The following is a 57,314-nucleotide window of genomic DNA, read 5'->3' as shown; positions in this document are numbered from 1 at the left end:
TGAATTCATGATTTTACACATGGGATATTGGCGTATTATCCCTTGTCAGCGGTTGCCGGCCCCCATCCGAGCCCAGCACCCGTACACCAACCCTTGTAGGAGCCGGCTTGCCGGCGATAGCGGTATGAGTGAACTAGATCGTTACCTGAACGCCGCCACCCGCGATAACACCCGCCGCAGCTATCGCGCTGCCATCGAACACTTTGAAGTGAGTTGGGGCGGCTTCCTGCCGGCCACCAGCGACAGTGTGGCGCGATACCTGGTGGCCCATGCCGGGGTGCTCGCGGTCAACACGTTGAAGCTGAGGCTTTCGGCGCTGGCGCAATGGCACACCAGCCAGGGCTTTGCAGACCCCACCAAGGCGCCGGTGGTGCGCAAAGTGCTCAAGGGCATCCGCGCTTTGCATCCCGCCCAGGAAAAACAGGCCGAACCCTTGCAGCTCCAGCATCTGGAGCAGGTGGTCAGTTACCTGGCGGGTGAAGCTGAGCTGGCACGGGCAGAAGACGATCGACCGCGCTGGCTGCGCGCCAAGCGCGATGGGGCATTGATCCTGCTGGGCTTTTGGCGCGGCTTTCGCAGTGATGAGTTGTGTCGGCTGCAGATCGAACACGTGCAGGCGGTGCCGGGCGCGGGCATCACCTTGTACTTGCCACGCAGCAAGAGTGATCGCGAAAACCTCGGTAAGACTTATCAAGCCCCGGCGCTGCTGCGTCTGTGCCCGGTGCAGGCCTATAGCGAATGGCTGAGCGCCTCGGCCTTGGTGCGCGGCCCTGTATTTCGCGGGATCGATCGCTGGGGCAACCTGGGCGAGGAGGGGTTGCATGCCAATAGCGTGATCCCATTGCTGCGCCAGGCCCTTGAGCGAGCAGGCATTGCCGCCGAGCAGTACACCAGCCACTCCCTGCGCCGTGGCTTTGCCACCTGGGCCCATCGCAGCGGCTGGGATTTGAAGTCGTTGATGACGTATGTCGGCTGGAAGGACATGAAGTCAGCCATGCGCTATGTTGAAGCGACGCCCTTTCTTGGCATGACGTTGGCCCGCGATCCGCTGCTTTAAGATTTCTTCTATTAATACAGTTGGTTGATAGCCAAAACCAATCGGCAGCATCAGGTTTGCCAATGAGCCATCGGCAATGAGACTGGGTAGGATTCACCCATCAACTTACTAACCCCTGACGGAGAGTCAACGATGCCTATCATCAACAGCCAAGTAAAACCGTTCAAAGCGACCGCTTACAAAAACGGCAACTTCGTAGACGTGTCGGACGCTGACCTGAAAGGCAAGTGGTCTGTCGTATTCTTCTACCCAGCCGACTTCACTTTCGTCTGCCCAACCGAACTGGAAGACCTGGCTGACAACTACGCCGAATTCCAGAAACTGGGCGTCGAGATCTACAGCGTTTCCACCGACACCCACTTTGCCCACGCTGCCTGGCACAACACCTCGCCAGCCATCGGCAAGATCCAGTACACCATGATCGGCGACCCGACACTGACCATCTCCCGCAACTTCGACGTGCTGATCGAAGAAGCTGGCCTGGCAGACCGCGGCACTTTCGTGATCAACCCGGAAGGCCAGATCAAGATCGTTGAACTGAACGACGGCGGTGTTGGCCGTGACGCTTCCGAGCTGCTGCGCAAAATCAAGGCTGCCCAGTACGTCGCTGCCCACCCAGGCGAAGTGTGCCCAGCCAAGTGGAAAGAAGGCGAGGCCACTCTGGCTCCGTCCCTGGACCTGGTCGGCAAGATCTAAGTCTGTGATGTATCAAGGGCGGATTACCGCACCTAAGTAAGCTGCATCCGCCCTCAAAACGCCCGGGCGAGATTCGCTCGGGCGTTTTTTTGTCCGCAATAAACCGAATTAATAGGAAATCGCCCGTATGTTGGACGCCAATCTTAAAGCTCAGTTGAAGTCATACCTGGAACGGGTCACCCAGCCGATCGAGATCGTCGCCTCCCTAGACGACGGTGCGAAATCCCAGGAAATGCTTGCCCTTTTGCAGGACGTAACCAGCCTCACTACGCTGATTACCCTGAACACCGATGGTAATGACGGGCGCAAGCCATCGTTCTCCATCAACCGCCCGGGTGCCGATATCAGCCTGCGTTTTGCCGGCATCCCCATGGGCCATGAATTTACTTCGTTGGTGCTGGCCCTGTTGCAAGTCGGTGGCCACCCTTCGAAGGCCAGTGTCGAAGTGATTGAACAGATTCGTAGCCTTAAAGGTGAGTTCAACTTCGAGACTTACTTCTCGCTGTCCTGCCAGAACTGCCCGGACGTGGTCCAGGCGTTGAACCTGATGGCCGTACTCAACCCGAACATCCGCCACGTTGCTATCGACGGCGCGCTGTTCCAGGCTGAAGTCGACGAGCGTCAGGTCATGGCGGTCCCTAGCGTCTACCTCAATGGCGTGAACTTCGGCCAGGGTCGCATGGGCCTGGAAGAAATCCTCGCCAAGCTCGACACCAGCGGTATCGAAAAAGCAGCCGAGAAAATCAGCGCCAAAGACGCTTTTGATGTGTTGGTGGTCGGTGGTGGCCCAGCCGGCTCTGCGGCCGCCATCTACGCTGCGCGTAAAGGCATCCGTACCGGCGTGGCCGCCGAGCGTTTTGGCGGGCAAGTGCTGGACACCATGTCCATCGAGAACTTTATCTCGGTGCAGGAAACCGAAGGCCCGAAACTGGCCAGCGCCCTGGAAGCCCACGTGCGTCAGTACGACGTGGATATCATGAACCTGCAGCGCGCCAGCAGCCTGATCCCGGCGAAGAATCCCGGCGAGCTGCACGAAATTCGCTTTGAAAGTGGCGCGACTCTCAAGTCCAAGACCGTGATCCTGGCGACCGGTGCGCGCTGGCGCGAAATGGGTGTGCCGGGCGAGCAGGAATACAAGGCCAAGGGCGTGTGCTTCTGCCCGCACTGCGATGGTCCGCTGTTCAAGGGCAAGCGTGTGGCGGTGATTGGCGGCGGTAACTCCGGCGTTGAAGCGGCTATCGACTTGGCCGGTATTGTCAGCCACGTGACCTTGCTCGAGTTCGACAGCAAGTTGCGCGCCGACGCCGTATTGCAGCGCAAGCTCTACAGCCTGCCGAACGTTGACGTGATCACCAGCGCGTTGACCAGTGAGGTCAAGGGTGATGGCCAGAAAGTCACCGGCCTGGCCTACAAGGACCGCGATACCGGCGAGTTCAAGACCATCGACCTGGAAGGCATCTTTGTGCAGATCGGTTTGCTGCCCAACACCGATTGGCTCAAGGGCACCGTGGAGCTGTCGCCCCGTGGTGAGATCATTGTCGATGCCCGTGGCGAGACTTCACTGCCAGGCGTATTTGCCGCCGGTGACGTAACGACCGTGCCGTACAAGCAGATCGTGATTGCCGTGGGTGAGGGCGCCAAGGCTTCCCTGAGCGCTTTTGATCACCTGATCCGAGCGTAAGGCCTGAAACTAAAAAACCCATGAGCGATCATGGGTTTTTTTTGGGTGTTGCTTTTGTGGGAGCTGGTTGGCCTGGGATGCAATCGCCGGCAAGCCTGCTCCTACAGGGTATGTGCCCGTTTACAGCGGTGCTGGCTGGATGATCTCGACCCAGTAAGCATCCGGGTCCTTGATAAACGCCAGGCTTTTCATGCGGCCATCGGTCAGGCGTTTCTGGAAATCACAGCCCAACGCTTCAAACCGCTCACAGGCCGCAACGATATCCGGCACCGAAATGCAGATATGGCCAAAGCCGCGTGGGTCGGTATTGCCATTGTGGTAGGAGAAATCGGCATCGTTTTCGGTGCCGTGGTTGTGGGTCAGTTCCAGGATGCCTGGGATAGACTTCATCCACTGGGTGCGCGCGGCGGCATCGGCCGGGATTTGCGCCTTGTCGACCAGGGCGAGGAAGTACAGGCTGAATTCGGCTTCCGGGAAGTCGCGTTTCTCAACCAGGGAGAAACCCAGAACGCGGGTATAGAAGTCCAGCGACTTGGTGATGTCCTTGACCCGCAGCATGGTGTGGTTGAACACGAAGTTCGAAGTGGCGGTGTCGGGTTGGGCGGTGACGCCCGGGAAGGTGTTCAATTCGTGCAGGCTCATGGGCCCTCCAGAAAAAATGGGGCAGGCGCAGCTCGTGGATTGAGCGGCCCTTTGGCTTGCGGCAGATCTGTGCAGCGAAACCATGATACGCAAGCTGCGCCGGCCGCGCCAAATGAAAAACTCACGCGGGCCTTGCGAGCGGCCCACGGTCAGGCTCAAACTTTGCGGCTTGAACTTCGAGTGTTTTTTGCAATGAGCCGATTGAGCAAACCATTGTTGACCACCTTTTGCCTGATCTTCGGTTGTACCCCTGTATTGGCGGCCGAGCCCGAAATTCATTGGCCCAGCGGCTGGCAGGTGGAGGAGGTTGTCGCGGATGCCGATACGCCGGCCAAGCCGTCAACGGTTTCCCGTCAGCGCGCGATAAAGAACGATGAAAATGGCGAGACGCTGATGGTCATGGAGCTGACGGGCACGCCGATCGAGCCAGGGCATGTGGTCAATCTGCAAGGTGTATTGCTGGAGATGCGCAAGTCCATCCAGAAGGACTTTGCCCGCAGTGGTTATCAAAGTGTCTGCAACAAGATGCACGCGACCACCTTAAGTCATCTTGAAGCGCTGGAAACTACCTGCGTGATTACCGAGAACGGTCGGCATGTGCTCTCGCAAACACTGGTGGGCGCTATTGATACGAATAAGGCCTATGTTTTTTCATACGCCGGACAAGCGCAGGCTTATGAGTCGAGCAAAGACGAAGTCAGCGCGGTGCGTGCAAGCCTGAAACTTTGATCGGTGATGGCTAGATGGCTGACATGGTTGCGTGAGAAAAAACACATAACTATGGGGCCGTAGCGTAGAGCCACGGGTCGCTGAATGTGTACGAAGTGGAATGTATTTAGAAGTTCACTTGCGAAAGCGGCAGGTCGTGAAAATCGCAGCGCACAAAAAAAGCCCCGCTTCTGCGGGGCTTTTATTAGTGCGTCGGTATTAGCCGCGCAACCAGGAATCTACAGTGGCTGCGCCGTACTGTTCTTTCCAGGCCTTCAAGCCGCGGTGGTTGCCGCCCTTGGTTTCAATCAGTTCGCCAGTGTGTGGGTTGTGATACACCTTGACTACACGTGCGCGACGGGTTTTAGGGGCGGCGGCCACCTGAATCCCCGATTTGCCCGGGTTTGGATCAAGGATGGAAATGATGTCGCGCAGGCTCTTGCCGTAGGTTTTCATCAGCCCTTGAAGCTTTTCTTCAAATTCGATTTCTTTCTTCAAGCCAGCGTCGTTCTTCAGGGATTCCAGCTGGGCGAGCTGTTCTTGAAGGGCTTTTTCTGCTGCGCGAAATTCGGCGAGTCTGGACAAAATCTTTACTCCAATAGTGTATTTGGCTGATACCAACTGTAAACAAAGCTATAAGCCAAGAGCCTCAGCATGACTCGGTAAATGTGGCTCTCCTGCCAATTCGGCGCAGGCAGGAAAAATTGTAGTAGTTAATGAGTCACGAGTAAATCATGTCTTTTGTATAAATAACAATATTTCACAATGATGCTAGATCGATATTCAAGCGCCACGCAAAGATTGAATGAATGCGTCAAACGGCACTGGGCGGCCAAACAGGTAACCCTGCAAAAAGTCCACGCCTTGTGCCGCCAGATAATCGCACTGCTCTTGGGTTTCCACGCCTTCGGCGACGATGCCCAAGTCAAGCTTGCCCGATAACTCGATGATGCTGTCGAGTATATGCCGCGATAAAGCATCGGCTCCGATCATCGCCACGAAGCTTTGATCAATCTTCAAGTAGTCAACATTGAAGTTGCGCAAGTAACCGAGGCTGGAGTGCCCGGTGCCGAAATCATCAATGGCGATCATCACCCCCAGTTCGTGCAAGGCCTGGAACAACTGACGGGTGACGTCGGTGGGTTCGATCAGTTCGCGCTCGGTCAGCTCCAGGGTCAACAGGACCTGGCCCGGCTTGAAGGCCGCGAGGAACTCCCGGCAATCCTGCACCAACTCCAGGTCCTGGCAATGCCGGGCGGTGATATTGATGCCCACGTGGAAGTTCTCGCCCAGGCGGTCGGCATGGGGCGCCAGTTGTGTGGCAACCTGGCGCATCAGCGCGCGGGTCATGGGCACGATCAGCCCGGAGTGCTCGGCCAGGGGGATAAACAGGTCCGGGCGTACCAGGCCTTCCTTTGGATGCTGCCAGCGCATCAGCACTTCACAGCCGGCCCATTGCAGGCTGTCGCCGCGAACCACTGGTTGGTAGTACGGCACGAATTCATTGGCGCCCAGGGCCCGCTGCAGTTCATGGGTGGGGGCCGAAGAGCGTTTTTGCAGCCAGTGCGCGAGCGTGCCAGCCAGCACCCCGAAAAACACCACCAGGCTGAACAGGGCCGGGTAGCGCGCCTCCATGTAACGCCACACTTCACCTTCGGGCATCCCGGCTTCCACGCTGTAGGCATAACGCTGGGAACCGAGTTGGTGATGGGCCACGGCAAATACCGGCGGCGCGCTGGTGTGGACTTGGCCGTCGCTGCCCAACCAATTGGGCCCCACCTGCAACACGAGGTCGGCGTAACGGCTGATCAGGCGCAGGGCATTAGTCAGGTGATAGCCGTCAATCGAGGCAAACGCCGCCTTGTCACCTTCCACCAGCCGGTACACCAGCAGCGCGGTATTGGGCGTAACCGGGTTGCCATTCATCAGCCACAGGCGGCCATTGACGTAGTCGTCGGGGTTGACCGCCGAGACACGATCGCCGCCAAACAACGAGGTGCAATAAATGGTTTTTTGCCAGGACAACGTGGTTGCCCGCACGAACGGGCGCCGCGTGACTTGCTCGCGCAGCGCCAGTTGCGCTGCGTTGTCACAGTCCTTGCCGGCCAGTGGCAGCAGTTCCTGGGCGGCGAGTGCGGTGTTATCGAGCATCAGGTCGAATTGGCGCACGGCCTCAATGGCTGTCTGCTCGGTGCTTTGCTCCAGGGTGCGTTGTGCCTGCACATACAGGATGAGCACACCCAGCAGAATCGGCAGCAGGCCGCACAGTATGGAGATCGAGTAACGGGCAGCGCGTTTGCGCGGGCCTTTGAGGGTAAGTGGCATGTATGCAGCCTGTAGCGGAATGAGGGAGACGCCTGGTAACGGCTACAGGCAATACGTCGGATATCTGGAGGATAGTTGGCCTCTGGAAATTAGCATCTGCCGCACGTTGATCTAGCCACTTGACTCGCTGTGCGTGTGGGTAGCTTTGCCAAACCTTGCAACACATTTTGACGGGGAAAGACTGTCTGGTCTATTGCGTCACTGCTTGGATGAGTCACCGCCCTGACAAAAAATCAGCGGTCACGCTCTGCGCCATCTGGATAAATGCCAGGGTTGCCGGAGACGACTGGCGCCGGTCCAGCACCGCCAAACCGATTTGCCGCGCCACCCTGGGCGCTAATGGCCGCTGCACGTAGCGTGGCTGATCGTCCTGGGGCAGCGAGGCCTGGGCCACTACGCTCACGCCCGCGCCCCGGCTGACGGTGTCCAGGGTGCTGAGCAGTTGCGAACAGCGGTAGCGCACGTTGGGTTTGAGCCGGGCACTGTGGAATAAGCGCTCTACCAACTCTGAAGAGCCGGCCTCGGTCAGGACAAACGGGTCGTGACACAAGTCCTTGAGCTTTACGCTGGCCTGGAGGGCGAGGGCATGCCCTACGGGAAGCAGGGCGACCATCTGGTCTTCGAACAGCGCAAAGGTGTCCAGGCGCTCCTGTTCCAACACCACAAAACCCACGTCGATGCGTCGCTCTTCCAGCCATTGCAGCACTTGACGGTCGGGGCCCTCATCCACATGCACCTCGATTCCCGGGTGGGCCTGGCGAAAGTGTTCAAGGATCCTGGGCAGCAGGTGAATGGACGCGGTTGGCCCGAAGGAGCCGATGCGTAGCGTCCCGCTTTTCATGCCTCGGGCATCGGCTGCTTCCTGTTGCAAGGTACTGGCCAGCCCGAGCATCGCCCGCGCCCTCAACAGCAGTTGCTGGCCGATATCGCTGAGTTCGACCCGTGACTGCTGGCGACGGAACAGCTCCACCCCCAGTTCCTGCTCCAAAGACTTGATGGCATGGGACACCGCCGACTGGCTGATGCCCAACCGATGGGCGGCGCTGGTGAAACCCTGCAGTTGTGCCACCAGCGAGAAGATTTCCAATTGTGTGAGGGTCATGAGGTTTTGCTCATTTTACGATGACTTGGCATTAGGAAAAGAATACGCCAATCAGCCTGCCAGATACCCAGGATCCTTATGCTCAGTTCAACCTTTATGCTTGCTGGCGACCGCCTGACCTACGCCAAGCTCGCGGCCGTCACCATGATCTGGGGCGGCACTTTTGTTGCCGGTCGATTTCTCGCCGCGGATCTGGATCCACTGCTGACGGCCAGCCTGCGCTTTATCCTGGCCAGCTTGGCGTTACTGCTGTTCATGGCCTTTGCCCGGATCCCCCTGGCGTGCCCTGCGCCTGCGCAAATGGTGCGGTTGGTGCTACTGGGTTTTTTCGGAATCTTCTTCTACAACCTGTGTTTCTTCTATGGCCTGCATTTTATCAATGCCTCGCGCGCCTCCTTGATTGTGGCCCTCAACCCGGCGGTGATAGGCCTGGCGTCATGGTGGGGGTTCAAGGAGCGGTTGGGGCGCCGTCAAGTGCTGGGCATCGCGCTGTGCCTGGGCGGCGCCGCGTGTGTGATTGTCAGCCGCAACCCATTGCTGTTGCAGGGCAGGGCAGATGCGTGGATCGGCGACCTGTTGATTTTTGGCTGTGTGCTGAGTTGGGGCGTGTATTCCCTGGGTTCACGCACGCTGAACCATAGCCTTGGCCCCTTGCAGACGGTGACCTGGTCGGTGCTGCTGGGCACCTTGATGCTGTGCCTCGCCACCCTGGTGACTGGCCGGGTGACCGTGCATGCGCTGGATGCCATCCATTGGCCGCATCTGTTGGGCCTGCTTTACCTCGGCGTATTGGGTTCGGCCCTGGCCTATATCGGTTATTACGACGGTATCCGGCGTATCGGCGCGACCCGCGCCGGTGTGTTTATCGCCCTCAACCCGCTGACGGCCGTGGTGTGTGGCGCGTTGCTGCTCGACGAGCAACTGAGCACTGCGATGTGCTTCGGTGGGGCGTTGATCCTGCTGGGCATCTACCTGGGCAATAAACCCCTTGCGCCCGCCAGGGCATAGGGATTTGATAAGGAATACGGACAAAGCTGTTTACGCTGTGTAGAATCGGTTTACGCATACAAGAATAAGCGCCTGTTTCCATGCAGGCCTCGTCCGTCAGAGACGCCCGTAAGAGAATGATCCAACCATGAAGCTACTCGGGTTCCAACTCATCTACGGTGACTTCCTCGCCCGCAGCGTGCGGGGCATTTCCTGTGCGCCACCTACCTACCTCATCCTTGCTGGCAATTAATTTACTTAATTCTAAAAAGATGATGAGGCGCCAAATCATGGCAGATCTATACGAAAACCCAATGGGCCTGATGGGCTTTGAATTCATTGAATTCGCATCGCCGACCCCGGGCACCCTGGAACCGATCTTCGAGATCATGGGTTTCACCAAGGTCGCGACCCACCGCTCGAAAAACGTGCACCTGTACCGCCAGGGCGCGATCAACCTGATCCTCAACAACGAGCCCAACAGCATCGCTTCGTACTTTGCCGCCGAGCATGGTCCGTCGGTGTGTGGCATGGCGTTCCGCGTCAAGGACTCGCAACAGGCTTACACCCGCGCCCTGGAACTTGGCGCCCAGCCGATCCATATCGAAACCGGCCCGATGGAACTGAACCTGCCGGCCATCAAGGGCATCGGCGGCGCGCCGCTGTACCTGATCGACCGTTTCGGCGAAGGCAGTTCGATCTACGATATCGACTTCGTGTTTATCGACGGTGTGGACCGCAACCCGGTGGGCGCAGGCCTGAAGGTTATCGACCACCTGACCCACAACGTCTATCGCGGGCGCATGGTCTACTGGGCCAACTTCTACGAGAAGCTGTTCAACTTCCGTGAAGCGCGCTACTTCGACATCAAGGGTGAATACACCGGCCTGACCTCCAAGGCCATGAGCGCCCCGGATGGCATGATCCGCATCCCGTTGAACGAAGAATCGTCCAAGGGCGCAGGCCAGATCGAAGAGTTCCTGATGCAGTTCAATGGCGAAGGCATCCAGCACGTAGCTTTCCTCACCGAAGACCTGGTCAAGACCTGGGACGCGTTGAAGAAGATCGGCATGCGCTTCATGACCGCGCCGCCAGACACCTACTACGAAATGCTCGAAGGCCGCCTGCCAAACCACGGCGAACCGGTAGACCAATTGCAGGCCCGGGGTATTTTGCTGGACGGCTCGTCCGTGGCCGGCGACAAGCGCCTGCTGCTGCAGATCTTCTCGGAAACCCTGATGGGCCCGGTGTTCTTCGAGTTCATCCAGCGCAAAGGGGATGACGGTTTTGGCGAAGGCAACTTTAAGGCCCTGTTCGAATCCATCGAACGCGACCAGGTTCGTCGTGGCGTACTGACCACCGACTGACAGGGCTTTTTGTAGGAGCGAGCAAGCTCGCTCCTACAGTTATTGGGTCAGGCTCTACGCTGCCGCATCAGGTGCTTGAACCCTTCAAACACCAACACCATCACTGCCAGCCAGATCGGGATATAGGTCAACCACTCACCCGGCCCGATACTTTCCCCCAGCAGCAGCGCCACCCCCAGCAACAGCACCGGCTCCACATAGCTGAGCAGGCCAAACAGGCTGAACGCCAACAGCCGGCTGGCGATGATGTAGCACACCAGCGCCGAAGCACTGATCAGCCCGAGCATCGGGATCAACCCATATAAACCTTTGTGTGCATCCAGCACGGCGAAGCCCTGCTCGCCACTTTGGACAAACCACAGCGCCACCGGCAGCATCAGCGCCATATCCAGCCACAGGCCGCCCAAGTGGTCGGTCGCCAAGCGTTTGCGCAGCACGAAGTAGATCGGATAACCGATGATCACCAGCAGCGTCGCCCAGGAGAAACCGCCCACCTGGTACAACTCGTTAAGCACGCCAATCGCCGCCAACACCACCGCGATCAGTTGCAGCCGCGAGAGCTTTTCGCCATACACCAGGCGTCCGGTGAGGACCATGGTCAGTGGCAGCAAGAAGTAGCCCAGGGATACATCCAGGCTGCGGCCATTGAGCGGTGCCCACATAAACAGCCACAACTGCACCCCTAGCAGCACCGACGACAGCACAATCCCACCGATCAGCTGTGGTTTGCCCGCAAGCAAACGCAGCAACTCCCACACGTGGCGCCACTCACCGCTGACCACCATGAACACCGTCATGCACGGCACGGTCAGCAACATGCGCCAACCGAAAATCTCCAGGCCACTCAACGGCGCGAGCAGTGATGTGAAGTAATACATCACGGCAAACAACACCGAGGCCGCTACCGATAAAACAACGCCTTTAGACACGCAGTCCTCGCCAAACCGATTCAAACAAAAGAGGGGGAGATTCCAGGTGGGAATATATTGCTTTTGAGATGAGACGTTTGCTCTGTTTTACGGCATCTTATGGGAAATTTTCTCACGCCCAAGGTTCGCCAGCATGCCCGTCAACCCTCCGCCGCCCCTGGATGATTTCGACCGCGCGATTCTCAAGCACCTGCAACGGGACAACACCACCGCGCTGCGGGTGATTGGCGAGCAGGTCAACCTGTCGACCGCAGCGGTACAGCGGCGCATCAAACGCATGGAGCAGAGCGGGGCGATCAGCGCGAATACGGCGGTGGTCAATCAGGACGCGGTGGGCAAGCCGATCACGATCCTGGTGGAAGTGCACGCCGAGCGCACCCATATCGAAGACCTCGACGTGCTCAAGGCGCAGATGTCGATCCCCGAGGTGCAGCAGTGCTATTACGTTACCGGCGATGCGGACTTTATGCTGGTGGTCGTGGTGGAAACCATGAAGGCCTACGAAACCCTGGCGCGTACGCTGTTCTACGAGAACCGCAATATCAAATGGTTTCGCAGCATCGTGGTGATGGACCGGGTCAAGGTCAGCCTGGATGTGCCGCTGGGCTAAGCGGATCATCGGGCCCCGTGAAAACTTGGTAATACTTTGTCATCCATCATCTGGAACAAATTTGTAGGCAACATTCACATACATCAGTAATCCAGGCTGTGCGTCTCACGTGAGCCAGGGAAAACTCCGTAAAAGAAGATGACTGATGATGAAAACCGATGTGAATAGCTTGCCATCTACGCGGTATCCAACTCTTCCTCCTGAGGATACGCGTGCAGTTCAAGACGGGGGGAGGCGCGACCTGCGTTCTGTTGGCTCGTCGGCATCGGCGGTGGGCCCGGCAGGACAGCCTCAAGCGGCGAGCGAAGATGCTGGGGATGGGTTAACCAAAACCTCCGCAGTTTGGGTGAATTACCAGCACGGTATCAATCTTGCCGAAATGATTGAACCGGGGTCTTCCAAGCGGATGACTCGGGAGCAGTTGATCGCTTATCCCGGCAAAATGAGTGCTGAGGCTACGACGCCAGAGCAAGAGGCGCTGATTGCGTCGACAAGAATTGCACCTGCGTTGGATTGGGCCGTGGCCAATGGCATTCTTGCGAAAAAAAACGACTACTCAAAAGATGATATTCACAAAGCAGCGTCGGCGCTCGATTTACATCTGGAGGAGATGGCAAAGTCCATTACCAGTCTTACGACTCCAATGCCTATGCGCAAAAATTACTTTACCGGGACGCAGTGGGTGTCGCCCATCGCTGGGCACAACGATCCGGAAAATAAGAAGTACCCAACCGCCCTCTATGACGACAAGAGGTTTGCTGACGACTTCAAGGCTGATCTTGCAAACAAAAAAAAAGCTTACGGTGTTCTTATAAAACAACTGATTTCGACGTTGAGCCCGGAAGACCGGATCGCCATAGAGCATGGTGCGGTAAGCACTTATGCGCTGAAGCCCCCCGGGGACAAAGACGACCTGGAACGTGGAAGTTTTTTGATTAAAGCAGTGTATAAGGGAAAAACAACGATCTATGAAATTGACCCTGCGCGCGGCATTGCACGCAAGCAGAATAATTATGCTGGCGTTTTCAATGGGAGTAGTGCGATTGGGCAAAAAAAACTTGAAGACGGCAGTTATTCCAAAGAGTTTTCTGTGTGGGACAAGCCAAGTCTACAGGGCGCTCAGTATCAACCTAGGGTTGATAGCCAGTCCGGTCTTCGGCCGAATAACGAGGTTTTTCATGCGAAGCTCTATACGTTAGAGCCTCTTGGCAAGTTTTCCGATGCCGAGGCCAGTTCAGGCGAACAAGCCACGCCGCAATCCTTATCCTCCAAGCGATCCAATGACATTGCAAATAATATCTCGGAGAAGTTGTTTTATGCTAAAGATCTGGATCTGCTGTATATGGCAGAAGAGGATCCCGAACGTGTAACCCAGGCCGAAAAAGACGATAGGAAGAATTATAAGGAATTCAGTGCGTCCAGGGATAAGCGTCGAGAGTTCCTGAAGGGATTTGTTCCCTTCTGGCACGGCATCGAGGCCATCATTGCAGGCCGCCCCATAGAGGGTGTTGCCAAGATATGGGTAGACCTGCTTTCTTTTACGTTGCCTGTCGCAGAAGTGGCGTCCAGTTTGAGCAAAGGGGCTGTTCGGGCCGTGAAATCTGCGTTTCCTCAGCTTTCCACCTTTACAAAAAAGATGCTTGGTTTTACTCGCAGTCCTGGCGTTTCGGGAGTCAAATGGGAGGGCGGTGTGCAGGGGATTAAATGGGCGGGGAACGCTGCCGATGATATTGGCAAGGGAGTCAAGCAGTTCAGACTCAATACGGCTCCGTTATCCAGGAGTGACGCGGGGATACGTGAGATAGAGTTTAATGGCAGCAAATATTTTGTTGCTGATAAACCGGATGCCGGGGACGGGACGCACTACCTGCTACGGGTGCCAGACCCAAAAGATCCATCGAAACTGGTAAGCAGCAGCACTGTCGCTAAGCCTAATGAAGCCGGTGTCTGGGAAGCAAGAGTTGGCTCGTCTTCTACACCTTCCAGTCAGAACAGAATTGACGGATGGAAAGAATATTTATTCGGAGAAAACTGGCAGCCCGTAGATCCATTTATTAACGACAAGTTCAGAGTTAAAATGGATAACGCAAAATACGGTCCTGATAGTGCAAGTTATGAGCGGGGTTACAATAGCGGAAGCCCGGACAGTATCGATGGCTACTATAAAGGCATGAAAAGTTCTCAGATCAAAGAGCTCGCTTTGAAGCCCGAGCGAACCTCAGAACAAACAGGTGTCTTGGTCAGGGTTCTGGAAAAACGTAAGGCGGGTAAAAGTCTTGAGGATTTTTTACATTTTAAAAGTGAGGTCGAGGCTGCAGGCGGTACCGCTAAAGGAATGCCACAAAATCTTTACCTGTCAGAAGTTGATGTGTTAAGTAATGGTGAGTGTGCTGCCCTCTCGAATAGCATGGCCCTGGCTATATCTCAGGGGAAAGAAGATGTGCTGATTGCTAACTTATATAAGGCTACAGTTGCGTCAAAAGATCCCAAGATCCTGAATTTCAGAAAGAATCTTAGTTCGCTGCATCATAATGTCGCTTACAGTTTCCATGGCAGTCAACCGGTTAAGAGGATGACCTACAAGGATATTATCGGAGAGCTGGGCAATGCCACGGCGACCACCACATTTAAGATAAGTGATAAGGGGCATGGCGTTATTGCCGGGGTGATTGTAGAAAATAATAATAAAAGTTTCTTTTTTTACGATCCGAATTTCGGGCTGGCCAAGTTTCCAACTCAGCAGGCTATGGAGAAAGCATTAGAGAGCCTGCTCAACAGCGGAAAAGTGGGGAGTACATTCAAACCTTTTGGTGCCGATCGCGCGATGCCTGAGTATGACGTCAGTGTCTTTAGTGACTCGGACTTCTATATGCAGAGCGGGAGCATCAACCCAAACAGCTTTTTCGATCAGCCCCTATAGCGCTCGACTGTCAGTCACGTTTAATGCGGGGGAAACTCTTCCCCCGTTTTACTCAGATCATCCGTTAAGGCCGTGCAGCTCGCCCCGAGACAAAGTGCCCCACATCATTGAACCCCGGTGTCGACGCATGCCCCGGCGTCACCAGCGAATCAATAAACGCCTCATCCTCAGCACTGATCTTCACCTCGAGCGCCCCGGTATAGGCGTCCCACTGCGCCTCGGTACGCGGCCCGACAATCGCCGAGCTGACCGCCTGGTTGTTCAGGACCCAGGCAATCGCAAACTCGACAATCCCCACGCCACGCCCTTGGGTGTATTGCTGGATCTGCTGGGCGATGCGCAGCGATTCCACGCGCCATTCGGTTTCCAGGATGCGTTTGTCCTGGCGGGCGGCGCGGCTGCCGGCTTCGGGGGTGATGTCCGGTGCGTACTTGCCACTGAGCACGCCACGGGCCAGCGGGCTGTAGGGCACCACGCCCAGGCCATAGGCCGCCGCTGCAGTGATCTGTTCCACCTCGGCCTGGCGGTTGACGATGTTGTACAACGGCTGGCTGATGATCGGCCGGTCCACCCCCAGGCGTTCGGCCACGCGTACCACTTCGGCGATGCGCCAGCCCCGGTAGTTGGACAGTCCCCAATAACGGATCTTGCCCTGGCGGATCAGATCGCCAATCGCCGAAATCGTGACCTCCAATGGGGTGGCGTGGTCTTCGCGGTGCAGGTAGTAGATGTCCAGGTAGTCAGTGTCGAGGCGGGTGAGGCTGGCCTCCAGTGCGTTGAACATGCGCTTGCGGTTCAGGCCGCTGCGGTTGGGCAGGCCGTCCGGCGGGCCGAAGCCGACTTTGGAGGCCACGACCCAATCGTCGCGGTGCCGGCTGATGGCTTCGCCGACAATTTCTTCCGAGCGCCCGCCGGTGTAGACGTCGGCGGTGTCGATGAAGTTGATGCCCTGGTCCCAGGCCTTGTCGATGATGCGCAGCGAGTCTTCGGTGTTGGTCTGTTCGCCAAACATCATGGTGCCCAGGGTCAGTGGGCTGACCTTGAGCCCGGACTGGCCCAGTGTGCGGTAAATCATGGTGAACTCCTCAAAAGCGCAGACAGTTGCTATGCAATACCAGAGAGCAAGGCTCTAGAACAAGCCCGACGTCGGTGGCTCGGTGTCTTTGAGCCGATAGGCGCCGACCACCGCGGCCTTCCAGTGCCGGGGATTGTGGTTGGCCACGGTGCGCGCATTGCGCCAGTGCCGGTCGAGGTTATGGCTGCGCCCGGTAGTGGACGCGCCGCCCACGTCGAACAGCAGTTCAGCGGCCTTGAGTGCCGACTCGGCGGCGATGTATTGCGCCTGGGCCACGTCAATGGCCGCGCGGGTCACCGACTGGTGATCCAGTGCATTGGCCCACGCGGCGTCGATGCGGTCAGCCGCACGCAACACCACGGCTTCAGCGGCAAACGCGCGTGCCGAGATCTCACCCACGGAAAACTCCACATAGGGATCGTCCACCGAGCGGCTGGCGCTGCTGTGCTTGATCGGCCGCGCATGTTCCTTGGCGAAGGCCACCGCATCGTCCAAGGCATTGCGCGCGATGCCGGCCTGCACCGCGCCGAGGAACAGTTGCAGGAACGGCGTGATGATCGAACGCTGGCCTTCCTCCACCACCCGTGTGCGGATTTCTTCGCGGCGCACCAGCACGTTGTTCAGGCGCGTGGTGCCGCTGGCGGTCAGGCGCTGGCCCATGGCGTCGAAATCATCCACCAGTTCCAGGCCTTCGCGGTCGCGGGGCACCACGAATGACACCGGCTCCTCGTTTTCATCCAGCGCCACCGCGCTGACCCAATCGGCATACAGCGCGCCAGTGCTGTAGTACTTGCTGCCATTGGCGCGAAAGTGTTCGCCCTCCGGCACGATCCGCGCGCTGACCTGGCCGTTGGCGCCACCGATTTCCCAGCCGGCGTTGCCGAACACCTCGCCCTGCAGGTAGTGGGCAAACCATAACTGGCGCTCGGCTTCGGACTTTTGCACCAGCAAGCTCTCGATAAAGGCAAAGCTGGGGCGCAGGGACTGGGCGATATTGGAATCTACCGCCGCCAGGTCGATCACCAACTGCACCACCTCGCGCACACTGGACTCGCTGCCGCCATAGCGCTGGGGAATGCGCAGGGTCAGCAGGCGCGCTGCGGCCAGCTGGCGGATCTGCTCATGGGGCAGTTGCCGGGTGCGTTCGCGTTCGGCGGCGCCCTCGGCGATCTGCGGCAATAACACAGCGGCACGCTGCAACAGCTCTGGCACGGACAAAAAGCTCATGACAATCCTTATATGGCAATGGCATAGGTAATGAAGTGGTGCTCGGGCACCGGGGCCGGCCGGTCGATCTGCGGGATGGCGTCGAGCAGGGCGCGGGTGTAGGCATGTTGGGGGTGGTCAAATACGTCGCGCACCGTGCCGCTTTCCACGACTTCGCCGTCCTTCATCACCAGCACCCGTTCGCTGACCTGGTTGATCACGCCCAGGTCGTGGGAGATGAACAGGCAGGCCAGTTTCAGGCGTGACTTGAGGTCGGCCAGCAGCGCGAGGATCTGCGCCTGCACCGACACATCCAGGGCCGACACCGGTTCGTCGCACACCAGCACTTGGGGGTTGGGCGCCAGCGCCCGGGCAATGGCGATACGTTGCCGCTGGCCGCCGGAAAGCTCCAAGGGGCGGCGGTCGAGCACGCTGGCATCCAGGCGCACCAACTCCAGCAGCTCCAGGGTGCGTGCCGGCCATTCGCGGCGTGGCAGGCCTGCCACTTGCAGCGCCTCGTTCAGCACCCGGGCCACGGTGTAGCGCGGGTCAAACGAGCTTTGCGGGTCCTGGAACACCACCTGGATGCGCTGGCGCAGTTGGCGGCGTTGCTGATCGTTGAGTGCGCTCCAGGGCCGCCCGTTAAGCCACACATCGCCGGCGTCCGGGCGTTCCAGCCCTAGCAGCATGCGGGTGAGGGTGGTCTTGCCACTGCCGGACTCGCCGACAATCCCCAGGGTTTCCCCAGCCCGCAGGCTGAAGCTGGCGTTGTGTACCGCGACATGGGGCTGGCCGTCGGGGCCGATAAAGGTTTTTTGCAGGTTGCGCGCCTCGATCAACGGCAGGTCGAAACGCTCGACACTGGCCACCTTCGGCGCCGCCCGGTTCGGTCGTTGGAAATGCACGGCGCGCCCAGCCCGCAGCAGCGATTGGGTGTAAGGGTGCTGCGGATCATGCAGGATCGCCTCCACCGGGCCCTGCTCGACAATCACCCCGTGATGCATCACCGCCACCCGGTCCGCCAGGCGCGACACCACCGCCAGGTCGTGGCTGACCACCAGCATCGCCATGGCCTGGGAACGCAGGGATTCCAGCAGCGCCAGGACTTGCGCCTGTACCGTGGCGTCCAGCGCCGTGGTCGGCTCATCGGCAATCAACAGCCGCGGGCCTGCGGCAATCGCCGAGGCGATCAGGGCCCGTTGGCGTAGCCCGCCCGACAGTTGATGGGGGTACTGCAACGCGCGTAGTTCCGGTTGTGGGACACCCACCGAACGTAGCAACTCGATGACCCGCGCCTGGCGCGCATCGCGATCCAGTTGCGTGTGCAAGCGCAACGGTTCGGCAATTTCCTTGCCCACCGGGCGCAGGGGGTCGAGGGAGCCGAGGGCGTCTTGCATCACAAAGCCGATCTGCGCACCGCGCAGGGTCTGCCAGGCACGGTCGTCCAACTGGCGCAGGTCGATGTCGGCAAACGCCAGGCGTTCGGCCTGTACCCGTGAGCCGGCGCCGCTCAGGCCGCTCAGGGTGCGTGAGGTGACGGTTTTGCCCGAGCCAGACTCGCCCACCAGCGCCAGGCATTCACCGGCGGCCAGGCTGAACGATATGCCCTTGATAATCGGTGTGTGGCCAAACTGCACCCGCAGGTCTTGCACTTGCACTAACGTACTCATCGGGATTTACCCTCACTGCGTGCCAGCCAGTCACGGCCAATGGCGGTGATCGACACCACCGTCAGGATGATTGCCACGCTCGGCCAGGCCACCAACCACCAGGCATTGGCCAGGTAATTGCGGCCCATGGCGAGCATCGAACCCCATTCCGGCGCGGGCGGCGAGGCGCCAAAGCCTAAGAAACTTAAGGCCGCGCCGGTGATGATGTTGTGCCCGATACCAATGGTGGCGAGGATCAGGATCGGCTTGATCGCATTGGGCAGCACATGCCGCAACACCACGGCTGCACGATGTCGGCCGAGGGTGGTGGCGGCTTCGACGTAGGGCGCATCGCGCACTACCAGGGTCTGCGCACGCACCATTCGCGCAAAGCGCGGGATGCTCGCCACGCCCACTGCGATCAGCGTGATCCACAGGCCCTGGCCCCAGAACGTGATGATCACCAGGGCCAACAGCAGGTCGGGAAACGCCAGCAACACATCGATCAAACGCATGATTGCGCCATCCACCAGGCGCGGGCCAAGTCCCGCCGCCAAGCCGAGGATGATCCCGGCGCCGAGGCCGATGGCCGTGGACACCAGGCCCATCAACAGCGAAGGACGCACCCCGTGGATCAAGCGGGCGAGTACATCGCGCCCGTTTTCATCGGTGCCCAGCCAGTGGCTGCTGCTGGGGGGCAGGTAGGCGTTGCGGGCGGCGGCGGCCAGTGGGTCGACGCCGGTCAGCCAATGGGGGGCAATGGCGGCGAGGATAAGCGCGATCAAAAACAGCCAGGCCAGGGCCAACCCAGGCCTGACAGTGGCGCGCCCCCTTGTGGCGAGTGGGCTTGCCCGCGTTGGGCGGCGAAGCAGCCCCAACATAGCGCGCAGAATGGGGTTGCCCGATAGAGGGCCGGGAGGGCTGCGCAGCCCCGCGCGGGCAAGCCCGCTCGCCACTGGGTTAGTGGGTTTCATGGCGGCTCCTTGCATACTGGCTTTGCGGGTACGGCAAGCCCAAATGCTCACGCAGCGTGCTACCGCTGTATTCATGGCGGAACACCCCGCGCTTGCGCAGCAGCGGCACCACCTCATCGACCAACACCTCGACCCCCGAGGGAAACATGTCCGGCATGATGTTGAAGCCATCGGCCGCGCCCGCGAGGAACCAGTGTTCGAGGGTGTCGGCCACCTGTTCCGGGGTGCCCACCAGCAGCCGATGGCCGACCAGGATGCGCCGGGACAGTTCGCGCACCGTCAGGCCTTCGCGGCGGGCCAGGTTGAGCTGGGCTTCGAGAAACCCCTGGGAGCCTTGCTCATAAGTGCCCACTTCACCGATCCGCGCCCACGGCAGCGGCGCATCCAGCTCCAGCTCTTCGGCCGGGATGCCGATCCGCGCGGCCACCTGCTGGATCAGGCCATGTTCGCCGTGGTAGGCATTGAGTTGATCAAAGCGCGCATGGGCTTCGGCCTCGCTGCTGCCGATCACCGTGGACAGGCCCGGCATGATTTTCAGGTGCTCGGGGTTGCGCCCCCAGCGCGCGGCGCGTTGCTTCATGTCGCGGTAGAAGTGCAGGCCATCTTCCAGGCTGGTCTGGGTGGTGAAAATTGCATCGGCATACCGCGAGCCCAGGGCCTTGCCGCCTTCCGACGAGCCTGCCTGTACCAGCACCGGGCGGCCCTGGGGTGAGCGGGGCAGGTTCAGCGGGCCCTTGATGGAGAAGTGCTGGCCGACAAAGTCCTGGCTGTGGATCTTGTCGGGGTGTGCGTAGCGCCCGCTGCCGGCATCGCCGATGATCGCGTCGTCCTCCCAGCTGTCCCAGAGCTTGCACGCGATGTCGATAAACTCCTCGGCGCGGGCATAGCGCTGCGCGTGCTGCAGCTGGTTGGCCAGGCCAAAATTCTGTGCGGCGGCATCGGTGGCGTTGGTCACCACATTCCAGGCCGCGCGGCCCGCGCTGATATGGTCCAGGGAGGCAAAGCGCCGGGCCAGGTTGTAGGGATCGTTATAGGTGCTGGAGGCGGTGGCGATCACGCCGATGTGTTGCGTGGCCAGGGCCACGGCAGTCAACAGGATGGTCGGTTCCAGGCGGCCCACCGGCTGCGTGGCCACATCGCCCACCAGCGCCGGGCCGTCGGCCAGGAAGATTGCATCCAGGCAGCCGCGCTCGGCAATACGCGCGATATTGCGGTAGTACTCCACATCCAGGTAGGCATTCGCCGGCACTTCGCCGACCCGCCAGGCCGCCGCGTGCGCGCCGAAACCGAGGATGTTCATGCCAATGCTCATGTGCTTTTTCATGCAGGTTCCTGGGGTTAGACGGCGCTGGCTTCATCGCGGGCGCTGGCATGCTCGGGGTTGTCGGCCACCGCTTGTTCCTGGGCGGCGCGCCAGGCGGCAGCGGGGCTGACGTCGTTGAGGTAGAAATCGCCCAGGGCCCGTTCGCGGTAGATCGCCGGGTTGTGCGAGGCCAGGGTGCGGGCATTGCGCCAATGCCGGTCGAGGCGCCGCACTTGGCTGGTGGCCGAGGCGCCGCCGACTTCGAACAGCAGGCTGGTGGCTTCCAGCACCAGCGGCAGGATCACTTGCTGTGCCTGGTAGGTACGCACATCGGCGTCGACGTATTGCGCTTCGCTGATGGAGCCGTCGAGCACGGCCTCATGGGTGGTTTGCAGCACCTGCGCGGTGGTCTGTACCAGGCTGTCGGCGGCATAGGCCAGGCTCGACAGCTTGCCGATCACTCGCTGCACCAGCGGGTCCAGGCGCGGGCTGGATTGCCCGGGGATGCCAAAGGCGCGGGTGCGGCCCTGGACAAACTCCACCGCATCGCGCAGCGCGGCCCGGGCGATCCCGGCCAGGGTCGCCAGGTGGAACAACTGGTAGAACGCCGAGATATACGACTCGGCCCGCAATTCGCCGGGCTTGAAGCGCCGCAGTACTTGATGCTCAGGCACCGCCACCTGGTCGAAGCGCGTGGTGCCGCTGCCGCTCAGGCGCTGGCCAAACCCGTCCCAGTCATCCACGCGGGTCACGCCGGGCGCATCGGTGGGCACCACCACGCTGATAAAGTCGGCACCGTCGGCGGCGGCCACGGCGATCCAGTCGGCATACAAGGTGCCGGTGCAGTAGTACTTTTGCCCGTCCAGTTGCCAGCCTGCGGCGGTGGGTTTGAGCGTCACCGAGTTGGTGGTGGTGTCACTGCGCTCGGCCATGGCTGCGCCCCACAATTGCCCTTCGACTACCTTGGGGAACCAGTACGCCTGGGATTCACTGTCCTGGCTCACCAGCCGGCCTTCGACGAAGCCGAAATGTGCGCGCACGATCTGCGGCAGGTTCGAGTCGGCGCTGCCCAACTCGGTGAGCAAGGCGAACAACTCGGGCAGGCTGGCGCCCAGGCCGCCCTGGCTACGCGGTACGCGCAAGGCACCGAAGCCGGCGTGTTTCAACCAGCCGACGGCGTCGAAGGCCAGGGTCCGCTCCTGTTCACGCTGCACCGCGCCCTGGGCAATGCGCTGGAAAACCGGGGCGAAGCGTTCGTGCAGTTGGGTGTTGCTCATATTCGGTTCCTTACTTGAATACAGTATTTGAAGCTGTCGGTGATCCACTGTGGGAGCCGGCTTGTGTGGGAGCGGGCTTGCCCGCGAAGGGGGCGTATCAGTCAAATATTTATCAACTGACCCTCCGCCTTCGCGGGCAAGCCCGCTCCCACACAAGCCCGCCCCCACATAAAACCGGTGTTCATCGCGGTTTAACCCGTGGATCAATCAACCCGTTGAGCACATCCACCAACAGGTTCACCACCACATAAACCAGCGCCGCCAACAACGTGATCCCCAGCACCACCGGCGCATCCTTGGCCACGGCGGCATCGAGCATCATTCGCCCGATACCCTGGCGGGCGAACAGCATTTCGGTGACCACCGCTCCCCCCAGCAGGCTGGCGAAGATGAACCCGGACAGGGTCACCAGCGGCACCAAGGCATGGCGCAGTGCATGGCGCAGGCGCACCGCGGTCTGCGACAGGCCGCGCGCGCGGGCCATGGCGATAAAGGGTTGTTCGAGGATGTCTTCCAGTTCCTGGCGCAGCACCTGGCTGAGCATCCCGGCAATCGGCAGGGCCAGGGCGATGGTCGGCAGGATCAGGGTTTGCCAGCCGTTGGAGCCTGCCGGCGGCAATACCGGCCACTGGAACGAAAACACCAGCAACAGCAAAATCCCCAGCACGAACGACGGTGATGACGACAGCACCAGCTCGCTGGCCGACGCCACGCGGCGTACCCAGGGGTTGCGCTTGGCGGTGAGCACCGCGCTGGCCAGCGCCAGGCCGATGGCCAACAGTGCAGCGCTCAGGGCCAGTTGCAACGTGGCGCCGATCTGCTTGCCGATGGCTTCGGTCACGGGAATGCGCAGGCGGTACGACTCGCCAAAATCACCCTGGGCAATGCGGCCCACGTAGCGTCCGTATTGCACCCACAGTGGCTGGTCGAAGCCGTATTCCTCGCGGACCTGGGCCAGTTGCTGCGGGGTGGGAATGGCATCCGGCCCGCCGAGAATCGCCAGCACCGGGTCGCCGGCACTGAAATGAATGGCGACGAAGGTCAGGGTGGCCGCGCCCCACAGCACGCCCACGCCGGCCAGTAGTCGAGCGGCAAGCCGTTTCATGGTGCCTCCTGGTCCAGCCATACGCTGGTAAAGAATGGGGTGTTGTGCACGGTGTCGAAGATCAGCCCCTTGACCGCCGTGCGATAGGCAATCAGCACCTGGCTCTCGAAGTCCGGCACCGCTGGCACCACTTCGGTCAGGCGTTGTTGCGCGGCGCTGTAGAGGGCCTGCAGTTCTCGCGGGGCGTGGGAACGGCGGGCGGCGCTGAGCAGTTGGTCCAGGCGCGGGTCGCTGAGGTTGCTGAGGTTGTTGCCGCTTTTGGTGGGCGAGGCCCGTGAGTCGCTGTGGTACAGGATGTACAGGCCGTCGGGGGTGTTGGTGTGCCAATAGCCACCGCCGATGGCGTCGTAATTGCCCGCAGTACGACGGTCGGTGAGCTGGGCCAGGGGCATCATTTCAATGATGAATTGCATGCCGACTTTTTTCGCATCCGCCTGCACCGCCACCGCGACGCTGCTGGGGAACGGCGGGCTTTCAAAACCCAGCAAGTGCGCCGACAGGCGCCGGCCATCCTTGACCCGATAGCCCTCGGCATCGCGCGCGGTCCAGCCGGCCTCGTCCAGTTGGCGGTTGGCGGCGTCGACGTCGTACTTCAGTACATCGCGGTAGGCCGGATCGTAGAACGGCGTGTTCACCGCCAGGTAATCGCTCTTGGGCAGGAATTCACCGAACCCGGCGATCCAGGCCAGGCCGTCACGGTCGATGGCCTGGGCGACGGCTTTGCGCACCCGTACATCGTCGAACGGGAAGCGCAGGGTGTTGAACGTGAGGCTGCGGTAAGGGCTGGCCATGCGAATCCGGTTGCGTACCACCAGGTTCTGCGAGGCGCGCATTGCCGCCGTATTCTGCGCCGGGGCATCCAGGGTGAAGTCCGAACGCTTGGATTGCAGGGTGCTGTAGCGGGTCATGGCCTCGGGGATGATGCTCAGCTCGATACGGTCCAGATAGGCCGGGCCGATGTGCCGGGTGACCGGTGGAGCCCAGTGGTAGTCGGCGCGCCTGGTAAAGGTTGCCCCTTGTTCGCGGGTATAGCTTTGCAGCACGAACGGCCCGGAGCCGATAGGGTGCTCGGCAATACTCTTGGGGGCTTCTCGGATCTGTTTGGGCGAGACCATGCTCAGCCAGGACTGCGCCAGCACATACAGGAACGGCGAGTAGGGTTCGCGCAGGTGCGCTTCGAAGGTGTAGTCGTCGATGATCCGGCCGTCGACGTAGGGCGCGATATACGCGGCGGCCAGCGGTGATTTGGTGGCCGGGTCGCGCATATGCTCCAGGTTGACCCGCAACGCCTCGGCATTGAATTTTTCGCCGTCGCTGAAGGTCACGTCGTCACGCAGGTGGAAGGTGTAGGTCTTGCCATCCGGCGAGACGTCCCAGGACTTGGCGAGCCAGGGCGAAATCTTGCCGTTCTCGTCCTGATACAGCAGGCAGTCGTAGACGATGCGCGCCAGCCATTGCACGTTGCCGTGGTAACTGGAATGCACATCGAAGGTGCCGGTATCCAACGCCGCTGACACGCGCAAGGTGCCGCCCGGCGTGCCCTGGCGGGTTTCGTGGTAGTCGCTGGGGTCATAGCTGAGCAGGCCCTGGGCGTCCAGGTGCCCGTCCACCCGCTGCACCGAGCTGGGCGGTGGGGCGTCCGGCGAGCAGGCGCTCACCAGCAGCAACCCCAGGAGCAGGCCGAACCTGCTCCAGTGATTGATCGGCATCGTGAAGGCTCCCACCTTAGAAGTTGAACGCCACACCGGTGAAGGCACCAAAGCCGTCCCCTGGATACAGCGCGGCAACGTCCTTGCCCTGGGCGTCGTAGATCGGCTGGATGGCGGTAACGTAGTTCTGGTCGGTGAGGTTTTTCACGTCCAGGTACACCTGCCATTTCTTGCTTGGGGCTTCGTACCCCAGCTTGGCGCCGAAGATCGTGTAGGAGGGCGCATACAGGGTGTTGGCGTAGTCCACGGCGGTACTCGATACCGAGCGCACATTGACCCCGGCATAGAACCCATCGGGATGGCGGTATTGCAGCTCGGCCTGGTACACGTGCTTGGGCAGCCCCGGCAGCTCGTTGGAGCCAAAGCGTGCGTCGTTGCGGTAGTAGAAGTCATTGAGGGTGTAGGCCTGGCGCAGGCTGACTGTTTCGCCGCGCGCGCTGTGCCACAGCTCGGTATCCAGGCCGGCTTCGACGCCCTGGTGGATGGTCGGGCTGGCGTTGGAGGTGGAGTTGACCGCCGCGCTGGTGTTGGTGGCCGGTATCACCTCGACGGTGAGCAGTTCATCCTTGATCCACGAGCGGTACACCCCCAGGCTGCCGTCGAAAATCCCGGCTTTGCCGCGCACGCCAAACTCAACGGTATTGGCCTTCTGCTCGGTGAGTGTCTTGGCGTAGTTGCTGGCCACCCCAGAGCCTGAAGACGACCAACTGCTGGGCGGGTCGATGGAGCGGCTGACGTTGCCGAACACCTGGAAGTTGGGCGTGATTTCATAGCGCAAGCCCAGGCGCGGCGCGACGTTCCAACTGTCGTAGTCGTAGTGGTCAGGGTAGGGCGACGTATTGGCGCGGTCCGAGTAAAGCACTTCGATATCGCGCTTGATCTGGCTCAGCGACAGCCCGGTGGACAACCACAGGCGATCGGTCAGTTGCAGGTCGTTGCCGGCGGCAAACACGCGGTCGAACGAGCCGGTGTAGCGCGCCTGTTTCTGCAGGGCGCCGTAGGTGCTGGAGGCGGGGTTGCCGTTGTAGGTCTTGACCCCGGCCTGCAGGTGCTGGGTGCTGGTCAGGCTCAGGGACGTATTGCTGGTATGGCCCTGGATCTGGTCGCTGCGGTTGTAGGTCAGCGACAGGTTCAGGTCGCGCCAGTCCCAGTAGTTGGGGTTGACCGTGCTCTTGCGGTACAGCACCTGCGGATAGTTGTGATAGACCAGGCCAAAATCCAGGGTCGCGTCATCGTCGAAGGTATAGGTGGTCTTGCTGCCGACCCAGGTCGACCCGCGCTTGGTCGAATCATCGCGGCTGGCCAGGGCCACCGGGTTGGTTCGCGACGAGTTGTGCTTGAGCTGGGCCTTGGTCAGGGTGCCGGAGCTTTCGTGGTATTCCTCGCGGTAGCGTACGAACAGCCGGGTTTCCAGCTTGGGGTTGAAGCGGTAGCCGAAGTTGGTGACCACGCCCTTGGCCTTGGTGAAGGTCCAGTCCTGGTAACCGTCGCGTTCGGAGTTGCTCAGGCTGACGTAGTAGTCACCATTGCCCACCACGCCGCCGGTGCTCAGTTGCTGCTTGCGCCAGCCAAAGCTGCCGGCCTCCAAGCGTGCGTGATTGCCCGGTGCAGTCAGGCCAGAGTGGGTCACCATATTGATCGCGCCACCCAGCGACAGCGCGCCGTACTGGAAGGCATTGGCCCCGCGCAGTACTTCGGTGTAGTCCAGGCCCTGGGTTTCCAGCAGCTCATAAGGCGTGCCGCCGGAGCCGGTCAGGGCCAGGCCGTCGAACAGGAACTTGGTGCCTTCGCGAAAGTACCCAGGGGAGGTATTGGCCCCGGAGCCGCGTATGGAAATCTTGATGGCATCGTTGCCGCCCGCCGACTGCGCGTACACACCGGGCTGATAGGCGAGGGTGTCTTCCAGGGTCGCCGAGCGGCCGCGTTCGACATCGGCGGCCTTGACCAGGCTGACGCCGCCGGCCACCTCGTCGAGCTTGAGCTGGGCTTCTTCGCTGGCGGTGACCTTGCTCGCCTGCACCGTTACGGTCTGCAGGCGCGAATCCTCGGCGTGGGCCCATTGGGAGGCGAGGATCAAGGTCAGGGCACTGACGGTTTTAAACGAGCTGGAGGAGAATTGAGGCAGAGGCCTTGAGATCAACTTCAATTGTGCATTCCCTGTGATTGGCTACGAGTGGAGGCGAGTTTCTATTCGTATAGTCAATCTCTGGCAGGGATAGAGCAGAAAGCATGCCAAGAGCCAAAGCGGGTTTTTGTGGGGTATTTGGTTTTAATCAGCGGGTCGCTTATGCCAAAAAACGACACCTGTGTTGAACCACTGTTCGATTTTGAACAGTACTGGAGAGCCCGTGTTAGAGCGGTTTTGGTTATGAGGTTAGATCATTCGCCGAGCAACTCGGCACAGCGCACCTGTAGAAAACGATGCAGGACTTTGACCCGCTCCGACACTTGCAGGCGGTGCGGGCACATGAGGTTGAAGGGCGTGGGTTCGCCTTGCCATTGGCTGAACAATGGCACCAGGCGCCCGGCCTTGATATCGCCGGCCACATCCAGGTTGGCCTTGTAGGCGATGCCGTGGCCAGCCAGGGCCCAGCGCCGGACGATTTCCCCGTCGTCGCTCAGGTAATCGCCACCCACCTCGACCTCCTCGAGCAAAGTGCCCTGGCGAAAATACCAGGTGCTATTGGCCCGACCCTGGCGCATGTAGCGCAGGGTGCTGTGCTGCGCCAGTTCGGCCGGCACCTGGGGTGTGCCGTGGCGCGCCAGGTACGTGGGGCTGGCGCAGGCGATACGGCGGTGATCGGCAACCACCGGCAGCGCCACCAGGCTCGAATCCCGTGGCACGCCAAAGCGCAGGGCAATGTCGACGGTTTCACGGAACAGGTCGGCGTTACTGTCGTTGAGCAACAACTGCAGGCGGATAGCGGGGTGTTCCCGCTTGAACGCATCCAGCCAGCCCAGCAGCACATTGCGCCCGAAATCCGAGGGCGCGGACAGTTGCAGCAAGCCGCTGAGGCTCTGGCCGTGTTGCTTGATCGCCTGCTCGCCTTCCGCCAGGGCTTCCAGGGCCACCCGTACGCTGTCCAGGTAGCGCCGGCCTTCTTCGGTGAGGCGCATGCTGCGCGTGGAGCGGGCCAGCAGGCGCATGCCCAGGCGGGTTTCCAGGCGCTTGAGGGCGATACTCGCAGCGGCTGGGGTCAGGCTCAGGCTGCGGGCGGCCGCCGAGAGGCTGCCACTGTCGGCGGTGCGCACAAACACTTCCAGGTCGAGGATCGAGCTCATTAGTAAAAATCCTTTAAAGATCCTGTCGTTTTACCGGGATTTTTCCGTGATTGCCAAGCTGGGAAGATGAACGCTCATTTTTCAGGACGAGGCAGTTCCCATGACATCTTCCCTCAAGGGCAAAACCGTGGTGGTGATTGGCGGCAGCAGCGGCATCGGTGCGGCGGTGGCCCGGCAGGCGGCAGCGCGGGGCGCGCAGGTGGTACTGGCCGGGCGGCGCTTGGCGTCGGCGGTCGACAACGGTGTGCGCAGCGAGCCGGTAGACGTCACTGACAGCAGCACCCTGCAACGCTTGTTCGAGAGCGTGGGGCGCGTTGATCACCTGGTCTTTACCGCCGGCCCCTCGGTGCAGGCCAAGCCCCTGCAGGACAGCGACCTGCAACTGGCCCAGGACAATTTCAATGTAAAACTCTGGGGGGCCCTGCGCGCGATCCAGCAGGCCCTGCCATTTCTCGATGAGCGCGCCAGCATCGTCCTGACCTCGGGGCAGTTGGGGCGCAAGTTGGCGCCGGGGCAATTTATCAAGGTCGGCATCAATGCCGCGACCGAGGCACTGGGCAAGCAGTTGGCCAAGGAGTTGGCGCCACGGCGAGTCAATTTGGTCAGCCCAGGGGTGATTGATACGCCGGCATATGCAGGTTTGTCCGAGGAGCAGCGCCAGGGGATGTTCACCAAGGTCGGCGGCGCGTTGCCGGTGGGGCGTGTGGGGCAGGCGGATGAGGTGGCGGCGGGATATTTGATGGCCATGGAAAACGGCTTTATCACCGGCAGCGTGATCGATATCGACGGCGGCGGTTTGCTGTAGACACCGAACCCATGTGGAGGCGGGCTTGTGTGGGAGCGGGCTTGCCCGCGATGGCGGCGCATCAGTCAATTGATAGGCTGACTGATCCACCGCTATCGCGGGCAAGCCCGCTCCTACATGTTTTTGAGCGTGTCAGGCCTTCAGGGTGCGGGTCATGCGCAACGCCAGCACGCTACCCGCGACAATCACCGCTGCCAGCAAGTACAACGCCAGGTCGGTTGAGCCGGTGGCATCCTTCACAAAACCCACCACATACGGGCTCAGGAAGCCCGCCATCTGGCCCATGGAGTTGATCAACGCCAGGCCTCCCGCTGCTGCGCCGGCGCTGAGCATGGCGGTGGGCACCGGCCAGAACATCGGCAGGCCGGTGAGGGCGCCCATGGTGGCGATGGTCAGGCCGAGGATGGCAATGGCCGGGGTGGTGGCGAAGTTTACTGCGATGATCAGGCCGACAGCGCCCATCAGCATCGGCACCACCAAATGCCAACGTCGCTCCTTGCGCAGGTCGGCAGAGCGGCCCACTACCAGCATGAACACCGCAGCCAGCAGGTAGGGAATCGCACTGAGCCAGCCAATTACCAGGTTATCGCTAAAGCCCATGTTCTTGATGATCGACGGCAGCCAGAAGTTGATGGCGTACACGCCGCTCTGAATGCAGAAGTAGATCAGGCCAAAGGCCCAGATCGCCGGGTTCTTGAACACTTCCAGCAGCGAATCTGTGGTGGTCTTGGGCTTGTTGGCCAGGTCGGTGGCCTGGTCGGCCTCGAGCACCGCGCGCTCATGGGCGGTCAGCCACTTGGCATTGGCAAAACTGTCGCTGAGCAGGAAGTAGGCGAGGGCACCGAGGATGACCGTCGGCACACCTTGCAGCAGGAACATCCACTGCCAGCCCGCGAGGCCACCCTGGCCGGCCGCGAAGTGGTTGAGGATCCAGCCGGAGAACGGGCTGCCGAGCAGGCCCGACACCGGGATCGCCGACATGAACAGTGCCATGATCCGCCCGCGGCGGAAGGTCGGGAACCACTGCGAGAGGTACAGCACCACCCCCGGGAAGAAGCCCGCTTCGGCGGCACCGGTAAACAGGCGCAAGGTGTAGAAGTGCGTCGGTGTGGTGACAAACAACAGGCAGGTGGACAGAGTGCCCCAGGTGATCATCATCAGCGCAATCCAGCGCCGTGGCCCGAACTTGGTTAGCGCCAGGTTGCTTGGTACGCCGCACAGCACGTAGCCGATAAAGAAAATCCCGGCACCGAGGCCATACACGGTTTCGCTGAACTTCAAGGCGTCGAGCATCTGCAGCTTGGCAAAGCCGACGTTGACGCGGTCCAGGTAGTTGAACAGATAGCAGATGAAAATGAAGGGGATCAGGCGCAGGGTGATGCGCTTGTAGACGGCGTTTTTGTCGTCATCGTTGGCCTGGGTAGCGGCGGCGCTCTGTGACATGGCGTTCTCTCTTTATTATGATTTTTCGCGATGCGAGGGTAACGTTGATCGCCCCAAGAGTCTCGGTCACGGGACGGTGCCGTGTCTTTGTGCCCCCGCACAGCGATCGATCCATTGCGCTGTGCCTTTGAACAATCGCTTAATGCAGCGCTTTCAAGGAATTTAGCCCCATGTTCGAACTCGATCATGACCTGGCGCAGGATATCGTCAATCGCACGATGGCCATTTTGCCCTATAACGTCAACGTCATGGACAGCCAGGGCCTGATCCTCGGCAGCGGCGAGCCGGAGCGGATCAATACCCGCCATGAAGGCGCGCAATTGGTGTTGGCCAACGGTCGCGTGGTGGAAATCGACAGCCAGACCGCCAAGCATCTCAAGGGCGTGGCGCCGGGGATCAACCTGCCGTTGCTGCATGACCAGCGCCTGATCGGAGTGCTGGGCATCAGTGGTGAACCGCAGCTGCTGCGCACCTATGCCGAGCTGGTGCGCATGACCGCCGAGATGCTGGTCAGCCAGCGCCATCAACAGGCCGAGCAACAGTGGCGGCGCCAACGCTGTGATGATCTGCTGGCGTTGCTGCTGGCCGACAGTGGCGAATCACCGCGCCTGGTGGATGAGGCCCAGCAACTGGGGCTCAAGCCGCAGTTGCCGCGCACCCCCTATCTGTTTGAACTGGGCCCCGGCCAGAGCGCCGAAGCCCTGGCGGCCTGGCTGGCATCGCGTTACCCGGACAGCTGGTGCGTCAGCTCCGCGCAGTTTTCGTTGCTGTGGTGTCGCCCTGCGACGGTGCCGATCGACAACCCGCGCCTGCTGGAAAAGCTCGATGCCTCGGGCTGGAACGTCTTGCGGGTAGCCGTGGGTGGTCAGGCCGATGGATTGACGGGCTTGCGCCGCTGTTATCGTCGCGTGGCGGACTTGCTCGCCTATGGCCGCGACGTGCTACCCCAGTCGCGCCTGCTGACCCTCAATCGCTACCGGTTGCCAGTGATGCTCTGGCGTCATCGCAACGACGATGCGCTGGACGAGTTACTCAACCCGTTGCGCAAGGTCCTGGCCAAGGACAGCAACGGCCAGTTGCAGGCCACGCTGCGCAGTTGGTGCGAGCACGACGGACAAAGCCAGGCCTGCGCCGACGCCTTGGGCATCCACCGCAACAGCCTGCGCTACCGCATGGAACGCATTGCCGAGTTGAGTGGTGTCGACCCCTTGACCCTGGATGGCATGCTTGCACTGTACCTGGGGGTGCAACTGCTGCCCCAAGGCCCGCACCTCTGATCCTTGGCTGCGGCTATGGATATGGCTATGGATATGGCTGTGGCGAGCGGGCTTGCCCCGCGCTGGGCTGCGCAGCAGCCCCAAACCCTGCACCCTCGGACTACCTGGTAAAACTCGGTGGGCTTATTTGGGCTGCTACGCAGCCCAGCGCGGGGCAAGCCCGCTCGCCACAAGCAAGCTCCCTGGCCACAAGCAAGGCCGCTGGCCACAGGTAAGCTTACTGGCCAAAGGTTAGCCATGGTTTGTGCAGGTTTTGTCCAAATGAACAATAAACCCCAGCCACGCTTGTGCATCGGACAGGCGTCATTGCCGGTGCCAGCTGGCAGCATGGGTGTCATAAAAACCGGAGAAAGCCCATGAAAGTCATCATCGCCCCCGACTCGTTCAAGGACAGCCTGAGTGCCGAAGGCGTAGCCCAGGCCATTGCCCAAGGGTTGGCCCAGGTCTGGCCCGATGCCGAGCTGATCAAGTGCCCGATGGCGGACGGTGGTGAGGGCACGGTGGAGTCGGTACTCGCCGCCTGCCATGGCCAATTGCGCAGTTGCACCGTGCAAGGTCCGTTGGGCGGGACCGTTGAGGCCCGCTGGGGCTGGTTGGCCGAGAGTGCCACGGCAATCATCGAGATGGCCGAAGCCAGCGGCTTGCAACTGGTCCCGCCGGGGCAGCGCGATGCCTGTTCCAGCAGCACCTTCGGCACCGGTGAGCTGATCCGCGCCGCCCTGGATGCCGGGGCCCAGCGGATCATCCTGGCGATTGGCGGCAGCGCCACCAATGACGGCGGCGCCGGTGCCATGCAGGCCCTTGGCGTGCAACTGCTCGACGCCCAAGGCGCAACGCTGGCGCGCGGCGGCCTGGTCCTGGCGCAGTTGGCTCGCATCAATCTTGAATCGATGGATTCGCGGCTGGCCCAGGTGCGCTTCGAGATCGCCGCTGACGTCAACAACCCCCTGTGCGGCCCCCACGGCGCCTCGGCGATTTTCGGCCCGCAAAAAGGCGCCACTGCACGCCATGTCGAGCAACTGGACCAGGCCCTGGGACACTTCGCCGACCACTGCGCCGAGGTGTTGCCCCGGGACGTGCGCGACGAGCCGGGCAGCGGCGCCGCGGGGGGCCTGGGCTTTGCTGCCAAAGCCTTCCTCGGTGCGCAGTTTCGCGCGGGTGTGGACGTGGTCGCCGAATTGGTGGGCCTGGAAGATGCGGTACGCGGCGCCGACCTGGTCATCACCGGCGAAGGCCGCTTCGACGCCCAGACCCTGCGCGGCAAAACCCCGTTTGGCGTGGCACGGGTGGCCAAGCAGCACGGCGTTCCCGTGATTGTGATCGCCGGGACGCTGGGCGAGGGCTACGAGCAAATGTACGCCCATGGCGTCGACGCCGCGTTCGCCTTGCCAGGTGGGCCGATGAGCCTGGAGCAGGCCTGCAGCGAAGCGCCGAGGCTGTTGCGTGAACGGGCGGCGGATATTGCACGGGTGTGGCGGCTGGGTGCACAACGCAGTCGCGGATGACAGCGCTTGTCGCCGGCCCCTACACTGATCGGCCACTTGTCTTTCAAAGGATGAAACACAATGCCTGTACCTGACAGCAAGATCGTGATCCAGCGCTTTGCCGAAAGCCATCTCGAAGGCATGCACGCGCTCTACAACGACCCGGCCGTGTGCCGTCAGGTGCTGCAGATGCCTTTCCAGTCACTGGAAATCTGGCGCAAGCGCCTGGCCGATACCAATGAGCGACTGCTCAGGCTGGTGGCGGTGCACACAGGCGAGGTGATTGGCAGTTGCACCCTGGAGCAATATGCGCGCAGTCGCCAGAGCCATGTCGGCAGCATCGGCATGGGGGTGGCAGTGGCCTGGCAGGGCCAGGGCGTGGGCAGCCAGTTATTGGGTGCGGCGCTGGAGGTGGCTGACAACTGGATGAACCTGCACCGGGTGGAGCTGACGGTGTATGTCGACAATGAGCCGGCCCACGCGCTGTACCGCAAGTTCGGTTTCGAGACCGAAGGCCGGTTGCGCGATTACGCCGTGCGTGACGGCGTATTGGTCGATGCCCTGAGCATGGCCCGCCTGCGTCAGACCGCCTGATCCCCCAGGGCAAACGCCACCGCAGCCTGCGCATGCAGCTCGGTGGTGTCGAGCAAGGGTAGGTCGCTGTGCTCGGGCTTGATCAACAGGCCAATCTCGGTACACCCCAGGATAATTGCCTGGGCGCCACGGGCCGCGAGGTTCGCGATGGCCTGTTGGTAAACCTGGCGTGACGCCTCGCTGATGACCCCGACGCACAACTCTTCATAGATGATCCGGTGCACGGCGCGGCGTTCTTGCGCGTCGGGCACCAGTACGTTCAAGCCCTGGGCCGCCAGGCGCGCCTTGAGAAAGTCCTGTTCCATGGTAAACGCCGTGCCCAGCAGGCCGACGGTCAGGGTATTGGCCTTGACCGCCGCCGCGCCCGCCGCATCCGCAATGTGCAGGAACGGCACCGACACGGCCGCTTCGATCTGCGGTGCGACCAAATGCATGGTGTTGGTACACAGCACGATGCAGTCGGCGCCACCCGCTTGCAGACGACGTGCGGCGTCTTGCAGGATCAGCGCCGCGTCATCCCAGCGCCCGGCGTGCTGGGCTTGTTCCACCGGACCGAAGTCGACGCTGTACAGCAGCATTTGTGCCGAGCGCAATGGCCCCAATCGGTCGCGGACCTGCTGGTTGATGATCCGGTAGTACTCGGCGCTGGACTCCCAGCTCATGCCGCCGATAAGGCCGATGGTGCGCATGCGAAACTCTCCAAGCTGTTGGGCGAAAGCCACACCTTACTCAACCCGCGAGCGTTAGTCATACGCGCGGTGGCTGCATCTGCCATGATCGTTGTTTGCAGTCCCCGAGGAACACCGCAATGGACGATGTACAGCAACTGGGCGAGATGCTTCGTCATTACGCCGACAGCGAAGCGCACAAGCGCCAACAGTTCGAGGTGCAGTCAGCCCACTGGACCCAGAAAATCACCGAGCTGTACGGTCATATCGAGCAATGGCTGGCGCCGGTCAAGAGCGACGGTTTACTGCAGGTGCAGCGTGAGGCCTATGTGGCGTCCGGGCCGAGCGTGCCGGTGGAGACTTCGACGTTCAAGACTGAGAAGTTGACCATTCATATTGCTGGCAAGCCGGTGGAGTTCGTACCGGATGTGATGGGGGCGGGTGGCTTGATTTCGTTGTCGGTCATTGGGCTGACGGCGGCCCGCTACGGCAGCATTTCCCTCGTGCTGCTGCCGGGGTCTGACGACTGGCTATGGAAAAAAACCAATGGCTTGAAAGACCCGGATACCTTCACCTTCGATGCCAATTTCCTGGCCTTGCAGTTGCAGAGCCTGATTCCTCGCGAACGCGGCTGATCCCAAGCAAATCTGGGCGCTGGGGAGGGGCTTTATGTGGGAGCGGGCTTGCCCGCGAAGGCGGTGTGTCAGGTTAGGAATACTTGACTGACACACCGTCATCGCGGGCAAGCCCGCTCCCACACAAGCCCGCTCCCACACAAGCCCGCTCCCACACAAAGCTCAACAGGCCTTCAGGCCTTCAGACCTCTACGTTGCCCCAACCCGGCTTGGCCTCCTCAGGCGCCACCGCCTTGACCTGTTTGCCCGTCGCCAATTCCACCCGGCGTGCCACTTCCGGGTCGTCGGCAAACGGAATCAGACTGGCCTCATCCAAGGCTTCCCCCGACTGGTCCCGAAGGCAATATTCCACGGTGCCATATAGGCAGATGACCGCCGCCAGGTTGAGGATGATCTCCCACATCAGGCGATCTGCGCATCACGGTGCGCCACCTTCAAGTCCGCGACGCGCACGGTGCGCCAGGTGTTGTAGGCCATCAGCAACATGCCGCCGAGGAAGAACACGCCCCCGGCAAACCGTACGACAAACCCCGGGTGGCTGGCCTGCAACGCTTCGACGAAGGAGTAGGTGAGGGTGCCATCGTCGTTGACCGCCCGCCACATCAGGCCTTGAGTGATGCCGTTGACCCACATCGAGGCGATGTACAGCACCGTGCCGATGGTGGCCAGCCAGAAGTGCAGGTTGATCAGCGGCACGCTGTACATCTGCTCGCGGCCGAAGACTTTGGGGATCATGTGGTACAGCGAGCCAAAGGTGATCATCGCCACCCAGCCCAGGGCGCCGGCGTGTACGTGGCCGATGGTCCAGTCGGTGTAGTGGGACAGGGCGTTGACCGTCTTGATCGCCATCATCGGCCCTTCAAAGGTCGACATGCCGTAGAACGCCAGCGACAACACCAAGAACCGCAGGATCGGGTCGGTGCGCAATTTATGCCACGCGCCCGAGAGGGTCATCATGCCGTTGATCATCCCGCCCCAGCTGGGTGCCAGCAGGATCAGCGACATAGCCATGCCCAGCGACTGCGCCCAGTCTGGCAGCGCGGTGTAGTGCAGGTGGTGAGGGCCGGCCCAGATATACAGGGTGATCAACGCCCAGAAGTGCACGATGGACAGGCGATAGGAATACACCGGCCGCCCGACCTGCTTGGGCACGAAGTAATACATCATCCCCAGGAACCCGGTGGTCAGGAAGAAGCCCACCGCGTTATGCCCGTACCACCACTGCACCATGGCGTCGGTGGCGCCGGAATACACCGGATAGGACTTGAACCAGTCCACCGGGATCGACAGGTGGTTGACCACGTGCAGCATGGCGATCACCACGATAAACGCGCCGAAGAACCAGTTGCCGACATAGATGTGCTGGGTCTTGCGCTGTACCACGGTGGTGAAGAACACAATCGCATAGGCCACCCACACCACGGTCATCCACACCGCACCGGAGAACTCGATCTCGGCGTATTCCTTGGTGGTGGTGTAGCCCAGGGGCAGGGTGACCAGCATGATCACGATCACCGACTGCCAACCCCAGAACGTGAAGGCGGCGAGCCAATCGGAGTACAGGCGCACCTGGCAGGTGCGCTGTACCGCGTAGTAACTGGCGGCAAATTGCGCGCTGCCGGCAAAGCCGAAAATCACCAGGCTGGTGTGCAGCGGTCGTAACCGGCCGAACGTGGTCCAGGGCAGGTCCAGGTTCATGTCCGGCCACACCAGTTGCGAGGCGATCCACACCCCCATGGCCATGCCGATAACGCCCCATACCACGGTAGCGATGACGAATTGACGGACAACCTTATAGTTATAGGCCTGCCCGGTTGATGCTGTGCTCATGGTCAGTCTTCCACGGTTTCAAGTCCCGGGCACTGTAGGAAATCCATGAAAAACAAAACAGGCTCAGAAAAACTACATTAATACGGATCAGAATCCATCCCTGAAAACATGGGGTATTCCACGGCTGATATGGTTTTTTAGTTTTTAGCTGAATCTGTGACGTCTTGAGCTGTAGGTGCATAGTCGCCCCCATAGAAACCGCTGCCGTCGAGCGCGGTCAGCCATGATGAGGTAGCGAGATGTATCGGTACGATGAGTACGACCGGGCGCTGGTATTCGAGCGTGTGGCGCAATTCCGTGATCAGGTCGAACGGTTTATCGCTGGCGACTTGAGCGAAGAAGAATTCCTGCCGCTGCGCCTGCAAAACGGCCTGTACCTGCAAAAACATGCGTACATGCTGCGTGTGGCGATTCCCTACGGCACCCTCGGTGCACAGCAGCTGCGCACCCTGGCGAGCATTGCCCGGGATTACGATCGCGGCTACGGCCACTTCACCACGCGCCAGAACATGCAGTTCAACTGGATCGAGCTACAGCAGGTGCCCGACATCCTGCAGCGCCTGGCCGAAGTCGACATGCATGCGATCCAGACTTCCGGCAATTGCGTGCGCAACATCACCACCGAAGCCTTTGCCGGGGTGGCCGCCGACGAGCTGCTGGACCCGCGCCCGCTCGCGGAAATCCTGCGGCAATGGTCGACCATCAACCCCGAATTCCTGTTCTTGCCGCGCAAGTTCAAGATCGCCATCTGTTCGGCACACCAGGACCGGGCGGCGATCATGATGCATGACATCGGTCTCTATCTTTATCCGGATACCGACGGCCAGATGCTGTTGCGCGTGCTGGTAGGCGGTGGCCTTGGGCGCACGCCGATCCTCGGGTTGCAGATTCGCGATGGCTTGCCCTGGCAGCACCTGCTGTCTTATGTCGAGGCGGTGCTGCGGGTGTATAACCGCCATGGCCGACGCGATAACAAGTACAAGGCGCGGATCAAGATCCTGGTCAAGGCCCTGGGCATCGAGGCGTTTTCCCGGGAAGTGGAAGAGGAGTGGCAGCACCTGCGCGACGGTCCGGCGCAACTGACCACGGACGAGTACCAGCGCGTGGCCGCAGCCTTTGTGCCACCGCCCTATCAGGCACTGCCCGATACCGACCTGGACTATGGCACGCAGATGGCTGACAGCCCGGCGTTCGCACGTTGGGTGACGCGTAATGTGCAGCCCCACAAAGTGCCGGGTTATAGCAGTGTGGTGCTGTCCACCAAACCTGGAATTGCCGCGCCGCCTGGCGACGTGACCGCCGCGCAGATGGATGCGGTGGCCCAGTGGGCCGAGCAGTTCGGCTTTGGCGAAATCCGCATCGCCCATGAACAGAATATCGTGCTGCCGGATGTGCCCAAGGCGCGGCTGCATGCCTTGTGGTCCCTGGCCTGTGCGCAGGGTTTGGGCAGTGCCAATGTCGGCTTGCTGACCGATATCATCGCCTGCCCTGGGGGCGACTTTTGTGCGTTGGCCAATGCCAAGTCGATCCCCATCGCCCAGGCGATCCAGCAGCGCTTCGACAACCTTGACTACCTGCATGACCTGGGTGATATCAGCCTGAATATCTCAGGCTGCATCAATGCCTGCGGGCATCACCACATCGGCAATATCGGCATCCTGGGTGTCGATAAAAATGGCAGCGAGTGGTACCAGATCACCCTGGGGGGCGCCCAGGGCAAGGCCAGCGCGTTGGGCAAGGTGATAGGTCCATCGTTCAGCGCTGCACAAGTGCCTGATGTGATTTCACGCCTGATCGCCACCTACGTTCGCTACCGGGAAAGCGACGAACCCTTTATCGACACCGTGCAACGTATCGGCCTGGAACCGTTCAAGGAGCGGGTGTACGGCGCCATGGTGCAACCGGCATGAACAATCTGTTGAGCCTGGAACAGGGGGTGGCCGCAATCAAACGCGATGACCCCTGGACGTTGGTGCGCGACGCCGAAGCACCGTTGCCCGAGGGCGCCCTGATCCTGCCATTGGCCCTGTGGTTGAGCCGGCGCATTGCGCCAGACCCGCCGCACGACGCAGTGTGGCTCGGCCCGGATGATGAAGTGGAACACTTGCAGCCGTGGTTGGAGGTATTGCCGCTGATTGCCCTGGATTTCCCCAGCTTTCGCGATGGTCGCGCCTACAGCCAGGCCTACCTGCTGCGCACGCGCATGGGCTGGCAGGGCGAGTTGCGGGCGGTGGGGGATGTGCTGCGCGATCAGCTCAGCCATATGCGCCAGTGCGGGTTTGATGGGTTTGCCGTGCGTGAGGACAAATCGGCAGCTGACGCGCTCAAGGGGCTGGCGGGCATGAGTGTGAGCTATGGCCGCTCGGTGATTGAGCCGCGGCCGCTGTTTCGCCGGCGCTAACCCCTGCTCACCGGCGACTCGCTATTTTAGTGCCGGGTCGGCGCGATTGAGTTTTTTCCAGCTCTGCATCACCACCTGCGCCTTCGGTTCCTGGCCGTTCTCCAGGTAGTACTGGATCAGCGATAAACGCGCATTACGGTTGTACGGTTGGCGCTTGAGCAGTTCTTCCAACTGCTGGCAGGCCTTGTCGATCTGGCCACCGTCGTGCAACGCCACCGCCAGCACAAAGCTGTACTGCCCGTTGCCCGGCTCCAGGCGGGCCGCCTCGCGCAAGTGCGTCAGCGCCGATGGCGTATTGCCCTGGCGAATCAGCATCAAACCTTGGGTGTGTTGCAGCAGCGCAGCCTCGGGATGTTGCTTGAGGTTATCGGCCACCAGGCGCCGGGCCTCTTCGCCACGGCCATTGGCCTCCAGCCACTGCGCGAGGGTTACCAGTGCGGGGTAGAAGTCCGGGTCACGCAGCAGTGCGGTGCGCAGTTGGCCTTCGACCTGGTTGGCGCGGCCGCTGGCCTGGTACAGCATGGCCAGGTTGAGGTTGGCTTCAGCGCGTTCCTGCAGGCTCAGTTGCACGTTTTCGTACTCACCGATGGCCTGCTCCCAGGCCGGCCCCAGGCCTTGCGCCGCGACACTGAGCAGATCCCGCGCAGCGAGGATGCGTACCGCACGCACCGGGTCCTTGAGCAAGGGGCCATACAGCGTGACGCGCTCGGCGGGAGGCACAAAGGCGCTGACCGCCCGTAGCGCACTTTCGCGCACCTGCGGGGCAGGGTTGCCCAGGTCCTTGGTCGCCAGTTTCAGCGCCTGTTCGCTCGGGTAGTTGACCAACTCGCCCAGCAGCGTGGCGCGTTGGATCGCCGGCAGATTGTTGCGCGCCAACTGCTCATACAGCGCTTGTGCGGCGCCTGGCTGGCCGCCGCGAATCAACGCCAGGCTTTCATCGTAGCGCGGGGCCTGGAGTGCCTGGCTGTGGTCCCACAGTTTGAACTGCGCCGTGACCCTGTCGCCGGCCTTGCCCAGGTGGCAGGTCAGGCAGGCGTCTGGCGTACCGAGCCTGGCGGCGCGCTCGGGGTTGGGAATGCTGAAGCTGTGGTCATGACGAAAGTCATTGCCCATGTAGAACTTGCCGGGCATATGGCAATCGACGCAAAACGACCCGGGCTGCCCGGCGACATGGCGCGTGTGCTCCGGTGCTTCGTAGTTCTTGGCCTGCAAGCCTCGGCCATCTACCGAGGCAACAGCAGCCTTGCCCGCCGTGTTGTGGCATTGCAAGCACACGCCATTGCCGGGGGCCTTCAGTTGGTTGCTATGGGGGTTGTGGCAGTCGGTGCAACGTACGCCTTTGTCGGCCATCTTGCTTTGGGCGAAGGAGCCGTGCTCAAACACCTCGTCCTTGATCTTGCCGTCCAGGGCATACAGTTCGCGGGTGAGGGTGCTGGGCAGATAGTCGTCCATCAGGCGCTTGCCCACGGTATAACCGTCACCCAACGGCGCGCGACGGGCGTGGCAGCGGGCGCAGGTTTCGAGTTCGACAGTGGCGTCCTTGCTCTTCAAGTCCACGGCAAAACCGGCATGCAGCAGGTCACCTTTTTTTGCCGCCCATTGCACATGGTTGGACGCTGGGCCATGGCAAGCCTGGCAGCCGACGCCGAGGCTGTTCCATTGGCTGTCGAACGTGTTGCGGGCCGCATCGAAATTGCGCTTATAGCCGGTGGTGTGGCATTCCACGCACATGAAATTGGCGTTCTGGCTTGGTTTGCTCCAGTGCAGTGGGTTCTTGAAGTTCACGCCTTGGCCGGGATAGAGGTGGAACCAGCGGTTTTTCTCGGTATCCCAGGCCACGCCCAGGGCCTGTAAGCGTCCATCGCCGACGTCGATCAGGTATTGCTGCAAAGGCGCGATGCCGAAGGTGTAGGCGACCTTGAAGTCCATGGCCTTGCCGTCGTCGCCAGGGGTGTTGACCCAGAACTCATCGCCCCGACGAAAGAACCGGGTGGTCTCGCCTTCGCCCTGGAACGCTGCATTATCGAAATCGGCCGGTACTGTTGCAGGTGTCGCCTGCTGCATCGCCAGTTGATGGTGCGAACCTTGCCAGTCCTTGGCCTGGGGTTGATGGCAACCCTGGCACTGTTGCTCGTCGACCATTTGCGCAGGTGGCATCGCCACCGGTTCGGCCGCTATTGCCACAGGTGCAGGCGCAGGTAACGGCAGCCTGGGCGTACTGGCCTGGAGGAGCAGCCAGATCCCGGCCATCGCCAGCAGCACAACGGCAATCAACAGTGGGTAGAGATAACGACGGGGCGAATCACGGTGGTTAACCTTGGGCATGCGACTTCCGATGTCCGATGCATTGACGCTCTACGGCGTGCTTTAGCTGTGTGCAGCTTTGACGCAGGTTGGATGCCTGTCAAATCGCTGCTGTGAAATAAGCCGCACTTGCGCGCAACCGGCAGGTTATTTTCCAAGAGTTGGCTATACCTGTAACTTCACGTTTCGACGATAAACACCAAGGAGTCGCACCATGAAGCTAGGGCTAATGATCAGCACACTATGTATTGCCTCACTCGGGGTGACCGGGTGTGCGAGTAAAGTCCCCCAGCCGGACGAATACTCGGGCTTTCTCTCGGACTACAGCCAATTGCGCGAAGCCAAGTCGCCGTCTGGCGCGGAGGTGATGCGCTGGGTCGATCCCAAGTTGAATCTGAACCGCTACACCTCGGTGTATATCGAGCCCACTCAATTCTTCCCCAAGCCCCAGGCCACGGCGCAAATCCCCGACGCCACGTTGCGCAGCATCAACGAGTATTACAACCAGGCACTCAAGCGTGAGCTGGTCAAGTCACTGCCACTGGCCAACGGCCCGGGCCCTGGGGTGATTGTGGTGCGGGCGGCGATCACGGCGGTCAGTCGCAAGACTGAAGGCCTCAAGCCCTACGAATTCATTCCGGTGGCCCTGGTGGCCGCAGCGGTCAGCACCGGCACCGGGATTCGCGACCAGGAAACCACCCTGGGCACCGAGGCGCAGTTTCTCGATGGCGACAGTGGCCGTGTGATTGCCCAGGTCGTGCGCAAAGGCACCGGCAAACCCCTGGAAAACGACACCCAAGTCATGACCGCAGCGGATGTGAAGGGTGTGATGGATGGCTGGGCGGCGGACTTGCATCACTCCTACCTCAAGCTCAAAACCAAATAACCCACCCCACTGTAGGAGCTGGCAAGCCAGCTCCTACAGGTACAGATCAATCGCCGACAAACCAGCGGTAATACGGGTTGGCGCCATCCTCCTGCAACACTTGCCGGATATCCCGCCCCCACGCCGCGCGATCACCCTCGTAGGCATGCAGGCTGGCGCGGTAGAACTGCATCAGGCGTTGCTGTTCTGCGTCCAGGGTCCGCAAGAATGCCGGGTCGGCATTGCGCAGCGGTGCGGGCACCCGCAAGTCCAGTAATGCCGGCAATACCCGCTTGATCTCCTGGCTGCGTACCCACGGTGCATATTCGATGCGCGGTTGATCATCGGTGACCGCCAGGGCTTGCCCGGCAAAGCGCTCCAACCCAGTGCGATCGGTGACCCAGGTGGCCAGCAAGGTCGGTGCCGAATCAATGCCGACCTCGGCCAGGGCACTGCGCACCGGGGCTTGTTCAAAGCGCTGGCGAATGCGCGTGGCGTCCAGTTCGATCGGCTCCATGGAGCCCACCAGCAGCATTTCGTGGAATTCGCTGGTCCACAGGCTGGCATGGGGGAACACATCGAGAAAGCTGCGCACCAATGCCTGCGAATCTTCAATGTTCTGCGTCGGCAGTGGCAGCCATTGGGCCAGCAGGCCGTGTTTTTCCAGGCGGCGCGCGGCCAGTTGATAGAAGTCGCGCGAATACAGGTTGACCACGCCGGCGGCGGAGGGCGGTGGCGGCTCCAGTGTAATCAAGTCGTAGGCCTGGGGGCTGCGCAGCAGTTCCTGGCGACCGTCGCGCAAGCGCACTTGCACCCCGGGATCGCTGGCGGCGTTGTAGTTGCCCTTGAACAGCGGCGACGCGTGCACCACCGCAGGCAGCAACTCGGCAACCACCCGTTGTTCCAGCCCCGGATAGCGCAGCAGCGCGCCTGCGGTGATTCCGGTACCAAAGCCGATCACCAGCGCTGAGTGGGGTTCGCCGTTATGGATCAGCAGCGGCAACAGCGCCTGGATGCGCATATAACGCAGGGATGGCATAGCGTCGCCGGTATTGGAAACGCCCTGGATATACAGGCGTTGAAAGGCCCGTTGGCCTTTGCCCTGGGTGACCACGGCAACAGTCGCTCCGCGTCCTTCCTGATAAAACTTGAGGCTGGCATTGCGTGCACCGGGCAACAAGTTGGCCAGGCGATCCACCGGGGTCAGCAGGGCCGCGGCCAGCGACAGCAGGCCCAGAGCCACCACCGCCTGGCGCCGGCCCCTTTTCACCCCATGACCACGCCGTACCGCGAGGTAACCTACCGCGCCAGCAATCACTGCCAGAAGGCCCAGGGTGCGCACCAAACCCAGCCAGGGAATCAGCACAAAGCCGCAGAGCATCACGCCGACAATCCCGCCCAGGGTGTTGAACGCCACTACCGCGCCCACATCCCGGCCCACATGCGCAGTGCCCACACTCAGGCGCAGTGCCAGGGGAAACGCCGCGCCCAGCAACAGGGTGGGCACAAATACAATGCACAGGGCGGCAATGGCAAAGCGCGCGCTCATGCCCGCTAACTCAACGCCTCCCAGGCTCAGCACGAGCGCTTCGGCCTGGGTTTGCAACAGCACCAGCCAACGGCCCAGCAGGGCGATTTCCAGCAGGGCCACCAGCCCCGCCCCGGCGATCAACAGACCGAACACGCCCCAGGGATCGCGCAGGCGTTCGACCCGGCGCGCCATGAGTTGGCTGCCGATAAACAACCCGGCCAGGTAGGTGGCCAGCACCACCGCAAAGGCATAGGTGCGGGTGCTCATGAACTGCACGATCGATTGCGACCAGACCACTTCGTAACCCAGGGCCACGCCGCCGGCAATGGCATACAGCACCAGCGCCAGGCGCGCCGGCTGCGTCTTGGACGGGGCGCTGGCCGCCGTCGCGCGATGACGCACATACAACAGCGCGCCGACGGCGGCCAGCAGGTTGAGCAGGGCGGCCACCAGGGCACTGCCGCGCACGCCAAAGGTGGCGATCAGTACAAAGGCGGTGAGCAAGGTGCCCGCGATCGCCCCAGCGGTGTTCGCGGCATACAGTCGGCCACCGGCCTGGCCCAGGTCCTTGGCATCGACGTTGAGGGCGCGCACCAGCACTGGCAGGGTACCGCCCATCAACAAGGCAGGCAGACCGACCAGGATGAAGGGCAGGCTCCAGGCCAACAGACCGATGCGTTGCTCCAGCCAGGCAAACGGGCTGGCGGCCATGCCCAGGGCCAGCGTGGCGCTGACCCCCAGCACGGCGACGAAAATTTCCAGTGCCGCGTACAGCACCAGCGGCCGGGCGAGACGGTCGGCCCAGCGGCCAAACAGCAGGCTGCCCAGGGCCAGCCCGGCAAAGAACGCGCTGATCCCAGTGGTAATGGCATAGACCTCGACCCCCACCACCAGCGAGAGCTGCTTGATCCACAGCACCTGATACACCAAGGCGGCGGCGCCGGAGGTGAACAGCAGCAGGGCGGGGATCAGCAGGGTGGCGGTGCTTTGAGTTTGAACCATGGCAGCGGAGCGTGAAGACATTGAGTGGAGCCCCCTGTAGGAGCGAGCTTGCTCGCGAAAAACGCCAACGATTACGCGCACATTCTGGGTAAACGCGGCGCGCTTGCATTTTTCGCGAGCAAGCTCGCGCCTACATAAAAATGCCGCTCACCCTGGGTGAGCGGCGTTCAGCCGTTTATTGTGCAGGCTGTGCTTTAACCTTCTCGGCAATCTTCGCATCCACCGCTGTACGAATCTGGTCGATGCTGAAGCTCGCCGGTTTCTGGCTCGGTGGGTATTCGACAAAGGTTTGGAGGAACTTCGCCGATTTGGTCACCGCTACCGCAACCAGGTAGACGTTTTTCGTGCTCCAGTCGTAATACTGATCAGAGACGATGTCTGCCCGCTCAAACGGGTCCATGCGCAAGTTGAAGATCTTCGGTATCCGCAGGCACACGAACGGCTCGCTCCACACAGCGAATCCACCGGGTGCGCGCTGTTCGCAGTACACGGCTTTCCAGTTGCCAAAGCGCGCCGACACCAGCACCCCGTCATCGTTGAAGTAGTAGAACTCGTCGCGTGCGCCCTTGGGTTGCTGGCCTGTCAGGTACGGCAGTTGGTTGAAACCATCCAGGTGCACCTTGAAATTGCCGCCGCCTGCGGTGGGTGCCCAGCCTTTGAGCAGCTTGTCCTTGACCTCGGCATCACCTGCGGCCGCGAGCAGGGTCGGGAACCAGTCCATGCCCGAGAACATCTCGTTGGATACCTCCGCCGGCTTGATCTTGCCCGGCCAGCGAATCATCGCCGGTACGCGATAGGCACCTTCCCAGTTGGAGTTCTTCTCGTTGCGAAACGGCGTGGTCGCGGCGTCTGGCCAGGAGAACTGGTTCGGCCCGTTATCAGTGGTGTAGACCACGATGGTGTTGTCGGCGATTTTCAGGTCGTCGAGGGTCTGCAGGAGTTTCCCGACGTCGCCGTCATGCTCCAGCATGCCGTCGGCGTATTCGTTGCCGGGCATGCCGCTCTGGCCCTTCATCGACTCACGCACATGGGTGAACAAGTGCATGCGGGTGGTGTTCATCCACACAAAAAACGGCTTGTCGGCCTCGGCCTGCTTCTTGATGAACGCCTGGGCAGCGGCGGTGGTTTCGTCGTCGATGGTCTCCATGCGCTTGGTGGTCAACGCGCCCGTGTCCTCGATCTTGCCGTCGGCAAAACTGTGGATCACCCCACGCGGCGAGTTGGCCTTGACGAAGTCAGGGTCATCCTTGGGCCAATAGGGCCGCTCGGGTTCCTCTTCAGCATTGAGGTGGTAGAGGTTGCCGAAAAACTCGTCGAAACCGTGGTTGGTCGGCAGGTATTCGTCTTTGTCACCCAAGTGGTTCTTGCCGAACTGGCCGGTGGCATAGCCCAGTGACTTGAGGGCCTGGGCAATGGTGATATCGCGCTTTTGCAGGCCCACCGATGCGCCGGGAGCGCCGACCTTCGACAAGCCGGTGCGCAACGGCGTCTGGCCCGTGATAAAGGACGAACGCCCGGCGGTACAGCTGTTCTCCGCGTAGTAATCGGTGAACATCATGCCTTCTTTGGCGATGCGGTCGATGTTCGGGGTCTTGTAGCCCACCACGCCCATGGAATAGGCGCTGATATTGGTTTGCCCGATGTCATCGCCGAATATCACCAGGATATTCGGCTTTTCGGCGGCCAAGGCGGTTGCCCCGGCCCCCATCACTGAAACTGCCACGAGGGCTGCTTCGGTAGCCACTTGCGTATGCGAGTCATAAGACTTGCTCCTTTATCGGCTTGAGCCGCAGTACCTGCGACCAACGTTTATTACAGTCCATCGCGACGTCTTCTCTTATTGCACCTGCTTTTGCACCACCGGCTCGAAGGGGTAGATACGGCGCCATTCGGCGGCCATATCCACCACAGTCCAACCTTGGGTGTTTGCCTCATCCAGCGCCTTGTCCAGGCGCCCGACGGAAGATTTGCGGTCATAGGCCCACTCGCGCGTGGCGTCGGTGTGGTGCACCAGCCCCATCAAGCGTTTGCCTTTGCCAGCGGCCGTCCACTGCAGCATCTGCAGGTCGCCGTCGGAGTTGCCGAACGCCAGGATCGGGCGCCGGCCGATGATCGCGTCGATGCTTTCCGGCTTGCCCGGGCCATCGTCGTTGTGGGCCAATTTGGCAGTGCGCAGGATTTGCGGGGCGCCGTCGGTGATCTGGAACTGGGTCACGAAGGTGCTGCCGATCACCTGTTCCGGCGGCACGCCGTAGACCACTTCAGCAAAGGCGCGCATAAACGCGGTGTCGCCACCGGAAACGATGTAGGTCTTGAATTGCTGGCTGCGCAGGTAGTCGAGCATTTCCAGCATCGGCTGGTAGATCATCTCGGTGTAGGGTTTGCCGGTTTTCGGGTGGCGGGCCTGGGTCAGCCAGGCCTTGGCATTGGCAATAAAGGTCTCGGTGCTGATCCCGGTATGGGTCGCGCCGATGATTTTCAGCAGGCCGTCCATGCCGCTCTCGGCCAGGGCCTGGTGGTCGTTTTCCAGCACTGCCTTGAAGGGCTGGGTGGTGCGCCAATCCGCATGCTGGGGCGCCAGGCGCTTGATTTCATCGAACGCGAACAGCACCTGGAAATACGCCGGTTGCTCGGTCCATAGGGTGCCGTCGTTGTCGAACACGGCGATGCGCTCGGCCGGTTTGACATAGTCCGTCGAGCCCTCGGCGGTTACCGCCTGGACGAACTCGATGATGTGCTGTTTGCTCGGCCCCTCATTCCAGGAAGGTAGCGGGTCGGCGCCCAACACCGTAAAGCTCAGGAGCAGCAGCAATGGCAGGGAACGGCGCAGAGACGTCATGGGAAATCCTTTTCGCGACGAGGGTTCAGTGGTTGCAAGCGTAGTTGACGGCAGGTCCAGCGCAATGTTGTCCAGGCCCGTTGCCACAGTGGGGGAACCCGTGGCCACAGCACGCGGATCAGGTAGCCGGCGAGCGCCAGCAGCACCAGCGCCGCGCTCCAGGCCAGGGCATGGCGCGACAGTTGCCAGCGGCTGTGCTGGCCGAGGTCCTTGAGGTCTTGGGCGATGGAAAAGGTCGGCGCGTAGGTGCTACCGGCCAGGGCTTGGACGCTGATGGCCGGCAACTGCGCTACTTGCAGGCGATGGTTGCGGCTGTCCCACCATTTCACGCGGATCGCGGGTAGTTGGTAATGACCCGCTTGTTCGACCCGGTATACCCAGTGATCCTCCCGCTGCCCGCCAGTGAGCGTGCCACGCCCATCATCCAGGTTACTGATCATGGGCGCCTGGGGGTACGCACGCAGGCCTTGAATCGTGGCCTGGGGTGGCGCGGCCAAGGACAGTGCCGGGGTGTTGTCGGCTTGCAGGGTCACGGCGCGGGTCAGACTGTCGCCGACGTGCAAAGGGCTCGCCGAGGTGCTGAGGTGTTGTGTCAGGCGCACGCCGTCGGCCACCAGCAAGTGTTCGCCGGGGGCGAAACCGGGCGGTCGCGAGGCCTTGAAGGCCAGTGGCGTGCTGTGGGCGATCAACGGGGCGCTGGCCTGGCCGGGTTGGGCGCTGATGGTCAGGGACGGCACGTTGTAGTCCTGGGCCACACTGGGGGTGATGCGGTAGCGGTAGCGCATGCCAAAGAAGGTCTGGCCGTCGATCACCTGCGTCAAGTGTTCGGACTCGCCGCCCGGTGCATCCACCCGCGCCCCCGGTAATTGCAAGGCTGGCAGACTGGCGGCGCCAGTGAACCAGGTGTCGGTGAGCACATCGACCTGCAACTGCACTTGTTCGCCCACCACCACCTGCGGGCCGGGCAGCAGTTGCACCTGCACCTTGAGTTGCGGCTCGCCCGCCCAGAGCGGGGCGCAGAACAACAGGCCGAGCAGGGCGTACTTATTCATGGCCCGCACCTTGATCTTGCAGGCTGAATTTACGCCGCAGGAAATTGGCCGGCGAAGTGCTCAGGTTCTGCAGCCACAAGGCATCACTGCTGGCCTGTTCGGTCTGCACCGTCTTGGTCTGGCCCTTGCCCGGCGTCTTATCGAACTTGATTGCGTCGGGCTTGACCTCGGGGGTGTTGTCGCCTGCGCTTTCGGTGTCTTTTTTAAGAGCCATGGCCAGTGCCAGGTTGGCCTTGGCCTGGGGAAAGTCCGGCTGGTGCTGCAAGGCTTGCTGATAGGCGCTGATGGCCTGGTCGAACTTGAAGCGGCGTACATGAATATTGCCTAGGTAAAACGCTGCCTGCGCGGTGTCGAGTTGGGCGAAGGTGGCCAGGGCCAGGTCGTAGTCGGCGGCATTGTAGGCGGCGATGCCTTTCCAGTAGGGGTCGACAAACAGTTGGGCAGCGGCGGGGTAGTGATGGTGCTCAAAGGCCCAGCGCCCCTGTTGATCGGCGGTGAGGAACGCATCGGCCAGGGCGTTGGCCTGGGCAGGCTGGGGTGGCAGGAGCAGGCCCAGTAGCAACACGGCAGCCCAGTTCAGGCTCCAGCCGCGACGAATGCACAGAAGCGCCACCAGCAACAGCGGCCAGCAGAGCCAGTAGCCGGCATCTTTCCATTGCAGGGCGCGCTGTTGTTCATCGGCATTCAGGAAATGCTGCTGGGCGTGCAACTCCACCCAGTCCAGGTCGTCGTCATTGAGGGTCAGGCTGCCCAGCGCTGCATCGGTGGCCGCGGCCAGTTGTTTTAGCGCTGGGGCGTCAAAGCTAGCGGGGTTGCTGCCAATGGCCAGGATCAGTACTTGCAGTGCACTGTCGGCCAATAACGCCTTGAGGCGGGGCAGTTGGGCGACGTCGGCACCGTCACTTATCAGCAGCAGGGTGCCGGGGGATTTTTCTGCCGCCAGCAGGCGCTTGGCCTGTTCGATAACCCCGGCCACGTCCTTGCCCGGTCGACTGAGCAAATCGCTGCTCAAGGCTTGGATGAAGCTGTCCAGCAACGCCGGATCATCGGTGGGCGGCAATACCAGGTGCGCACTGCCGGCGTAGACGATCAGCGCGGTGCGCGCGCCGCTGCGGCGCGCAATCAGGTCGTGCAATGTGTGCTTGGCCGCTTCCAGGCGGGTGGGTGGTACATCGATGGTGTCCATGGACGGCGACAGGTCGAGGGCAATGATCAACGGCGCGCGGTTTTCCAGGAAGTCCGGTCGGTCCTGTTCCCAGGTCGGCCCGGCAGCGGCGAGGGCGCCGAGCATCAACAGCGCACTGGCCAGGTGTACCGGCCGCAGGCGGTGGGGATCGGTTGGTGTCAGCAGCAGGTGTGGTAACAGATGGGGCGCAATATTGCCGCGTAGGCGATGTTGCAGATCGCGGCTGCGGCGCCACAGCATTGGCAACAGCACACCGACCAGCGCCAGCAACAGCCAGGCCGGGCGCAGCAGGTGCAGGTCACTGAGGTTGAACGCCATCAGCGGCCTCCCGTCTTGGGCGGTGCGGCCACGCGGCGGCAATCAGGTGATACAGCGCAAACAGGCTCAGGGCTGCGGCCAGCGGCAGCCAGAACAGATCGCGCTTGGGCTGGTGACTGAGGGTTTTCACTTGATGGGGGGTGAGTTGGTCCAGGGTGGCGTAGACCTGGTCCAGGGTGTCGCGGTTTTCGGCACGCAAATAACGCCCGCCCGTGGTTTCGGCAATCTGCTGCAAGGCACTGAGGTTGACCTTGGCTTCGCCCGACGCGCTCGGGTCGCCAATGCCGATGGTATGAATCACCACGCCTTTGGCCGCCGCCATGCTGGCCGCGTGTTCCGGGGTAATGGCGCTACTGGTGTCGTTGCCGTCGGTGAGCAGGATCAGCACTTTTTCCTGTTCGTGGGCCGCGTCCAGCAGTTTCAGGCTCAAGCCGATGGCATCGCCAATGGCGGTGTTGGGCCCGGCCATGCCGATGCCGCTGTCATCGAGTAGCAGTGCCAGGCTGGCATGGTCCAGGGTCAGTGGCGCCTGGGGATAGGCGCCGCTGCCGAACAGGATCAGGCCCAGGCGATCATCCTTGCGGCGCTGGATAAAGCCCTGCACCACTTGCTTGACCGCCGTCAGACGGTCGATTTTCTGGCCACTGGCGTCGGTGAAGTCCTCGGTCTGCATGGACTGGGAGATGTCGATGGCGAGCATCAGGTCGCGCACCGGCTGTTGGCGTTCGATGGGTTTTTCGATCCAGACCGGGCGGGCGATGGCAAGCACCAGCAAGCCCCACACCAGCAGGTTGAGCATCAGTTGCCGGCGACTGCCTTGGCTGCCGCTGGCCGCAGGTTTTTGCCCAACCGCACGGCTCATGCCCGTAAAAAACGGCACACGCACGGCGCTGCGGGCTTCGCGGTAGTCGGGCAGGTAACGCCAGGCCAGCCAGGGCAATGGCAGCAGGAGCAACAGCCAGGGGTAATCAAGCTGCCACATGATGGCCCTCCACCCAGGTTCGGCATTGGGTCAACAGGCGCGTGCGTTGTTCCGGCGATAGCGCGTCGACCGGGGCGTAAGCCAGCGCGGCGAGTTGCCCGCTGAGGTCTGCCGGCACATCTGCGCCGCCATGGCGTTGCAGGAAGGCTTGCCACTCGGCGCCATTGAGGGTCGGCACGCGTTGCTGCTCCTCGGGTGCCAGGGGCATCGACAGGGCCACGCGCTTGAGCAGCGCTGGCAGCTCGCGTAGATCGTCCAGGGTGTCCAGTCGCGCCAGGGCTTCACGGCGATAGGCATTGCGTCGCCATTTCAACCAGGCCCGTGTCGCCCACACCAACAGGCCCAGCCCCAGCAGCCCGAGCAGGACCCACCAGCCCCAGGTGTGCGGCCAATAGCTGACGGGCGCGGGCAAGCCCAGCTCTTGCAGCTGTTCGATGCTCGGTACTTGGCTGTTCAACGACGCCTGCCCAGTTCGTCACGCAATTGATCGGCGGCGGGCAGCGCGGTGCTGAACATCAGCAACGGCACCTGGCTGCGGCGCAACAGGCTGGCGACATCCTTCAGGCGGCCACCCAGAAAATCCCCCAATGGTTGACGCACCTGCTGTTTTTGCACTGCCAGTTCCACTTGTAGCTGGCCCTGGGTCACGCGCAGTTGCCCGGTCCGGGGCACGTTGAGGGCCAGTGGATCGTAGACTTGCAGGGCGATTACATCGTTGTGGGCCGACAGTTGCCGCAACAACTGCAGGGTGCGCGGCCCGGCGCCGGCAAAATCGCTGACGATGCAGATCAAATGGTCATGCCCGGCCAGGGCCAGGCATTGCTGCAAGACCTTGTCCAGTTGCCCGTCGCCTTCGTGGTCGGGATTGCGCGCGTTGAGTGCCTGGTTATGTTGCACGATGCGGCTGCACAGGGCTTCGACCCGCTTGCGGCTGCGCAGCGGGGCCACGGCGTCAATGCGCTCATCGTTGAACACCACGCCGCCAACCCGGTCGCCCGCGCCGAATACCATCCACGCCGCCAGCGCTGCCAGCTCGGCGGCGACCGCCGATTTGAAGCTGCGCACCGAACCAAAGAACATCGACATACGTTGATCGACCACGATCAAGGCCGGGCGGTCGCGTTCCTCGGTATAAGACCGTACCACCGGCTTGCCGGTGCGCAGGGACGCCCGCCAGTCGAGGTGACGCAAGTCGTCGCCGGGTTGATAGCGCCGCAGCTCGTCGAAGTTCAGGCCACGCCCGCGCAGCCTGGAGGCATGGTTGCCCGCCAGGAGGCTGCCCTGGGGTTGGCGCGCAATGAAACTCAAGCCCCGAGCCTGGAACTGCAGGGCCATCAACTGCCCAAGGGACACGTAGACCTGGCCGTCGGCGTTCATGCCGGGAGCGCCACTTTGGCCAAGAGCCGGTCCAGCACCTGATCGGCGCTGACGCCATCGGCCACGGCGTCGTAGCTCAGTTGCAGGCGGTGACGCAGCACCGGGTGGACCACGGCTTGCACGTTGGCTGGCGTCACGAACGCCTGCCCCTGTAACCAGGCGTCGGCACGCGCGCAGCGGTCCAGGCCGATGCCGCCCCGGGGGCTGGCGCCGAGGCTGATCCAGCGCGCCAGGTCCGCGTCGTAGTCACCGGGATGGCGGGTGGCGTTGATCAGGTCGATCAGGTAGCGGTCGATGGCGGGTGAGACCTGTACCGCGCTGACTTCCTTGCGGGCGGCGAAGATCACCTCCTGTGCAAGGTTGAAACCCTTGGTGGCAGGGCTGTCGAACGCCTGTTCTTCCGCACGCAGCAGGCGCAACACCTGGCTTTCATCATCGGCACTGGGGTAGTCGAGGAGGATTTTCATCACGAACCGGTCCATCTGCGCTTCCGGCAACGGGTAGGTGCCTTCCTGCTCGATGGGGTTCTGGGTGGCGACCACGATAAACAGCTCGGGCAGCGCATGACTGGCACCAGCCACGGTGATTTGCCGCTCTTCCATGGCCTCGAGCAGGGCGGCCTGGACCTTGGCCGGGGCGCGGTTGATTTCATCGGCAAGGATCAGGTTGCCGAACAGCGGGCCTGGCTGGAAGCGAATCTGGTTCTGCCCATCCACCTGGTGCAGGACCTCGGCGCCGGTGATGTCCGAGGGCAGCAGGTCGGGGGTGAACTGGATCCGGCTCATTTTCGCGTCGAGGTGCTTGGCCAGGGCCTTGACCGTGCGGGTCTTGGCCAGCCCCGGAAGGCTTTCCAGCAGCAGGTGACCGTTGGCCAGCAGGCCCAGGAGGATCTGCCGGATAACCTGGTCCTGGCCCAGCACGCTTTCGGCGATGTTGGCTTGCAGGGCGTTTAGATCATTGAGCGCTGTCATCACAATCGTCCTTGAGGCAAGGGATCACCAGGGTGCGGCGACCACGATGTACTGCACGGAGCTGCCGACGTAATGCGGCTGGTACCAGGTCGGCCCGCAATGCTGGTAGGCCACGCCATTGGCGACGACCGCCACGCAGTCCACCGGTACGCTGTTGACCCGTGTACCGATGGCCAGGACCGTGGCGGTGGTGGCGCCAATCACGGCGGCCGTAGCCCATGGGTGATACCAGTCATCGGGAGGTGGTGGTGGCGGTGGTGGCGGCATCGGGTAGGGATGCGGTCCAGGCCCGGGCCCCGGATAAGGTTGTGGGTGTGGCCCCGGCGGTGGCAGAGGATGTGGCTGTGGCCCCGGTTGCGGGTGCGGCTCAGGATGGGGCGGCAGTGGCCGGGGAGCGGGCATGGGGTGGGGCGGCGGATGGAAGCCGCCACCACCATGGGGCACCACGAACGTGCGTGCGCCACCGCCGCCCCGCATCTGCCAGGCCTGGGCGGCCAGCGGGTCGAACAGCGTCAGCAGCAAACTGGCGGTGAGCACCGCTGCCGTGGGCTTCATGGCTGGGCTCCTGCGGGGGCCAAGGGGATTGCGCGGGCGCCGGCCGGTGGGGTGAACTCAAAGTCCCGATCGTTGCTCGGGGCGTCGAGTTGCCAGCGGTAGTCGACGCTGTGGCGCGGCAGTTCGGCGCTGTCGCGACGGCTGATCACCAGGCGGCACGGCAGTGGCTGCGGGCCCTGGCGAATCCACAGTTGCCAGTCGATATCCGGTTGCCGGAACGCATAGTGATCGCACACTTGGCCGTCGAGGGTTTGCTGATCAATCCACAGGGCATCACTCAGGCCTGCGACCTTGGCAGTATTGGCGTCCCAGCGGAACAGGTCGGCCAGGGGCAGTTCGATGCCGTAGCGCTCGCTCAATTGCGCAAGCAAGCTGGCGATGTCCGTGGGGGCGACCTGTTCGGTGAAGTAGCCGCTGCGGCTGTCATACAGGGTAAAGCGCTGGCCGTTGTAGAACAGGCTGCGCCGGTTGCCATCGCGTTCGACCTGCACCCGCAATTTATCGGGCCGCCTGGCCAGCAGGTGGGTCTGGTGGTTGAACTCGATGACCTGGCCATTTTCCAGGACCTGGTCGGTGCGGCTGTCGGCGTCGATACGCAACTGCTGCAAACCGCGCAGGTAGCTGCCCATCTGCTCGAGGGCAGCCAGGGCCTTGGGCTCCAGTTCTGCGGCCACGGCACCGCCGCTGACGAGCAGCAAGCCAAGCAGTACCCGCTGTATGCGATGAAAACGCAACATGGCTTACCTCACTGGGGCGATTACCACACGTATTGCATGCGCAAGGTCCAGGTATTCACGTCTGGCGAACCGCGTCGTTCGGCAATCGTGTCGGAATAGGCCAGCAGCCCACCGAACTGGGGTGTGAGCATAAAGCCGAGGCTGGCTCCCAACAGGCCGTTTTCCTGCTTGTTGTCCTGCCAGATTCCGTCGATCTTGCTTTCGCCGCCACGGCTGTAGGTGGCATCCAGCGACGCCCAAAGCGCGCGGTTGATGGTGTAGCTGTAGTGGCCCTCGATGGCGTACAGCGGTTTTTGTTCCAGCTTGCTGTCGCCGTGGTACTCGTCGTTGTCGCCAAACAGCGAGACCCAGGTATTGATCTCCAGCCAGGTGGGGCCGAACGGCGTGCCAAAGCCCAGCTCCGGCTTGACCACCCAGCGGTTGGCGCCGATGTTGATCACGCGGTCCTTGTCATAGTCGCCGGTGGGCATGGTGACCCATAGCGCGCCGGTCAGAAATGTCTCGGGTTTCCAACTGGCAAACTCTGCAGCGGTCAGCGCCGGGCCGCCGAAGATATTGTGCGCGAACACCACCTGGGCATCGCCCATGCCGCCGTTGTGCTTGGTGCCATCGAAGAACCGCGCGTTGTCGAAGGATGCCGCCACATCGGCATAGGGCTGGATAAGCTGAATGGCACTGTTGCGCCCGTCGATGCCGAACGAGCGGGCGTAGCGCAACAGATACACATCGGCGTTGAGCGATAAACCATCGATCGGCAACGTGGTGTCGATGGGCGTGTTGGTGTCGACCCGGTTGTAGTAACCGAACAGCATGTTCAGGTCGGTGGGGGTGTTCTGCCAATCCCTGGCGTTGTCGGCAAACCCCACCCCCGGCATCAGCGCCAGCGTGGCGGTAGCGAATGCACTCAGTTGACTGCGTGAAACCATGGCTCTACTCCTTGTTTCGGCCTGATGTCAGGGATCATTGGGTGGTTATTTCACCGGGGTCAGCGCCGGTAGCCTCCACTGGCCGTTACCCACCTCAGGCTTGGGCAGGTAAATGCGCAGGATCGCGTAGAACGGTCCGGGGGGCGCCGGCAACCAGTTGCTTTGTTCGGCTTTCGGCGGCTCGTGATGCTGGACCTTGAGCGTCAGGCCACCATCGGCATCAAGCTTGAGTTGGGGCAACATCCGCGAGTTGATCAGGTAGCGTTTCTTGTGGTTGGCCACCAGCAGCTTGTTTTTGCCGTTGTACATGGTCAGCGACCAGAACGCGTCGGCGGGTGGCAACTGGTCCTTGGCGAAATGCAGCGTGTAGCTGTGCTTCGCGCCGTTGGCCGGCTTGCCCTCGCTGTCGACGAAGTAGCTCATGTAGGCCGCTTCATCGGTGGAGTTGCCAAAAATTCCCATGTCGGCACCGGCGTAGCGGTACAGGTAGTTGTTTTTCAGGTGGTCGCGGCTGCCAAACAAATCGCCGCTGGTGATTTGGTGGGTGTCGACCTTGTCCTTTTTAAAGGTCGCGAACTCGGCCTTGCCATCGGCGATGCCGTCTTCCAGAGCCTTGCGTTGTTCGGCGCTCAGTTGCGCAACCTTGAACGGCGCACCTGGGGCGATACCTATCTTGGCAAAGCGTGCCAGCAGGTCTTTTTCACTGTCCTGGGGCGCGGTGAAGGCCAGCATGAAGTTCAGGTAGCGGAACAGTTGCGGGCTGTCGCTCATGTCGGCGACCGGCTTGGGCCATTCGATCTTCGGCACCTTGGCAGGCGCTGGCTGTTTGACGTAGCTGCTCAGGGGCTGGACCTTGTAGCCGCTCTGGATCTGCTTGACCTTGGCCAGGTCCTTGTCATCGAACAGCTGGGTGCGATAAAGCGCATAG

Annotated in this window: 48 protein-coding genes and 1 pseudogene (1 of these 49 running past the window's edge); 16 read left to right on the top strand and 33 right to left on the bottom strand. The window is 61.6% G+C overall.

Going from position 1 to position 57,314, the window contains the following annotated elements; all coding sequences use genetic code 11:
* Window positions 1–124 precede the first annotated feature (124 nt).
* The 3 genes from HKK57_RS24380 (at window position 125) to ahpF (ending at window position 3,434) form a co-directional block, all read left to right on the top strand.
* The gene (locus tag HKK57_RS24380) at window positions 125–1,057 is read left to right on the top strand and encodes a site-specific integrase (RefSeq protein WP_169390957.1); all 933 of its coding nucleotides are present in this window, start codon (window positions 125–127) and stop codon (window positions 1,055–1,057) included.
* A gap of 132 nt (window positions 1,058–1,189) precedes the next feature.
* Window positions 1,190–1,753, top strand: coding sequence for an alkyl hydroperoxide reductase subunit C (gene ahpC / locus HKK57_RS24375; protein ID WP_010210361.1), 564 nt, complete (start codon window positions 1,190–1,192; stop codon window positions 1,751–1,753).
* Window positions 1,754–1,880: 127 nt separating this feature from the next.
* Window positions 1,881–3,434, top strand: a complete 1,554-nt coding sequence (gene ahpF, locus HKK57_RS24370; RefSeq protein WP_070996290.1) for an alkyl hydroperoxide reductase subunit F — start codon at window positions 1,881–1,883, stop codon at window positions 3,432–3,434.
* A gap of 120 nt (window positions 3,435–3,554) precedes the next feature.
* On the opposite strand, the gene gloA is transcribed toward ahpF, so the two are convergent.
* Window positions 3,555–4,076, bottom strand: a complete 522-nt coding sequence (gene gloA / locus HKK57_RS24365; protein WP_092236355.1) for a lactoylglutathione lyase — start codon at window positions 4,074–4,076, stop codon at window positions 3,555–3,557.
* Window positions 4,077–4,268: 192 nt separating this feature from the next.
* On the opposite strand from gloA, the gene HKK57_RS24360 reads away from it, so the two are divergent.
* Window positions 4,269–4,805, top strand: coding sequence for a DUF4946 domain-containing protein (locus HKK57_RS24360; RefSeq protein ID WP_029294661.1), 537 nt, complete (start codon window positions 4,269–4,271; stop codon window positions 4,803–4,805).
* Window positions 4,806–5,003: 198 nt separating this feature from the next.
* Here the strand turns inward: HKK57_RS24360 and HKK57_RS24355 are convergent, their stop codons facing one another.
* The 3 genes from HKK57_RS24355 to HKK57_RS24345 all read right to left on the bottom strand — a co-directional run bounded on the left by HKK57_RS24355 (window position 5,004) and on the right by HKK57_RS24345 (window position 8,211).
* The gene (locus HKK57_RS24355) at window positions 5,004–5,369 is read right to left on the bottom strand and encodes a histone-like nucleoid-structuring protein, MvaT/MvaU family (protein ID WP_029294664.1); all 366 of its coding nucleotides are present in this window, start codon (window positions 5,367–5,369) and stop codon (window positions 5,004–5,006) included.
* 198 nt (window positions 5,370–5,567) lie between these two features.
* The gene (locus tag HKK57_RS24350) at window positions 5,568–7,109 is read right to left on the bottom strand and encodes an EAL domain-containing protein (protein WP_070996287.1); all 1,542 of its coding nucleotides are present in this window, start codon (window positions 7,107–7,109) and stop codon (window positions 5,568–5,570) included.
* A gap of 214 nt (window positions 7,110–7,323) precedes the next feature.
* Window positions 7,324–8,211, bottom strand: coding sequence for a LysR family transcriptional regulator (locus HKK57_RS24345; RefSeq protein WP_029294669.1), 888 nt, complete (start codon window positions 8,209–8,211; stop codon window positions 7,324–7,326).
* Window positions 8,212–8,289: 78 nt separating this feature from the next.
* On the opposite strand from HKK57_RS24345, the gene HKK57_RS24340 reads away from it, so the two are divergent.
* Together HKK57_RS24340 and hppD are read left to right on the top strand one after the other, a co-directional pair.
* A complete protein-coding gene (locus HKK57_RS24340) occupies window positions 8,290–9,219 on the top strand; it encodes a DMT family transporter (protein ID WP_237150429.1) in 930 nt (309 codons plus the stop codon).
* 269 nt (window positions 9,220–9,488) lie between these two features.
* A complete protein-coding gene (gene hppD / locus HKK57_RS24335) occupies window positions 9,489–10,565 on the top strand; it encodes a 4-hydroxyphenylpyruvate dioxygenase (RefSeq protein WP_029294672.1) in 1,077 nt (358 codons plus the stop codon).
* Between the two features lie 47 nt (window positions 10,566–10,612).
* Here the strand turns inward: hppD and rarD are convergent, their stop codons facing one another.
* Window positions 10,613–11,494, bottom strand: a complete 882-nt coding sequence (rarD, locus tag HKK57_RS24330; RefSeq protein ID WP_169390956.1) for an EamA family transporter RarD — start codon at window positions 11,492–11,494, stop codon at window positions 10,613–10,615.
* Window positions 11,495–11,627: 133 nt separating this feature from the next.
* Here rarD and HKK57_RS24325 point away from each other — a divergent pair, with 133 nt between their 5' ends.
* Together HKK57_RS24325 and HKK57_RS24320 are read left to right on the top strand one after the other, a co-directional pair.
* Window positions 11,628–12,104, top strand: a complete 477-nt coding sequence (locus tag HKK57_RS24325; RefSeq protein ID WP_070996284.1) for an Lrp/AsnC family transcriptional regulator — start codon at window positions 11,628–11,630, stop codon at window positions 12,102–12,104.
* Window positions 12,105–12,249: 145 nt separating this feature from the next.
* Window positions 12,250–15,024 (top strand): hypothetical protein, encoded by a 2,775-nt coding sequence (locus tag HKK57_RS24320; protein ID WP_169390955.1) that lies wholly within the window; start codon window positions 12,250–12,252, stop codon window positions 15,022–15,024.
* A gap of 64 nt (window positions 15,025–15,088) precedes the next feature.
* Here the strand turns inward: HKK57_RS24320 and HKK57_RS24315 are convergent, their stop codons facing one another.
* The 10 genes from HKK57_RS24315 to HKK57_RS24270 all read right to left on the bottom strand — a co-directional run bounded on the left by HKK57_RS24315 (window position 15,089) and on the right by HKK57_RS24270 (window position 28,604).
* Window positions 15,089–16,099, bottom strand: coding sequence for an aldo/keto reductase (locus HKK57_RS24315; RefSeq protein ID WP_169390954.1), 1,011 nt, complete (start codon window positions 16,097–16,099; stop codon window positions 15,089–15,091).
* Window positions 16,100–16,153: 54 nt separating this feature from the next.
* Complete coding sequence (locus tag HKK57_RS24310) at window positions 16,154–17,326, bottom strand: acyl-CoA dehydrogenase family protein (RefSeq protein ID WP_169390953.1); 1,173 nt, start codon at window positions 17,324–17,326, stop codon at window positions 16,154–16,156.
* A gap of 8 nt (window positions 17,327–17,334) precedes the next feature.
* On the bottom strand, window positions 17,335–18,975 hold the full coding sequence (locus HKK57_RS24305; RefSeq protein WP_029294685.1) for a dipeptide ABC transporter ATP-binding protein: 1,641 nt from the start codon (window positions 18,973–18,975) through the stop codon (window positions 17,335–17,337).
* A complete protein-coding gene (locus HKK57_RS24300) occupies window positions 18,972–19,739 on the bottom strand; it encodes an ABC transporter permease (protein ID WP_237150430.1) in 768 nt (255 codons plus the stop codon). The genes HKK57_RS24305 and HKK57_RS24300 overlap by 4 nt, the downstream gene beginning before the upstream one ends.
* Window positions 19,740–19,914: 175 nt before the next feature.
* Window positions 19,915–21,252, bottom strand: coding sequence for an LLM class flavin-dependent oxidoreductase (locus HKK57_RS24295; protein WP_169390952.1), 1,338 nt, complete (start codon window positions 21,250–21,252; stop codon window positions 19,915–19,917).
* Window positions 21,253–21,266: 14 nt separating this feature from the next.
* Window positions 21,267–22,508: an acyl-CoA dehydrogenase family protein gene (locus HKK57_RS24290; RefSeq protein ID WP_133714414.1), complete on the bottom strand. Its 1,242-nt coding sequence runs from the start codon at window positions 22,506–22,508 to the stop codon at window positions 21,267–21,269.
* Between the two features lie 181 nt (window positions 22,509–22,689).
* Window positions 22,690–23,613, bottom strand: coding sequence for an ABC transporter permease (locus HKK57_RS24285; protein ID WP_029294693.1), 924 nt, complete (start codon window positions 23,611–23,613; stop codon window positions 22,690–22,692).
* Window positions 23,610–25,322, bottom strand: coding sequence for an ABC transporter substrate-binding protein (locus HKK57_RS24280; RefSeq protein WP_169390951.1), 1,713 nt, complete (start codon window positions 25,320–25,322; stop codon window positions 23,610–23,612). Before HKK57_RS24280 ends, HKK57_RS24285 begins: the two co-directional genes overlap by 4 nt.
* Before the next feature lie 16 nt (window positions 25,323–25,338).
* Window positions 25,339–27,468, bottom strand: coding sequence for a TonB-dependent receptor family protein (locus HKK57_RS24275; protein ID WP_237150431.1), 2,130 nt, complete (start codon window positions 27,466–27,468; stop codon window positions 25,339–25,341).
* A gap of 233 nt (window positions 27,469–27,701) precedes the next feature.
* Entirely contained in the window at window positions 27,702–28,604 is a 903-nt protein-coding gene (locus HKK57_RS24270) for a LysR family transcriptional regulator (protein ID WP_029294700.1), read from the bottom strand.
* 100 nt (window positions 28,605–28,704) lie between these two features.
* Here HKK57_RS24270 and HKK57_RS24265 point away from each other — a divergent pair, with 100 nt between their 5' ends.
* Window positions 28,705–29,409, top strand: coding sequence for an SDR family oxidoreductase (locus tag HKK57_RS24265; RefSeq protein WP_169390950.1), 705 nt, complete (start codon window positions 28,705–28,707; stop codon window positions 29,407–29,409).
* Between the two features lie 132 nt (window positions 29,410–29,541).
* Here the strand turns inward: HKK57_RS24265 and HKK57_RS24260 are convergent, their stop codons facing one another.
* Window positions 29,542–30,852 (bottom strand): MFS transporter, encoded by a 1,311-nt coding sequence (locus tag HKK57_RS24260; protein ID WP_029294704.1) that lies wholly within the window; start codon window positions 30,850–30,852, stop codon window positions 29,542–29,544.
* A 170-nt stretch (window positions 30,853–31,022) separates the two neighbouring features.
* Between HKK57_RS24260 and HKK57_RS24255 the strand changes: the two genes are divergently transcribed.
* The 3 genes from HKK57_RS24255 (at window position 31,023) to HKK57_RS24245 (ending at window position 34,207) form a co-directional block, all read left to right on the top strand.
* Entirely contained in the window at window positions 31,023–32,129 is a 1,107-nt protein-coding gene (locus HKK57_RS24255) for a sugar diacid recognition domain-containing protein (RefSeq protein ID WP_029294706.1), read from the top strand.
* A 356-nt stretch (window positions 32,130–32,485) separates the two neighbouring features.
* On the top strand, window positions 32,486–33,634 hold the full coding sequence (locus tag HKK57_RS24250) for a glycerate kinase (RefSeq protein ID WP_169390949.1): 1,149 nt from the start codon (window positions 32,486–32,488) through the stop codon (window positions 33,632–33,634).
* A 60-nt stretch (window positions 33,635–33,694) separates the two neighbouring features.
* Window positions 33,695–34,207: a GNAT family N-acetyltransferase gene (locus HKK57_RS24245; RefSeq protein WP_169390948.1), complete on the top strand. Its 513-nt coding sequence runs from the start codon at window positions 33,695–33,697 to the stop codon at window positions 34,205–34,207.
* Here the strand turns inward: HKK57_RS24245 and HKK57_RS24240 are convergent.
* On the bottom strand, window positions 34,195–34,896 hold the full coding sequence (locus HKK57_RS24240; protein ID WP_169390947.1) for an aspartate/glutamate racemase family protein: 702 nt from the start codon (window positions 34,894–34,896) through the stop codon (window positions 34,195–34,197). The genes HKK57_RS24245 and HKK57_RS24240 overlap by 13 nt on opposite strands.
* 119 nt (window positions 34,897–35,015) lie before the next feature.
* Between HKK57_RS24240 and HKK57_RS24235 the strand changes: the two genes are divergently transcribed.
* Window positions 35,016–35,510, top strand: a complete 495-nt coding sequence (locus tag HKK57_RS24235; protein ID WP_029294714.1) for a hypothetical protein — start codon at window positions 35,016–35,018, stop codon at window positions 35,508–35,510.
* 181 nt (window positions 35,511–35,691) lie between these two features.
* Here HKK57_RS24235 and HKK57_RS24230 read toward each other — a convergent pair whose 3' ends face one another.
* Together HKK57_RS24230 and ccoN are read right to left on the bottom strand one after the other, a co-directional pair.
* Window positions 35,692–35,913 carry a hypothetical protein gene (locus tag HKK57_RS24230; RefSeq protein WP_029294716.1) on the bottom strand — a complete coding sequence of 74 codons (222 nt, stop codon included), beginning with the start codon at window positions 35,911–35,913 and terminating at the stop codon, window positions 35,692–35,694.
* Window positions 35,913–37,340, bottom strand: coding sequence for a cytochrome-c oxidase, cbb3-type subunit I (gene ccoN / locus HKK57_RS24225; RefSeq protein WP_029294717.1), 1,428 nt, complete (start codon window positions 37,338–37,340; stop codon window positions 35,913–35,915). The genes HKK57_RS24230 and ccoN overlap by 1 nt, the downstream gene beginning before the upstream one ends.
* A gap of 239 nt (window positions 37,341–37,579) precedes the next feature.
* Between ccoN and HKK57_RS24220 the strand changes: the two genes are divergently transcribed.
* Window positions 37,580–39,250: a nitrite/sulfite reductase gene (locus tag HKK57_RS24220; protein WP_169390946.1), complete on the top strand. Its 1,671-nt coding sequence runs from the start codon at window positions 37,580–37,582 to the stop codon at window positions 39,248–39,250.
* Window positions 39,247–39,741 (top strand): DUF934 domain-containing protein, encoded by a 495-nt coding sequence (locus HKK57_RS24215; protein WP_133714409.1) that lies wholly within the window; start codon window positions 39,247–39,249, stop codon window positions 39,739–39,741. The genes HKK57_RS24220 and HKK57_RS24215 overlap by 4 nt, the downstream gene beginning before the upstream one ends.
* Before the next feature lie 21 nt (window positions 39,742–39,762).
* On the opposite strand, the gene HKK57_RS24210 is transcribed toward HKK57_RS24215, so the two are convergent.
* A complete protein-coding gene (locus HKK57_RS24210; RefSeq protein WP_169390945.1) occupies window positions 39,763–42,066 on the bottom strand; it encodes a tetratricopeptide repeat protein in 2,304 nt (767 codons plus the stop codon).
* 193 nt (window positions 42,067–42,259) lie between these two features.
* Here HKK57_RS24210 and HKK57_RS24205 point away from each other — a divergent pair, with 193 nt between their 5' ends.
* Window positions 42,260–42,931 carry a DUF3313 domain-containing protein gene (locus HKK57_RS24205; RefSeq protein ID WP_169390944.1) on the top strand — a complete coding sequence of 224 codons (672 nt, stop codon included), beginning with the start codon at window positions 42,260–42,262 and terminating at the stop codon, window positions 42,929–42,931.
* Between the two features lie 46 nt (window positions 42,932–42,977).
* Here the strand turns inward: HKK57_RS24205 and HKK57_RS24200 are convergent, their stop codons facing one another.
* The 13 genes and pseudogenes from HKK57_RS24200 to HKK57_RS24140 all read right to left on the bottom strand — a co-directional run.
* Entirely contained in the window at window positions 42,978–45,464 is a 2,487-nt protein-coding gene (locus HKK57_RS24200; protein ID WP_169390943.1) for a fused MFS/spermidine synthase, read from the bottom strand.
* Between the two features lie 154 nt (window positions 45,465–45,618).
* A pseudogene (locus HKK57_RS24195) lies at window positions 45,619–47,204 on the bottom strand (arylsulfatase).
* Window positions 47,205–47,280: 76 nt separating this feature from the next.
* Window positions 47,281–48,282, bottom strand: a complete 1,002-nt coding sequence (locus HKK57_RS24190) for an HAD family hydrolase (protein WP_169390942.1) — start codon at window positions 48,280–48,282, stop codon at window positions 47,281–47,283.
* Window positions 48,279–49,334 carry a BatD family protein gene (locus HKK57_RS24185; RefSeq protein WP_169390941.1) on the bottom strand — a complete coding sequence of 352 codons (1,056 nt, stop codon included), beginning with the start codon at window positions 49,332–49,334 and terminating at the stop codon, window positions 48,279–48,281. The genes HKK57_RS24190 and HKK57_RS24185 overlap by 4 nt, the downstream gene beginning before the upstream one ends.
* Window positions 49,327–50,838, bottom strand: a complete 1,512-nt coding sequence (locus tag HKK57_RS24180) for a VWA domain-containing protein (protein ID WP_029294736.1) — start codon at window positions 50,836–50,838, stop codon at window positions 49,327–49,329. The genes HKK57_RS24185 and HKK57_RS24180 overlap by 8 nt, the downstream gene beginning before the upstream one ends.
* Complete coding sequence (locus HKK57_RS24175) at window positions 50,819–51,820, bottom strand: vWA domain-containing protein (protein WP_169390940.1); 1,002 nt, start codon at window positions 51,818–51,820, stop codon at window positions 50,819–50,821. Before HKK57_RS24175 ends, HKK57_RS24180 begins: the two co-directional genes overlap by 20 nt.
* A complete protein-coding gene (locus HKK57_RS24170) occupies window positions 51,807–52,277 on the bottom strand; it encodes a DUF4381 domain-containing protein (protein ID WP_169390939.1) in 471 nt (156 codons plus the stop codon). The genes HKK57_RS24175 and HKK57_RS24170 overlap by 14 nt, the downstream gene beginning before the upstream one ends.
* A complete protein-coding gene (locus tag HKK57_RS24165) occupies window positions 52,274–53,197 on the bottom strand; it encodes a DUF58 domain-containing protein (protein WP_169390938.1) in 924 nt (307 codons plus the stop codon). The genes HKK57_RS24170 and HKK57_RS24165 overlap by 4 nt, the downstream gene beginning before the upstream one ends.
* A complete protein-coding gene (locus HKK57_RS24160) occupies window positions 53,194–54,168 on the bottom strand; it encodes an AAA family ATPase (RefSeq protein WP_169390937.1) in 975 nt (324 codons plus the stop codon). Before HKK57_RS24160 ends, HKK57_RS24165 begins: the two co-directional genes overlap by 4 nt.
* 24 nt (window positions 54,169–54,192) lie before the next feature.
* Window positions 54,193–54,723, bottom strand: coding sequence for a hypothetical protein (locus HKK57_RS26810; RefSeq protein ID WP_169852137.1), 531 nt, complete (start codon window positions 54,721–54,723; stop codon window positions 54,193–54,195).
* Window positions 54,720–55,460 (bottom strand): DUF2092 domain-containing protein, encoded by a 741-nt coding sequence (locus HKK57_RS24150; RefSeq protein WP_169390936.1) that lies wholly within the window; start codon window positions 55,458–55,460, stop codon window positions 54,720–54,722. The genes HKK57_RS26810 and HKK57_RS24150 overlap by 4 nt, the downstream gene beginning before the upstream one ends.
* A 20-nt stretch (window positions 55,461–55,480) precedes the next feature.
* Window positions 55,481–56,386 (bottom strand): transporter, encoded by a 906-nt coding sequence (locus HKK57_RS24145; protein WP_029290478.1) that lies wholly within the window; start codon window positions 56,384–56,386, stop codon window positions 55,481–55,483.
* 45 nt (window positions 56,387–56,431) lie between these two features.
* Window positions 56,432–57,314, bottom strand: the 3' portion of a protein-coding gene (locus HKK57_RS24140; RefSeq protein ID WP_169390935.1) for a DUF1254 domain-containing protein. Its footprint extends 518 nt past the window's final position; only the last 883 of its 1,401 coding nucleotides appear in the window; its start codon lies off the right edge, out of view; the stop codon is at window positions 56,432–56,434.

It is taken from the genome of Pseudomonas sp. ADAK21, from assembly GCF_012935735.1.
Lineage (GTDB): Bacteria > Pseudomonadota > Gammaproteobacteria > Pseudomonadales > Pseudomonadaceae > Aquipseudomonas > Aquipseudomonas proteolytica.
This window is presented reverse-complemented; position numbering and strand designations above follow the sequence as displayed.

Excerpts from the sequence above, each read along its gene's own strand:
- HKK57_RS24380 (WP_169390957.1), top strand. The coding sequence starts at position 125 with ATGAGTGAACTAGATCGTTACCTGAACGCCGCCACCCGCGATAACACC.
- ahpC (WP_010210361.1), top strand. The coding sequence starts at position 1,190 with ATGCCTATCATCAACAGCCAAGTAAAACCGTTCAAAGCGACCGCTTAC.
- ahpF (WP_070996290.1), top strand. The coding sequence starts at position 1,881 with ATGTTGGACGCCAATCTTAAAGCTCAGTTGAAGTCATACCTGGAACGG.
- gloA (WP_092236355.1), bottom strand. The coding sequence starts at position 4,076 with ATGAGCCTGCACGAATTGAACACCTTCCCGGGCGTCACCGCCCAACCC.
- HKK57_RS24360 (WP_029294661.1), top strand. The coding sequence starts at position 4,269 with ATGAGCCGATTGAGCAAACCATTGTTGACCACCTTTTGCCTGATCTTC.
- HKK57_RS24350 (WP_070996287.1), bottom strand. The coding sequence starts at position 7,109 with ATGCCACTTACCCTCAAAGGCCCGCGCAAACGCGCTGCCCGTTACTCG.
- HKK57_RS24345 (WP_029294669.1), bottom strand. The coding sequence starts at position 8,211 with ATGACCCTCACACAATTGGAAATCTTCTCGCTGGTGGCACAACTGCAG.
- HKK57_RS24340 (WP_237150429.1), top strand. The coding sequence starts at position 8,290 with ATGCTCAGTTCAACCTTTATGCTTGCTGGCGACCGCCTGACCTACGCC.
- hppD (WP_029294672.1), top strand. The coding sequence starts at position 9,489 with ATGGCAGATCTATACGAAAACCCAATGGGCCTGATGGGCTTTGAATTC.
- HKK57_RS24325 (WP_070996284.1), top strand. The coding sequence starts at position 11,628 with ATGCCCGTCAACCCTCCGCCGCCCCTGGATGATTTCGACCGCGCGATT.
- HKK57_RS24320 (WP_169390955.1), top strand. The coding sequence starts at position 12,250 with ATGATGAAAACCGATGTGAATAGCTTGCCATCTACGCGGTATCCAACT.
- HKK57_RS24315 (WP_169390954.1), bottom strand. The coding sequence starts at position 16,099 with ATGATTTACCGCACACTGGGCCAGTCCGGGCTCAAGGTCAGCCCACTG.
- HKK57_RS24310 (WP_169390953.1), bottom strand. The coding sequence starts at position 17,326 with ATGAGCTTTTTGTCCGTGCCAGAGCTGTTGCAGCGTGCCGCTGTGTTA.
- HKK57_RS24305 (WP_029294685.1), bottom strand. The coding sequence starts at position 18,975 with ATGAGTACGTTAGTGCAAGTGCAAGACCTGCGGGTGCAGTTTGGCCAC.
- HKK57_RS24295 (WP_169390952.1), bottom strand. The coding sequence starts at position 21,252 with ATGAAAAAGCACATGAGCATTGGCATGAACATCCTCGGTTTCGGCGCG.
- HKK57_RS24290 (WP_133714414.1), bottom strand. The coding sequence starts at position 22,508 with ATGAGCAACACCCAACTGCACGAACGCTTCGCCCCGGTTTTCCAGCGC.
- HKK57_RS24285 (WP_029294693.1), bottom strand. The coding sequence starts at position 23,613 with ATGAAACGGCTTGCCGCTCGACTACTGGCCGGCGTGGGCGTGCTGTGG.
- HKK57_RS24280 (WP_169390951.1), bottom strand. The coding sequence starts at position 25,322 with ATGCCGATCAATCACTGGAGCAGGTTCGGCCTGCTCCTGGGGTTGCTG.
- HKK57_RS24270 (WP_029294700.1), bottom strand. The coding sequence starts at position 28,604 with ATGAGCTCGATCCTCGACCTGGAAGTGTTTGTGCGCACCGCCGACAGT.
- HKK57_RS24265 (WP_169390950.1), top strand. The coding sequence starts at position 28,705 with ATGACATCTTCCCTCAAGGGCAAAACCGTGGTGGTGATTGGCGGCAGC.
- HKK57_RS24260 (WP_029294704.1), bottom strand. The coding sequence starts at position 30,852 with ATGTCACAGAGCGCCGCCGCTACCCAGGCCAACGATGACGACAAAAAC.
- HKK57_RS24255 (WP_029294706.1), top strand. The coding sequence starts at position 31,023 with ATGTTCGAACTCGATCATGACCTGGCGCAGGATATCGTCAATCGCACG.
- HKK57_RS24250 (WP_169390949.1), top strand. The coding sequence starts at position 32,486 with ATGAAAGTCATCATCGCCCCCGACTCGTTCAAGGACAGCCTGAGTGCC.
- HKK57_RS24245 (WP_169390948.1), top strand. The coding sequence starts at position 33,695 with ATGCCTGTACCTGACAGCAAGATCGTGATCCAGCGCTTTGCCGAAAGC.
- HKK57_RS24240 (WP_169390947.1), bottom strand. The coding sequence starts at position 34,896 with ATGCGCACCATCGGCCTTATCGGCGGCATGAGCTGGGAGTCCAGCGCC.
- HKK57_RS24235 (WP_029294714.1), top strand. The coding sequence starts at position 35,016 with ATGGACGATGTACAGCAACTGGGCGAGATGCTTCGTCATTACGCCGAC.
- HKK57_RS24230 (WP_029294716.1), bottom strand. The coding sequence starts at position 35,913 with ATGTGGGAGATCATCCTCAACCTGGCGGCGGTCATCTGCCTATATGGC.
- ccoN (WP_029294717.1), bottom strand. The coding sequence starts at position 37,340 with ATGAGCACAGCATCAACCGGGCAGGCCTATAACTATAAGGTTGTCCGT.
- HKK57_RS24220 (WP_169390946.1), top strand. The coding sequence starts at position 37,580 with ATGTATCGGTACGATGAGTACGACCGGGCGCTGGTATTCGAGCGTGTG.
- HKK57_RS24215 (WP_133714409.1), top strand. The coding sequence starts at position 39,247 with ATGAACAATCTGTTGAGCCTGGAACAGGGGGTGGCCGCAATCAAACGC.
- HKK57_RS24210 (WP_169390945.1), bottom strand. The coding sequence starts at position 42,066 with ATGCCCAAGGTTAACCACCGTGATTCGCCCCGTCGTTATCTCTACCCA.
- HKK57_RS24205 (WP_169390944.1), top strand. The coding sequence starts at position 42,260 with ATGAAGCTAGGGCTAATGATCAGCACACTATGTATTGCCTCACTCGGG.
- HKK57_RS24200 (WP_169390943.1), bottom strand. The coding sequence starts at position 45,464 with ATGTCTTCACGCTCCGCTGCCATGGTTCAAACTCAAAGCACCGCCACC.
- HKK57_RS24190 (WP_169390942.1), bottom strand. The coding sequence starts at position 48,282 with ATGACGTCTCTGCGCCGTTCCCTGCCATTGCTGCTGCTCCTGAGCTTT.
- HKK57_RS24185 (WP_169390941.1), bottom strand. The coding sequence starts at position 49,334 with ATGAATAAGTACGCCCTGCTCGGCCTGTTGTTCTGCGCCCCGCTCTGG.
- HKK57_RS24180 (WP_029294736.1), bottom strand. The coding sequence starts at position 50,838 with ATGGCGTTCAACCTCAGTGACCTGCACCTGCTGCGCCCGGCCTGGCTG.
- HKK57_RS24175 (WP_169390940.1), bottom strand. The coding sequence starts at position 51,820 with ATGTGGCAGCTTGATTACCCCTGGCTGTTGCTCCTGCTGCCATTGCCC.
- HKK57_RS24165 (WP_169390938.1), bottom strand. The coding sequence starts at position 53,197 with ATGAACGCCGACGGCCAGGTCTACGTGTCCCTTGGGCAGTTGATGGCC.
- HKK57_RS24160 (WP_169390937.1), bottom strand. The coding sequence starts at position 54,168 with ATGACAGCGCTCAATGATCTAAACGCCCTGCAAGCCAACATCGCCGAA.
- HKK57_RS26810 (WP_169852137.1), bottom strand. The coding sequence starts at position 54,723 with ATGAAGCCCACGGCAGCGGTGCTCACCGCCAGTTTGCTGCTGACGCTG.
- HKK57_RS24150 (WP_169390936.1), bottom strand. The coding sequence starts at position 55,460 with ATGTTGCGTTTTCATCGCATACAGCGGGTACTGCTTGGCTTGCTGCTC.
- HKK57_RS24145 (WP_029290478.1), bottom strand. The coding sequence starts at position 56,386 with ATGGTTTCACGCAGTCAACTGAGTGCATTCGCTACCGCCACGCTGGCG.